The organism is Pseudarthrobacter sp. S3 (genome assembly GCF_050156905.1).
Taxonomy (GTDB): Bacteria; Actinomycetota; Actinomycetes; order Actinomycetales; family Micrococcaceae; genus Arthrobacter.
On the sequence record NZ_CP189583.1, the window covers coordinates 1643093 to 1700208 of the forward strand.

At 65.9% G+C, this 57116-nt stretch carries 54 protein-coding genes and 2 pseudogenes (2 of these 56 running past the window's edge); 40 read left to right on the forward strand and 16 right to left on the reverse strand.

Features of this window, described 5'->3' with window-relative positions; all coding sequences use genetic code 11:
* From ACQCSV_RS07975 to ACQCSV_RS07990, 4 genes are all read left to right on the forward strand, one after another.
* On the forward strand, positions 1-1933 hold the 3' portion of the coding sequence (locus ACQCSV_RS07975) for a DNA translocase FtsK (RefSeq protein WP_354156141.1). The gene continues 995 nt to the left of window position 1, outside the view; the window shows 1933 of its 2928 coding nt (coding positions 996-2928); its start codon lies off the left edge, out of view; its stop codon occupies positions 1931-1933.
* A 9-nt stretch (positions 1934-1942) separates the two neighbouring features.
* Entirely contained in the window at positions 1943-2578 is a 636-nt protein-coding gene (gene pgsA, locus ACQCSV_RS07980; RefSeq protein ID WP_354156140.1) for a CDP-diacylglycerol--glycerol-3-phosphate 3-phosphatidyltransferase, read from the forward strand.
* Positions 2579-2587: 9 nt separating this feature from the next.
* Positions 2588-3067 carry a CinA family protein gene (locus ACQCSV_RS07985; protein ID WP_354156139.1) on the forward strand — a complete coding sequence of 160 codons (480 nt, stop codon included), beginning with the start codon at positions 2588-2590 and terminating at the stop codon, positions 3065-3067.
* Positions 3068-3219: 152 nt separating this feature from the next.
* Complete coding sequence (locus ACQCSV_RS07990; protein ID WP_056342905.1) at positions 3220-3672, forward strand: helix-turn-helix domain-containing protein; 453 nt, start codon at positions 3220-3222, stop codon at positions 3670-3672.
* A gap of 26 nt (positions 3673-3698) precedes the next feature.
* Here the strand turns inward: ACQCSV_RS07990 and ACQCSV_RS07995 are convergent, their stop codons facing one another.
* Positions 3699-4316, reverse strand: a complete 618-nt coding sequence (locus ACQCSV_RS07995; protein WP_354156138.1) for a MarR family transcriptional regulator — start codon at positions 4314-4316, stop codon at positions 3699-3701.
* Between the two features lie 41 nt (positions 4317-4357).
* Between ACQCSV_RS07995 and ACQCSV_RS08000 the strand changes: the two genes are divergently transcribed.
* The 6 genes from ACQCSV_RS08000 (at position 4358) to dapF (ending at position 10029) form a co-directional block, all read left to right on the forward strand.
* A complete protein-coding gene (locus ACQCSV_RS08000) occupies positions 4358-4582 on the forward strand; it encodes a DUF3046 domain-containing protein (RefSeq protein ID WP_354156137.1) in 225 nt (74 codons plus the stop codon).
* 233 nt (positions 4583-4815) lie between these two features.
* The gene (gene recA / locus ACQCSV_RS08005; RefSeq protein ID WP_185263133.1) at positions 4816-5874 is read left to right on the forward strand and encodes a recombinase RecA; all 1059 of its coding nucleotides are present in this window, start codon (positions 4816-4818) and stop codon (positions 5872-5874) included.
* Positions 5875-6001: 127 nt separating this feature from the next.
* The gene (locus ACQCSV_RS08010; protein ID WP_426939543.1) at positions 6002-6550 is read left to right on the forward strand and encodes a regulatory protein RecX; all 549 of its coding nucleotides are present in this window, start codon (positions 6002-6004) and stop codon (positions 6548-6550) included.
* A gap of 77 nt (positions 6551-6627) precedes the next feature.
* Positions 6628-8175, forward strand: coding sequence for a tRNA (N6-isopentenyl adenosine(37)-C2)-methylthiotransferase MiaB (gene miaB / locus ACQCSV_RS08015; RefSeq protein WP_354223585.1), 1548 nt, complete (start codon positions 6628-6630; stop codon positions 8173-8175).
* A gap of 3 nt (positions 8176-8178) precedes the next feature.
* Positions 8179-9075, forward strand: a complete 897-nt coding sequence (gene miaA, locus ACQCSV_RS08020; RefSeq protein ID WP_354156135.1) for a tRNA (adenosine(37)-N6)-dimethylallyltransferase MiaA — start codon at positions 8179-8181, stop codon at positions 9073-9075.
* A gap of 9 nt (positions 9076-9084) precedes the next feature.
* On the forward strand, positions 9085-10029 hold the full coding sequence (gene dapF, locus ACQCSV_RS08025) for a diaminopimelate epimerase (protein WP_354156134.1): 945 nt from the start codon (positions 9085-9087) through the stop codon (positions 10027-10029).
* Here dapF and ACQCSV_RS08030 read toward each other — a convergent pair.
* Positions 10010-10624, reverse strand: coding sequence for a methyltransferase (locus ACQCSV_RS08030; RefSeq protein ID WP_354156133.1), 615 nt, complete (start codon positions 10622-10624; stop codon positions 10010-10012). The two genes, dapF and ACQCSV_RS08030, sit on opposite strands and share 20 nt — an antisense overlap.
* A gap of 443 nt (positions 10625-11067) precedes the next feature.
* Here ACQCSV_RS08030 and hflX point away from each other — a divergent pair, with 443 nt between their 5' ends.
* Complete coding sequence (hflX, locus tag ACQCSV_RS08035; RefSeq protein WP_354156132.1) at positions 11068-12633, forward strand: GTPase HflX; 1566 nt, start codon at positions 11068-11070, stop codon at positions 12631-12633.
* The gene (locus ACQCSV_RS08040; protein ID WP_354156131.1) at positions 12626-14683 is read left to right on the forward strand and encodes an ATP-dependent DNA helicase; all 2058 of its coding nucleotides are present in this window, start codon (positions 12626-12628) and stop codon (positions 14681-14683) included. The genes hflX and ACQCSV_RS08040 overlap by 8 nt, the downstream gene beginning before the upstream one ends.
* 13 nt (positions 14684-14696) lie before the next feature.
* Here the strand turns inward: ACQCSV_RS08040 and lexA are convergent, their stop codons facing one another.
* The gene (gene lexA, locus ACQCSV_RS08045) at positions 14697-15440 is read right to left on the reverse strand and encodes a transcriptional repressor LexA (protein WP_354156130.1); all 744 of its coding nucleotides are present in this window, start codon (positions 15438-15440) and stop codon (positions 14697-14699) included.
* 349 nt (positions 15441-15789) lie between these two features.
* On the opposite strand from lexA, the gene ACQCSV_RS08050 reads away from it, so the two are divergent.
* The 8 genes from ACQCSV_RS08050 (at position 15790) to ACQCSV_RS08085 (ending at position 22089) form a co-directional block, all read left to right on the forward strand.
* The gene (locus ACQCSV_RS08050; protein WP_354156129.1) at positions 15790-16230 is read left to right on the forward strand and encodes a LysM peptidoglycan-binding domain-containing protein; all 441 of its coding nucleotides are present in this window, start codon (positions 15790-15792) and stop codon (positions 16228-16230) included.
* Positions 16231-16307: 77 nt separating this feature from the next.
* Entirely contained in the window at positions 16308-17426 is a 1119-nt protein-coding gene (locus ACQCSV_RS08055) for a histidinol-phosphate transaminase (RefSeq protein WP_354156128.1), read from the forward strand.
* An 81-nt stretch (positions 17427-17507) separates the two neighbouring features.
* Positions 17508-18134, forward strand: coding sequence for an imidazoleglycerol-phosphate dehydratase HisB (gene hisB, locus ACQCSV_RS08060; protein ID WP_058932709.1), 627 nt, complete (start codon positions 17508-17510; stop codon positions 18132-18134).
* Entirely contained in the window at positions 18131-18862 is a 732-nt protein-coding gene (hisH, locus tag ACQCSV_RS08065; RefSeq protein ID WP_354156127.1) for an imidazole glycerol phosphate synthase subunit HisH, read from the forward strand. Before hisB ends, hisH begins: the two co-directional genes overlap by 4 nt.
* Positions 18863-19021, forward strand: a complete 159-nt coding sequence (locus ACQCSV_RS08070; RefSeq protein ID WP_354156126.1) for a hypothetical protein — start codon at positions 18863-18865, stop codon at positions 19019-19021. It begins immediately after the preceding gene.
* A 57-nt stretch (positions 19022-19078) separates the two neighbouring features.
* Positions 19079-19825, forward strand: coding sequence for a bifunctional 1-(5-phosphoribosyl)-5-((5-phosphoribosylamino)methylideneamino)imidazole-4-carboxamide isomerase/phosphoribosylanthranilate isomerase PriA (priA, locus tag ACQCSV_RS08075; protein ID WP_193340075.1), 747 nt, complete (start codon positions 19079-19081; stop codon positions 19823-19825).
* A gap of 8 nt (positions 19826-19833) precedes the next feature.
* Positions 19834-20730, forward strand: coding sequence for an SseB family protein (locus tag ACQCSV_RS08080; RefSeq protein ID WP_354156125.1), 897 nt, complete (start codon positions 19834-19836; stop codon positions 20728-20730).
* A gap of 54 nt (positions 20731-20784) precedes the next feature.
* Positions 20785-22089: an MFS transporter gene (locus ACQCSV_RS08085; protein WP_354156124.1), complete on the forward strand. Its 1305-nt coding sequence runs from the start codon at positions 20785-20787 to the stop codon at positions 22087-22089.
* Between the two features lie 156 nt (positions 22090-22245).
* Here ACQCSV_RS08085 and ACQCSV_RS08090 read toward each other — a convergent pair whose 3' ends face one another.
* On the reverse strand, positions 22246-22632 hold the full coding sequence (locus tag ACQCSV_RS08090) for a DUF1844 domain-containing protein (RefSeq protein ID WP_056342948.1): 387 nt from the start codon (positions 22630-22632) through the stop codon (positions 22246-22248).
* 387 nt (positions 22633-23019) lie between these two features.
* Here ACQCSV_RS08090 and infC point away from each other — a divergent pair.
* Positions 23020-23421 (forward strand): annotated as a pseudogene (gene infC / locus ACQCSV_RS08095) (translation initiation factor IF-3); the annotation flags it as partial.
* A 347-nt stretch (positions 23422-23768) separates the two neighbouring features.
* Here infC and ACQCSV_RS08100 read toward each other — a convergent pair.
* Positions 23769-24050: pseudogene (locus tag ACQCSV_RS08100) on the reverse strand (hypothetical protein); the annotation flags it as partial.
* 129 nt (positions 24051-24179) lie between these two features.
* Here ACQCSV_RS08100 and rpmI point away from each other — a divergent pair.
* The 3 genes from rpmI (at position 24180) to ACQCSV_RS08115 (ending at position 25892) form a co-directional block, all read left to right on the forward strand.
* A complete protein-coding gene (gene rpmI, locus ACQCSV_RS08105; RefSeq protein ID WP_009358635.1) occupies positions 24180-24374 on the forward strand; it encodes a 50S ribosomal protein L35 in 195 nt (64 codons plus the stop codon).
* A 119-nt stretch (positions 24375-24493) separates the two neighbouring features.
* A complete protein-coding gene (gene rplT / locus ACQCSV_RS08110) occupies positions 24494-24949 on the forward strand; it encodes a 50S ribosomal protein L20 (RefSeq protein ID WP_056342954.1) in 456 nt (151 codons plus the stop codon).
* 49 nt (positions 24950-24998) lie between these two features.
* Positions 24999-25892, forward strand: coding sequence for an RNA methyltransferase (locus ACQCSV_RS08115; RefSeq protein ID WP_354156123.1), 894 nt, complete (start codon positions 24999-25001; stop codon positions 25890-25892).
* A gap of 134 nt (positions 25893-26026) precedes the next feature.
* Here the strand turns inward: ACQCSV_RS08115 and ACQCSV_RS08120 are convergent, their stop codons facing one another.
* A complete protein-coding gene (locus ACQCSV_RS08120) occupies positions 26027-26302 on the reverse strand; it encodes a GlsB/YeaQ/YmgE family stress response membrane protein (protein ID WP_056342958.1) in 276 nt (91 codons plus the stop codon).
* 204 nt (positions 26303-26506) lie between these two features.
* On the opposite strand from ACQCSV_RS08120, the gene ACQCSV_RS08125 reads away from it, so the two are divergent.
* On the forward strand, positions 26507-27523 hold the full coding sequence (locus tag ACQCSV_RS08125) for a cation diffusion facilitator family transporter (protein WP_426939455.1): 1017 nt from the start codon (positions 26507-26509) through the stop codon (positions 27521-27523).
* 52 nt (positions 27524-27575) lie between these two features.
* On the opposite strand, the gene ACQCSV_RS08130 is transcribed toward ACQCSV_RS08125, so the two are convergent.
* The gene (locus ACQCSV_RS08130) at positions 27576-28784 is read right to left on the reverse strand and encodes an MFS transporter (RefSeq protein ID WP_354156121.1); all 1209 of its coding nucleotides are present in this window, start codon (positions 28782-28784) and stop codon (positions 27576-27578) included.
* A gap of 67 nt (positions 28785-28851) precedes the next feature.
* Here ACQCSV_RS08130 and ACQCSV_RS08135 point away from each other — a divergent pair, with 67 nt between their 5' ends.
* Complete coding sequence (locus ACQCSV_RS08135) at positions 28852-29304, forward strand: (deoxy)nucleoside triphosphate pyrophosphohydrolase (RefSeq protein WP_354156120.1); 453 nt, start codon at positions 28852-28854, stop codon at positions 29302-29304.
* 137 nt (positions 29305-29441) lie between these two features.
* Here ACQCSV_RS08135 and ACQCSV_RS08140 read toward each other — a convergent pair whose 3' ends face one another.
* From ACQCSV_RS08140 to ACQCSV_RS08150, 3 genes are all read right to left on the reverse strand, one after another.
* Positions 29442-30569: an Rv2578c family radical SAM protein gene (locus ACQCSV_RS08140; protein WP_426939456.1), complete on the reverse strand. Its 1128-nt coding sequence runs from the start codon at positions 30567-30569 to the stop codon at positions 29442-29444.
* 86 nt (positions 30570-30655) lie between these two features.
* Positions 30656-31312 carry an SIMPL domain-containing protein gene (locus ACQCSV_RS08145; protein ID WP_426939457.1) on the reverse strand — a complete coding sequence of 219 codons (657 nt, stop codon included), beginning with the start codon at positions 31310-31312 and terminating at the stop codon, positions 30656-30658.
* A gap of 2 nt (positions 31313-31314) precedes the next feature.
* On the reverse strand, positions 31315-31761 hold the full coding sequence (locus ACQCSV_RS08150) for a hypothetical protein (RefSeq protein ID WP_282331132.1): 447 nt from the start codon (positions 31759-31761) through the stop codon (positions 31315-31317).
* A 312-nt stretch (positions 31762-32073) separates the two neighbouring features.
* Between ACQCSV_RS08150 and pheS the strand changes: the two genes are divergently transcribed.
* The 3 genes from pheS (at position 32074) to ACQCSV_RS08165 (ending at position 36416) form a co-directional block, all read left to right on the forward strand.
* On the forward strand, positions 32074-33135 hold the full coding sequence (pheS, locus tag ACQCSV_RS08155) for a phenylalanine--tRNA ligase subunit alpha (protein WP_354156117.1): 1062 nt from the start codon (positions 32074-32076) through the stop codon (positions 33133-33135).
* 2 nt (positions 33136-33137) lie between these two features.
* Positions 33138-35681, forward strand: coding sequence for a phenylalanine--tRNA ligase subunit beta (gene pheT, locus ACQCSV_RS08160; RefSeq protein WP_426939458.1), 2544 nt, complete (start codon positions 33138-33140; stop codon positions 35679-35681).
* 99 nt (positions 35682-35780) lie between these two features.
* Positions 35781-36416: a 4'-phosphopantetheinyl transferase family protein gene (locus ACQCSV_RS08165; protein ID WP_426939459.1), complete on the forward strand. Its 636-nt coding sequence runs from the start codon at positions 35781-35783 to the stop codon at positions 36414-36416.
* Here the strand turns inward: ACQCSV_RS08165 and ACQCSV_RS08170 are convergent.
* From ACQCSV_RS08170 to ACQCSV_RS08185, 4 genes are all read right to left on the reverse strand, one after another.
* The gene (locus tag ACQCSV_RS08170; protein WP_354156114.1) at positions 36413-37792 is read right to left on the reverse strand and encodes a M1 family metallopeptidase; all 1380 of its coding nucleotides are present in this window, start codon (positions 37790-37792) and stop codon (positions 36413-36415) included. The genes ACQCSV_RS08165 and ACQCSV_RS08170 overlap by 4 nt on opposite strands.
* Before the next feature lie 48 nt (positions 37793-37840).
* On the reverse strand, positions 37841-41731 hold the full coding sequence (locus ACQCSV_RS08175; RefSeq protein ID WP_426939544.1) for a Pls/PosA family non-ribosomal peptide synthetase: 3891 nt from the start codon (positions 41729-41731) through the stop codon (positions 37841-37843).
* Between the two features lie 185 nt (positions 41732-41916).
* A complete protein-coding gene (locus ACQCSV_RS08180) occupies positions 41917-42879 on the reverse strand; it encodes a quinone oxidoreductase family protein (protein WP_426939460.1) in 963 nt (320 codons plus the stop codon).
* A gap of 163 nt (positions 42880-43042) precedes the next feature.
* Positions 43043-44134 (reverse strand): acyl-CoA desaturase, encoded by a 1092-nt coding sequence (locus ACQCSV_RS08185; protein WP_354159097.1) that lies wholly within the window; start codon positions 44132-44134, stop codon positions 43043-43045.
* 174 nt (positions 44135-44308) lie between these two features.
* On the opposite strand from ACQCSV_RS08185, the gene argC reads away from it, so the two are divergent.
* From argC to ACQCSV_RS08235, 10 genes are all read left to right on the forward strand, one after another.
* Positions 44309-45340 (forward strand): N-acetyl-gamma-glutamyl-phosphate reductase, encoded by a 1032-nt coding sequence (argC, locus tag ACQCSV_RS08190; RefSeq protein ID WP_354159095.1) that lies wholly within the window; start codon positions 44309-44311, stop codon positions 45338-45340.
* Positions 45337-46503 (forward strand): bifunctional glutamate N-acetyltransferase/amino-acid acetyltransferase ArgJ, encoded by a 1167-nt coding sequence (argJ, locus tag ACQCSV_RS08195; protein ID WP_354159093.1) that lies wholly within the window; start codon positions 45337-45339, stop codon positions 46501-46503. The genes argC and argJ overlap by 4 nt, the downstream gene beginning before the upstream one ends.
* A gap of 43 nt (positions 46504-46546) precedes the next feature.
* On the forward strand, positions 46547-47503 hold the full coding sequence (gene argB / locus ACQCSV_RS08200) for an acetylglutamate kinase (RefSeq protein WP_282331118.1): 957 nt from the start codon (positions 46547-46549) through the stop codon (positions 47501-47503).
* A 38-nt stretch (positions 47504-47541) separates the two neighbouring features.
* On the forward strand, positions 47542-48786 hold the full coding sequence (locus ACQCSV_RS08205; RefSeq protein WP_354159265.1) for an acetylornithine transaminase: 1245 nt from the start codon (positions 47542-47544) through the stop codon (positions 48784-48786).
* The gene (gene argF / locus ACQCSV_RS08210) at positions 48783-49799 is read left to right on the forward strand and encodes an ornithine carbamoyltransferase (RefSeq protein ID WP_354159091.1); all 1017 of its coding nucleotides are present in this window, start codon (positions 48783-48785) and stop codon (positions 49797-49799) included. The genes ACQCSV_RS08205 and argF overlap by 4 nt, the downstream gene beginning before the upstream one ends.
* Positions 49799-50335: an arginine repressor gene (locus tag ACQCSV_RS08215; RefSeq protein WP_111906510.1), complete on the forward strand. Its 537-nt coding sequence runs from the start codon at positions 49799-49801 to the stop codon at positions 50333-50335. The genes argF and ACQCSV_RS08215 overlap by 1 nt, the downstream gene beginning before the upstream one ends.
* A gap of 107 nt (positions 50336-50442) precedes the next feature.
* Positions 50443-51648, forward strand: a complete 1206-nt coding sequence (locus ACQCSV_RS08220; RefSeq protein WP_354159088.1) for an argininosuccinate synthase — start codon at positions 50443-50445, stop codon at positions 51646-51648.
* 6 nt (positions 51649-51654) lie between these two features.
* Positions 51655-53094 (forward strand): argininosuccinate lyase, encoded by a 1440-nt coding sequence (argH, locus tag ACQCSV_RS08225; RefSeq protein ID WP_354159086.1) that lies wholly within the window; start codon positions 51655-51657, stop codon positions 53092-53094.
* A gap of 116 nt (positions 53095-53210) precedes the next feature.
* Entirely contained in the window at positions 53211-53747 is a 537-nt protein-coding gene (locus tag ACQCSV_RS08230) for a pyridoxamine 5'-phosphate oxidase family protein (protein ID WP_354159084.1), read from the forward strand.
* A gap of 10 nt (positions 53748-53757) precedes the next feature.
* A complete protein-coding gene (locus ACQCSV_RS08235) occupies positions 53758-54495 on the forward strand; it encodes a maleylpyruvate isomerase family mycothiol-dependent enzyme (protein WP_354159082.1) in 738 nt (245 codons plus the stop codon).
* Positions 54496-54499: 4 nt separating this feature from the next.
* Here ACQCSV_RS08235 and ACQCSV_RS08240 read toward each other — a convergent pair whose 3' ends face one another.
* Positions 54500-55021 carry a methylated-DNA--[protein]-cysteine S-methyltransferase gene (locus ACQCSV_RS08240; protein ID WP_354159080.1) on the reverse strand — a complete coding sequence of 174 codons (522 nt, stop codon included), beginning with the start codon at positions 55019-55021 and terminating at the stop codon, positions 54500-54502.
* Complete coding sequence (locus tag ACQCSV_RS08245; protein WP_426939461.1) at positions 55018-56541, reverse strand: DNA-3-methyladenine glycosylase 2 family protein; 1524 nt, start codon at positions 56539-56541, stop codon at positions 55018-55020. Before ACQCSV_RS08245 ends, ACQCSV_RS08240 begins: the two co-directional genes overlap by 4 nt.
* A 78-nt stretch (positions 56542-56619) precedes the next feature.
* On the opposite strand from ACQCSV_RS08245, the gene ACQCSV_RS08250 reads away from it, so the two are divergent.
* Positions 56620-57116, forward strand: partial view of a DNA-3-methyladenine glycosylase gene (locus ACQCSV_RS08250; protein ID WP_354156100.1) — the 5' portion only. It continues 154 nt past the right edge of the window; only the first 497 of its 651 coding nucleotides appear in the window; it begins with the start codon at positions 56620-56622; its stop codon lies off the right edge, out of view.

A 57116-nucleotide genomic window follows, 5' to 3' on the forward strand; every position in this document is an offset into this window, starting at 1 on the left:
CCCCGCTCCCGGTGTGCGCCGCCCCACGAAGGCGGAAATCGCCGTCGAGAAAATCAAAGCCGCCCAGGGCATCGGCACCGCAGGGAGCGCCCCGGAAGCGGACAACGCCACCGAGGCCATCCCCCTGGTCACCCCCGGCATGGTCGCCGCAGGCTCACTCAACGCGGCAGCCGCCGCCGTCGCGCAGGTGCCGGCCAAGCCCGTCACACCGATGCCCCTTCCGGCTCCCATTCCGCAGCGGACCGAGCAGCTATCACTGGCGGGCGACGTCACCTACACCCTGCCGCCGTCGGACGTTCTGACCCCGGGCTCGATCCCCAAGGAGCGCACCGAAGCCAACGACGCCATTGTGGCTTCGCTGACCGAGACCCTCAACCAGTTCAACGTGGAAGCGCAGGTCACCGGCTTCAGCCGCGGGCCCACCGTCACCCGGTATGAGATCGAGCTGTCCCCGGGCACCAAGGTGGAGCGGGTCACCGCCCTGTCCAAGAACATCTCCTACGCCGTGGCTTCCAGTGACGTCCGGATCCTCAGCCCCATCCCGGGCAAGTCCGCCATCGGTATCGAGATTCCCAACACGGACCGCGAGACCGTTTCCCTCGGTGACGTCCTCCGGAGCCAGAATGCGCGCCGGACCGACCACCCAATGGTGATGGGGGTCGGCAAGGACGTCGAAGGCGGTTATGTCGTGGCGAACCTCGCCAAGATGCCGCACCTGCTCGTCGCAGGTGCCACTGGCGCCGGTAAGTCCTCGTTCGTGAACTCCATGATCACCTCGATCCTTATGCGGGCAACCCCGGATGAGGTCCGCATGGTCATGGTGGACCCCAAGCGCGTGGAGCTGACCGCCTACGAAGGCGTCCCGCACCTGATTACTCCCATCATTACCAACCCGAAGAAGGCTGCAGAGGCCCTGCAGTGGGTAGTCCGCGAGATGGACGCCCGCTACGACGACCTCGCCAACTACGGGTTCAAGCACATCGATGACTTCAACAAGGCCGTCCGCGCCGGCAAGGTCCAGCCGCCCGTGGACTCCAAGCGCGTCATCCGGCCCTACCCGTACCTGCTGGTGATTGTTGACGAGCTCGCCGACCTGATGATGGTGGCCCCGCGCGACGTCGAAGACTCAATCGTCCGCATCACCCAGCTGGCCCGTGCCGCCGGCATCCACCTGGTCCTGGCCACCCAGCGGCCCTCCGTAGACGTCGTCACCGGCCTCATCAAGGCCAACGTGCCGTCCCGCATGGCCTTCGCCACGTCCTCCGTCACGGACTCCCGCGTGGTCCTTGACCAGCCCGGTGCCGAAAAACTCATCGGCCAGGGTGATGCTCTGTTCCTGCCGATGGGTGCCTCCAAAGCCATGCGTGTCCAGGGCGCCTGGGTCACGGAGTCTGAAATCCACAAGGTTGTGGAACACGTCAAGGGCCAGCTCAAAGTCGACTACCGCCACGATGTCGCCCCCGAGGCACCAAAAAAGCAGATCGACGACGACATCGGGGACGACCTCGAAGTGCTGCTGCAGGCCACCGAACTGGTGGTCACCACCCAGTTCGGTTCGACGTCGATGCTCCAGCGCAAGCTCCGGGTGGGCTTCGCCAAGGCCGGACGGCTGATGGACCTCCTCGAGTCCAGGGGAGTGGTAGGTCCCTCCGAAGGGTCCAAGGCACGTGACGTCCTGGTCAAGCCGGATGATCTCGCGTCGGTGCTCGCAGCCATGAAAGGCCAGGACGCGCCGGCAGTTGCCGACTCGCAGACGGCGGCGCTCAGCGACAACGCCAACTCGAACATCGCCCAGGGCGGTTATGCGGAAGACCTCGTGCAGGCCGACCTGGACCAGCGCAGCCAGAAGGTTGAGTACTTCGACGGCGCCGACAGTACCTCGGGCGACGACGAGGACGGTTCCGAAGACGCGTGGTCCCTCACCGGACGGTAGCCTAGGAGTGTGACTAGCACCGAAGCAACTGCCGCCGGCTCCAGCAGCCCAGGAATCTGGAATCTTCCCAACATCCTGACCATGCTGCGCATCGCCCTGGTGCCGTTCTTCGTCTGGTTCCTCCTCGCCGATGCTCCCGGGCTGAACAGCGAGTCGGGGCCCTGGCGCTGGGCCGCGGTGGTGGTGTTCGCCGTCGCCATCTACACGGACAAGCTCGACGGCGACATCGCCAGGAGCCGTGGCCTCGTCACGAATTTCGGCAAAATTGCAGACCCCATCGCCGACAAGCTCCTCATCGGCTCAGCCTTGGTGATGCTTTCTATCCTGAACGAACTGCCGTGGTGGGTCACTATCGTCATCCTCGTCCGAGAGTGGGGCATCACCGCCCTTCGCTTCTTTGTCATCCGGTACGGTGTCATCCCGGCCTCGCGCGGAGGCAAGCTCAAGACCGTCGTTCAGACGGCCGCGATCTTCCTGTACCTCCTGCCACTCGGCTCGCTGGCACCGTGGCTTGTATGGGTGGCTTTCGCCGTCATGATGGTGGCTGTCCTGATCACGGTATGGACCGGCGTCGAGTACGTCATTGAAGCGCTGCGAATCCGGTCACAGGGCAAACGGGCCGGAACAACTACAGCTGGAAACTAGGGAGCAGACGTGACCAATCTTCACCACCTGGCGGAACAGGCAGTCAAAAAAGCCCTGGAAACGGGCCGCACCGTAGCGGCCGCGGAGTCGCTCACCGCAGGAATGGTCAGCGCCGTGATCGCCGACACAGCCGGATCTTCAGGCATGCTCCAGGGCGGCGTGGTGGCTTACCAGAACTCCGTCAAAGTGGACGTCCTCGGCGTTCCGGAAGAGCTTCTGGCCGCTGCCGGATCCGTTGACGGCGCCGTCGCAGCGGCCATGGCGGACGGGGCAAGGACTGCACTGCGGGCTGACATCGGCATCGCCACCACGGGGGTAGCCGGCCCGGAGGAACATGACGGCAAGGCGGTGGGGACGGTGTTTATCGGGATCGCCACAGCGGCCGGTGCGTCCTACCTCGAGTACGGCTTCACGGGTAACCGGGCCGAGATCCGCGGACAGGCTTGTGGTGCCGCGCTGGAAAGCCTGATAGCGGCGCTATCTTCCTGAAGCTACCGGGCGTGAAGTTGCCGGGAACAAATCCCGGTGTCCATTAGTTATTAGATTGTGTCGCTTCCGTATAGCGGAGGCGCCTAGGATGAATAAACAACCACGGTTCGCTCCACGGCGGACCGCACTTATGAGGGAGCAAGGCGATACAGATGGTAAAGCAGCCCGTATCCATAAACGGCGTTGTCCGCTGGAAGGATGTGGGCCTCGCCGATCAGGCCAAGAGCGAACAGAAGGAGCGCAAGATGGTTGTACTTCGTCACGAAATCGGTGATGTCCTGCGCGATGTACGCCAGCGCCAGGGACGCACGCTCCGCGAAGTTTCGCACAGTGCCCGTGTTTCCTTGGGCTACCTCAGCGAAGTGGAACGCGGCCAGAAGGAAGCTTCATCAGAGCTCCTCTCGTCAATCTGCTCAGCCCTGGACGTGCCGCTGTCCAGCATGCTCAGGGAAGTCAGCGACCGTGTTGCCGTCGCGGAGGGCGTAGCCGTTCCGGACACCGTTCCCCAGGAATTCTCACAGCGCTACGGCCGCGACCTGGATCGCGATCTCAACGCTGAACTCAACAACGAACTGTCCAAGGGCCTGCTTTCCGGCGCACGCTAAGCCGTCGCAGGAACCAGACAGGAACTTCAACAAAGCCTCCGGCCACTGGCCCGGAGGCTTTGTTGTGTGGTGGTTATTTTTTCCGCGTCGCCGGCGGACGGGTCCTTCGCGAAGCCGTCAACTTCAAACATGGAGTTAAGCTTTGCCATGTATTCGGCGAGGGTCTGCAGTTCCCCGACCGGCCACTCAGCCAGCCGTTCACGGAAGTCCTGGCGGCGCGCATCCTGTACCTGGTGCATTCTTTCCTCGCCCTTTTCGGTCAGGCGGATCGACTGCGCCCTGCCGTCCAGGGGGTCAGCTTCCTTGAACACCAACCCGATGCTTTCCAGGAAGGCGATCTGGCGGCTGACGGAAGGCTTGCCCACGCCGATGTTCAGGGCCAGGTCTGTCAACCGGATGGGTCCCTCGCGCCGGATGACCGAAAGCAGTCCGTAGGCCGCCGGTTCCATGTCCGGGTGCACCTGCCGCGAGAGCTGATGGGAGACCGACCGGGCACGGCGCCAGAAGAGACTGATTTGGTGTTCCACGGTGTTCAGGGCTTCATCGACGGTGTCTTTGGCCGCACCTGTCTCCGCAGGGGAGGTCGCGGGAACGCCGGTCTCAGGACGGCCTGTCGCAGGAGTGCCGTCGGCAGGGTTGCTCATGGCAACAATTCTAGGGTCCGGGACCGTGAGAGACTCTATTGGTGCGGATCAGTGACTATTGGCGGCTTATGGACGACGAATTCGGGTCCGGCTACTCCCGGGTCCTGAGCAGCACCCTGGTTCTGGCCGGCGCCGGCGGGCGCACGGCGGACCAGGCCCTCGCCGCCGGGGTGAGCCCCCGACAGGTGTGGTTGGCCGTCTGCGACGTCCAGGATGTGCCGCCGGAGCGGCGACTGGGACGCGACGTCAAACCCCTGCGCGACTGACACCGCCACCAGCGCATCGGCGTTCACCGAGCTGATGTGCGTCCCGTTCTGCGCTGACACGCCGCCGGATCTGTTCGAATATCTGTTCGGGTAAAGCTATGCTTTTCGTAGTTGGTTATCCACATAGGCGATGTCATCCGGCCAGAATGTCAGCGGGTGCCATTAGCGTCAGAGATGACTAAGAAATGGCCGCTGAGGCCACTCCAAAGCGAGAAACATTAGAGGTGTGAACCATGGCGGCAGCCCCGGATCGGCAAAAGGCGCTCGACGCAGCGCTGGCACAGATCGACAAGCAGTTCGGCAAGGGCTCGGTTATGCGGCTGGGCGATGAAGTCCGTGCCCCCATCGAGGTCATCCCCACCGGATCCATCGCGCTGGACGTGGCTTTGGGAATTGGTGGCCTGCCCCGCGGCCGCGTAGTGGAGATCTACGGTCCGGAATCTTCGGGTAAGACCACCGTGGCACTGCACGCCGTTGCCAACGCGCAGCGCCTGGGCGGCATTGCCGCCTTCATCGACGCCGAGCACGCCCTGGACCCCGAATACGCAGCACGGCTGGGCGTTGATACGGACGCCCTCCTGGTCTCGCAGCCGGATACAGGCGAGCAGGCCTTGGAAATCATGGATATGCTGATCGGCTCCGGCTCGCTGGACGTCATCGTCATCGACTCCGTTGCTGCCCTGGTGCCGCGTGCGGAAATCGAGGGCGACATGGGCGACAGCCACGTGGGTCTGCAGGCCCGCCTCATGAGCCAGGCGCTACGTAAGATCACCGGCCGCCTGAGCCAGACGAAAACCACCGCCATCTTCATCAACCAGCTCCGTGAAAAGATCGGCGTGTTCTTCGGCTCCCCCGAGACCACCACCGGCGGTAAGGCCCTGAAGTTCTACGCGTCCATCCGCATCGACGTCCGCCGGATCCAGACGCTCAAGGAAGGTGCCGACTCCGTCGGTAACCGCACCAAGGCGAAGATCGTCAAGAACAAGATGGCCCCGCCCTTTAAGATCGCCGAATTCGACATCATCTATGGCCAAGGCATCTCCCGCGAGGGCGGCATCATCGACATGGGCGTGGAGCACGGAATTATCAAGAAGTCGGGTTCGTGGTTCACGTACGACGGCGACCAGCTGGGCCAGGGCATGGAGAACTCCCGCAGGTTCCTGCGAGACAACCCTGAGTTGGCGACCGAACTGGAACGCCTGATCAAGGAGAAGCTTGGTGTCGGGGTAGTCAAGCCCGCCGAAGACGAGGCCAAAGACACACCGAAGCTTAAGGCTGTTGACGGCTTCTAGGGACGCCCCTGACCTGACGGCCGGTCAGGGCGCAGGATGGCGTGCGGCCGGTCAGAGCGCCGGATCGGGGCGACGGCAGCGGAGACGCGGCCGCGAACGCCCGGCCGGACCAGCTCCGGATGCTGCCATCGCAGCCGATGCAAACGCAGACGCCGAACCGGATGCCGCATCCGTGGCGCGGGCCATCGTGCTCCGGCAACTGACCAGTTCGGCCAAAAGCCGGCTGCAGCTGGCGCGGAAACTGGCCGAGCGGAACATCCCGGAGGATGTGGCGGAAGCCGTCCTGGACCGCTTCCAGGAGGTCCGCCTCATTGACGACGCTGAGTTCGCAGACATGTGGGTGCGCAGCCGTTCGCAGTCCCGGAAGCTCGCCAAAGGGGCCCTCCGGCGCGAGCTTGCGGACAAGGGGATTGACGCGGACACCGCCGCCGTGGCGCTGGAACAGTTGTCCGACGCCGACGAGGAAGTGGCGGCCCGGCTCCTCGTGGAACGTAAGCTCCGGGCAGGCTCGGAATTATCGGACCGCGCCGAGCGGGACAAGATCACCCGGCGGTTGGCGTCCATGCTGGCCCGCAAGGGCTATCAGCCGTCGCAGGCGTTCCGGATCGTCGGAGAAGTGCTCGACACACAGGCGGAGGCCCAAACAGGCGCACAGGACGGCCCGCTGGACTCGTAGGCCGACGAAGCAGCCCCGTCAGCCGATCCGGCAGCCAGGGCGATCCAGCAACCTGAGCGACCCGCTACCCTTAACAGGTGAGTTTGACCATTCCTTCCCCCGCATCCGGTACCGCCCCGTCAGCCGACCCTGCCCTTCAGCAGCCCCGTACCTATCAGGTGCGCACGTTCGGCTGCCAGATGAACGTGCACGATTCGGAGCGGATGGCAGGCATGCTCGAGGCCGCGGGCTACGTGGCGGCCAGTGGCGAGCAGGCCGACGTTGTGGTGTTCAACACCTGTGCGGTACGGGAAAACGCCGACAACAAGCTGTACGGCAACCTGGGCATGCTGGCGCCCGTCAAGGCCGCCAACCCGGGGATGCAGATCGCCGTTGGCGGCTGCTTGGCGCAGAAGGACCGGGAGACCATCCTCAAGAAGGCTCCCTGGGTGGATGCTGTCTTCGGCACGCACAACGTCGGGGCGCTCCCGGCACTGTTGGACCGGGCCAGGCACAATAACGAAGCCCAGCTGGAGATCCTCGAATCCCTGGATGTTTTCCCCTCCACCCTGCCCACCAAGCGTGATTCGGTGTATTCCGGCTGGGTGTCCATCTCGGTCGGCTGCAACAACACCTGCACGTTCTGCATCGTCCCGGCCCTGCGCGGGAAGGAAAAGGACCGCCGCCCGGGGGACATCCTCGCGGAAATCCAGGCCCTGGTAGATGACGGCGCCATCGAAGTCACCCTGCTGGGCCAAAACGTGAACTCCTACGGAGTGGAGTTCGGTGACCGGCAGGCGTTCTCCAAACTACTGCGCGCTTGCGGGGCAATTGAAGGCCTGGAACGGGTCCGCTTCACCAGCCCCCACCCCGCCGCCTTCACCGAGGACGTCATTGACGCCATGGCCGAAACCCCCAATGTCATGCCGCAGCTGCACATGCCGCTGCAGTCCGGGTCCGACAAAGTCCTGAAGGACATGAAACGGTCCTACCGGTCAACCAAATTCCTCGGCATCCTGGACAAAGTCCGCGAGAAGATCCCGCACGCCGCCATCTCTACGGACATCATTGTCGGCTTCCCCGGCGAAACCGAGGAAGACTTCCAGGCCACCCTCGACGTTGTGGAGCAGTCGCGCTTCGCCACCGCTTTCACGTTCCAGTACTCGAAGCGTCCCGGTACCCCGGCCGCGGCCCTGCCGGACCAGCTTCCCAAGGCCGTGGTCCAGGAGCGATTTGAACGCCTGACCGCACTGCAGGACAGGATTGCCGCCGAAGAGAACGCCACGCAGCTTGGCCACCGGGTAGAGGTGATGGTCACTGCCCATTCAGGGCGCAAGTCCGAGGAAACCCACAGGCTGTCCGGCCGGTCCCAGGACCAGCGGCTGGTGCATTTCTCCGTTCCCGAGGGGGCAGAGACGCCGCGTCCCGGGGACCTGGTCACCGTCACCATCACCGAAGCCGCAGCCTTCCATCTCGTGGCCGACCCGTCCGTGCAGGACTACAGCCTGCGGCGCTCCCGCGCGGGGGACGCCTGGGACAGGTCCCAGGCCGACTCGTGCGGGGCTCCCGCGCCGGCTGCCGCAGGCGGCGCCGGCCGGAGCGGGGTCTCGCTGGGTATGCCCACACTGCCGGTCCGGAGCCGCTGACCGGTGGCCCAGCCTCCGGTTATTGCCGTTGTTGGTCCTACGGGGTCCGGTAAGTCCGATCTGTCCGTGAACCTTGCCCTGGAACTGGATGGCGAGGTCATCAACGCTGATGCCATGCAGTTCTATCGCGGGATGGACATAGGCACCGCCAAGATCACGCCGGCAGAACGCAGGGGCGTTCCCCATCACCTTCTGGACACCCTGGACGTCACGGAGGAGGCCAGCGTTTCAGACTTCCAGCAGCAGGCCCGGAGCATCGTCAGCGATATCCACGCACGTGGCAAGCGCGCCATTCTGGCGGGCGGTTCCGGTCTTTACGTTCGGGCTGCGCTCGACGTCCTCGAATTCCCCGGCACAGATCCTGTCCTCCGGGGGCAGCTTGAGGCTGAGCTCGAGGAAGTCGGCCAGGATGTCCTCCTCGCGCGGCTCCGGGACGTGGACCCGGTGTCAGCGGCCCGTATCTCGGATTCGCGCCGGATCATCAGGGCGCTGGAAGTCCACGAGCTCACCGGCCGGCCGTTCAGCTCCTTTATGCCCCAGCGCGAGTATTTCCAGCCTGCTGTCCAGATCGGGCTGGCGGTGGACCGAGACGTCCTCCGTGAACGGCTGGCCCAGCGCGTCCACACCATGGTGGACCAGGGGCTGCTGGCGGAAGTGCGCCGCCTGGAAGCGGCCGGTCTGCGCGGCGGCAAAACTGCGCCGCGGGCTCTGGGCTATGCCCAGTTCCTGAAAGTGCTCGACGGCGGCTCAACAGTTGCCGGGGCAGCCGAAGACACCATCGTGGCCACCCGGCAGTTCGCAAGGCGCCAGCTCACGTGGTTCCGTGCAGATCCCCGCATCAGCTGGTTGGACTGGCGGGCGCCGGACCTTGCGGCCCAAGCCGTGGCTCTCAGCCGGTAATCTAGGACCATGGATGCAACTCCCGCAGAGACCACAGAGCCCGACTTCCGCACCCTGGGCGGACTCCGCTTCTCCAAGGGACACGGAACAGGCAACGACTTTGTGCTGATCGCTGACCCCGACGGCGTCCACACCATCGATGCGGCCCAGGTGGCCGCCCTCTGCGACCGTCACCGCGGAATCGGCGGCGACGGCCTGATCCGGGCCGTCCCCTCCCGGTACCTCTCCGAAGGCCGCGAACTGCTGCTCAGCAGCCCCGAGGCGGATTGGTTCATGGACTACCGCAACGGCGACGGGTCCCTGTCGGAAATGTGCGGCAACGGGGTCCGTGTTTTTGTGCATTTCCTGCGTGCCGAGGGACTGGTAGACCTGCCCGACGGCGGCGTACTCACCATCGGGACACGCGGCGGCGTCAAGACCGTGGTCCGGACAGGGGACAGCTACGCGGTGGACATGGGGCCGTGGGAATTCATTTTCCCCGGCGACGCGACCGCCAAAGCCATGGATTCGTTGGTCTCCGCGGATGGCCTGGAAGTGCCCCGCCCGGCTCTGTCCGTCAGCATGGGCAACCCGCATACCGTGGTGGCGCTTGCTGAACTGTCCGAACTGGAGTCCACCCGGCTTTACAAGGCTCCGCAGGTCGATCCGGAGCCCGCCAACGGGACCAATGTTGAATTCGTCGTGCCTGCTGAGCCGTTGGTCCACAACGGGACCGGCACGGTCACCATGCGCGTCCATGAGCGGGGCGTGGGCGAAACCCAGTCCTGCGGAACAGGCGCGTGCGCGGCCGCAGTCGCCATCCGGCACTGGGCAGGGGCGGAAGCGCCGGACTCCTGGCTGGTCAACGTGCCCGGCGGCGTCGTAGGCGTCAAATTCTTCGCCGCTGCCGGAGGGCGCGAGCACGTCGAGCTCAGCGGGCCCGCCGTCATTGTGGCTACTGGGACGCTTTCCTGACCCGAAGGATCCGGAAGGACTTGGATGTGGACTCCCTGCTGACGGTGAACGATGCATCCAGCTCGGTCGAGAGCCAGCGCTGAAGCGAATCCGAGCCCAGGTTTTTTTGGACCACCAACCACGCGGAGCCGCCCGGCGCCAGCCGGGGCAGCCACATCTTCAGTAGGCCGTGGAGTTCATCCTTGCCGATCCGGATAGGTGGGTTGGACCAGATCGTGTCGAAGCGCAGTTCCGGGTCCACGGCGTCGGGAGTGCTGGCCAGCACGTTGCCCAGACCCAGCAGGGCCGCATTCTCGGTGGTTAGCGTGATGCAGCGTTCATTCACATCCACGGCGTAGACCTTGGCATGCGGCGCGCGCAATGCGAGGGTCAGGGCTATGGGTCCCCAGCCGCAGCCGATGTCAAGAAGGTTGCCTGTAGGGTCCGGGGCCGGGACCTCGGCCAGGAGCACCGCCGTCCCCTTGTCAATACCATCGGGACTGAAGATGCCGCCCGACGTCTGCAATGTGCGCGTCTCGCCGGCCAGTTCCACTGTGAGCGGTTTGCGGGTGAACGGCCCGGCGGGCGATGCGCTGAAATAGTGTGCGGACTCCATAACTGGCCAGATTAGTTGGCCGGGGTGCGCAATGCGAAACCGCGGCCACCGCTTCTGCTAATCTTGAACCCATGTTCTTGATCTTCGAGTAGCCGGCACGGCCGGTGTCCCTCCCGGACGCCGCCTGTCCCGAAGCCGTGCCCCGCAGCGATGCAGGTATTAACCTTCCGCAAAGTGCGCCACATAACGGGTCCTCGTAGCTGTTATGCCGCCGGGCAATACTCGAGTGATCTGCCGTTGCCGGTCCCTTGCAGTTTGCCCGCACTTTCCACCACTCCACGCATCTCCCGGATGCGACGACTCCCTGCACGCCCTGGTCCGGACCGGCGCGCGCAGCAGACCAGGAGGCCCGGATGACTGCAAGCCGTCAGCCCAGCGCGAATACTTCACCACAGACCAACGATCCGCACTATTCTGAAAATGCCGAATCTTCAAAGGAGACCATGACCAGCCAGCCCAACACCGGTTCCGATCCAGCAGCCCAGGACATGAGTCCCGAGGAGATCCAAGCTGTCATCGACCGGATTCTCGCCAAGGACGTACCGGCCAGGAACGTCACCGCCGCAGACGGTGACAAAGCCGTGTTCGGCAGGGCTCAGGCGATTTCCCGCCTGGACGACGAACACACCAGCTACGACGGCGACCAGCAGGACCGGGAGGAACGCCGTGCACTACGGCGCGTGGCCGGTCTGTCCACCGAACTCGAAGATGTCACCGAAGTCGAATACCGGCAGCTGCGGCTCGAACGTGTGGTGCTGGCCGGCCTATGGTCCGAAGGCACCTTGGCCGACGCGGAAAATTCCCTGCGTGAACTCGCCGCCCTTGCCGAAACAGCAGGCTCGGAAGTCCTGGACGGTATGGTGCAGCGCCGCGCCAAACCGGACCCGGGCACGTTCCTCGGTTCCGGAAAGGCCCTTGAGCTCAAGGAAATCGTGATGGCCACCGGGGCTGACACGGTTGTGGTGGACGCCGAGTTGGCACCGTCCCAGCGCCGAAGCCTTGAGGACATCGTCAAGGTCAAGGTCATTGACCGCACGGCGCTGATCCTTGACATCTTCGCCCAGCACGCGAAGAGCCGTGAAGGCAAGGCCCAGGTCGAGCTGGCTCAGCTCGAATACCTCCTGCCACGCCTGCGCGGCTGGGGGGAATCGATGTCCCGCCAGGCCGGTGGCCAGGTGGGCGGCGCCGGCGCCGGCATGGGTTCGCGCGGACCCGGTGAGACGAAAATCGAACTGGACCGTCGCCGGATCCGGACGCGCATGGCCAAACTGCGGCGCGAGATTGCGGCGATGAAGCCGGCGCGTGAAACCAAGCGGGCCAACCGCCGTCGTAATTCAGTCCCTTCCGTTGCGATTGCCGGATACACGAACGCCGGGAAGTCATCGCTGCTGAACAGGCTGACCGACGCCGGTGTGCTGGTGGAGAACGCACTGTTCGCCACACTGGATCCCACCGTGCGAAAGGCCGAGACCTCTGATGGCCTCGGCTACACCCTCGCGGACACCGTGGGTTTTGTCCGGTCGCTGCCCACGCAGTTGGTGGAGGCTTTCCGCTCCACGTTGGAAGAAGTGGCTGACGCGGATCTGATCCTGCACGTGGTGGATGTGTCCCACCCGGACCCCGAGGGCCAGATTGCTGCTGTCCGCAAGGTCTTCAGCGAAGTGGATGCCCGCAAGGTGCCAGAGATCATTGTCCTGAACAAGGCCGATGCCGCTGATCCGTTTGTGGTGGAGCGCCTCAAGCAGCGCGAGCCGCGCCACGTAGTGGTCTCGGCCCGCACCGGCCAGGGGATCGCTGAACTGCTGCGGGCCATCAGTGACGGGATTCCGCGGCCCGGCGTAAAGCTGGAGCTCCTGATTCCCTACGATCGCGGTGACCTGATCAGCAAACTGCACGAGACCGATGCCGAGATCCTGAGCCTGGATCACGGCGAGCACGGTACCCGCGCTTTGGTGATGGTGCGTGAGGGCCTTGCGGCTGAACTGGAATCCTTCATCAACCATGACTGAAGTTGTGGCGGGGGAAGTCAAAGGTACGGCCGGCGAGCAGTTCGTGATCGAACTGCTCGACCGCGCTGTGGCCGGCATGGGCGGTCAAAGCCGCAGCGGGCAGCACGAGATGGCCAGGCAGGTGGCCAGGGCCATCGAAACCGGCGACCACCTCCTGGTCCAGGCCGGGACGGGGACCGGAAAGTCGCTGGCCTACCTGATTCCGCTCATTGCGCACTCGCTCGTGAGTAACAAGCCCACGCTGGTGTCCACAGCCACGCTTGCGCTGCAGACCCAGATTGTGGGGCGCGACCTTCCCCGGCTGCTGAAGACCATCACCCCCGCCCTGGACCGCCCGGTCAAGGTGGCCCTTGTCAAGGGCCGTTCCAACTATGTGTGCCAGCATAAGCTCGTAGGCGGGTTCCCTTCTGAGGAACCCGCCGAGGGCCAGCTGTTCTCCCTCGGCGAGGACACCAGTGTCCCGCATTTCGCCGCCGCCCTGGGCGGGCCGTCGTCCCAGCTGGGGAAGGAAGTGGTGCGCCTGCGGGAGTGGGCGGAAAAGACCACCACGGGCGACCGCGATGAACTGCTTCCCGGTGTAACGGACCGGGCCTGGCGGCAGGTGTCAGTGACGTCCATGGAATGCCTGGGCGCCCAAAAATGCCCCATGGCGGCCGAATGCTTCAGCGAACTGGCACGCCACGAGGCCGCCGAAGCTGACGTGGTGGTCACCAACCATGCCATGCTCGCGGTCAGCGCCTTTGAAGGCCTCGCAGTGCTCCCCGAGTACGACGTTGTGGTGGTGGACGAGGCCCACGAACTGCAGGACCGGGTCACCGGTGCGGTTTCGGGGCAACTCTCCGTGGCAATGGTCCACGCTGCGGCGTCGGGCGCGCGGAAGCACACGGCCATCACGGTGGATGCCCTCAACGCAGCTGCCGCCAACCTGGAACTCGCCCTGGCCGGGGTGCCCAACGGGCTGCTCCCCAACGGCCTCAACGACGAACAGCTGGACTGTGTGGACCAGTTGCGTGAGGCGTGCCGGGCTGCACTCTCTGATTCCAAGGGTGAGGGCAGCCAAACGGCCGACGGCGGGCGGCAGCTCGCGCGCTCACGCCTGATGCTGATCCTCGAACTGTGTGAACGGCTCATTGTGTCCCGTGAGAACCGTGAAGTGGTGTGGTTTTCCCGCGCAAGTTCCTTCGACCCGCAACAGGGCTATGCCCAACCCGACGAGTCTGCGCCGGCTCTGGTCAACATCGCGCCGCTCAGCGTAGCCGGAAAGCTCCGCGAAGGGCTGTTCGCCGGCCACACCGTGGTGCTGACGTCGGCCACGCTTGCCATCGGCTCAGCCTTTCAGCCGGCCGCCGGCGGCCTGGGGCTCGTGGGGGAGGGCGCGCCGAGCTGGACCGGGATCGACGTCGGATCGCCCTTTGATTATCCCAAACAGGGGATCCTCTACGTCGCAGGGCACCTGCCCAAGCCGGGCCGCGGGGCGTCGCCGGAGGCACTCGATGAACTTGAAGCGCTGATCCGGGCGTCCGGCGGCGGCGCCCTGTGTCTCTTTTCATCGCGCCGGGCCGCCGAGGAGGCCGCGGAGGCGATGCGTCCCCGGCTCGGCCTCAGCATTCTCTGCCAGGGCGACTCGACCATGACTGCCCTCGTGAAGCAGTTCGCGGACGAGCCCGATACCTGCCTCTTCGGAACCATGTCACTCTGGCAGGGCGTGGATGTTCCGGGCGGATCATGCCGGCTCGTGGTGATCGACCGCATTCCGTTCCCGCGGCCGGACGATCCGCTGATGACAGCACGGTCCCGCGCCGTTGCGCAGGCCGGCGGAAACGGCTTCATGGCGGTATCGGCCACCCACGCGGCCATCCGCCTGGCCCAGGGCGCGGGCCGGCTGATCCGTTCAACCGGAGACAAAGGCGTGGTGGCCGTGCTTGATTCCCGGCTTGCCACCGAGCGCTACGCAGGATTCCTCCGCGCCGCGCTGCCGCCGTTCTGGCCCACGACGGACCGCACGACAGCGTTTTCTGCCTTGGAAAGGCTGGCCGGGAAGGGCACCTGACTGAACGCTGGTACTAGAGCGAGCGCAGGACCGAGACGACCTTGCCCATGATTGTGGCGTGATCGCCCAGGATGGGCTCGTACTGCGTGTTCTGCGGCAACAGCCACGTGTGTCCATCGCGCTGGCGGAACGTCTTCACGGTGGCTTCGTCGTCCAGCAGGGCCGCGACTATATCGCCGTTGGCGGCGTCGGCCTGGCGGCGGACCACGACCCAGTCGCCGTCGCAGATGGCAGCGTCCACCATGGAGTCGCCGGCCACACGCAGCATAAAAAGTTCACCCTGTCCCACGAGTTGCCGCGGCAGGGGCATCACGTCTTCCACCACCTGGTCGGCAAGGATGGGCCCGCCCGCCGCGATCCGGCCCACCAGCGGCACCATGGCGGTGTCCATGGCGGAGGGAAGCTCAGTGACCGTTCCGCCGAGGCCATGCAGGACTGAGGGCTTGGTAGTCCCCTTGGACTTAGTGGACCCGCCATCCAGTGTCAACGGCATGAGGACCTCCATGGCACGCGGACGTTTGGGGTCCCGGCGCAGGTATCCCAGCTTTTCCAGCTGCGACAACTGGTGGGTCACGCTGGACAAACTCGCCAGGCCCACGGTGTCGCCGATTTCACGCATCGACGGCGGATAGCCGTTGTCATTCACCGAGCGCTGGATGGTTTCAAGGATCTTCTTCTGGCGGGCGGTGAGCCCCTTGGGGGTCCGTTGGGGCTGGCGGCGCGGTGTCGCCTTGCCCTCGGCGGCTGGTGCTGCCATGTACGCCAATGCCTTTCGGTTGCCCGGATCCGTTCCGGCCGCTGGTGCCTGGAAAGCCCCGGGGCTGGTGTCGGAGTTGATTGTCAGACCCTGCTGATCAACTACAGAGGTGGTTGTTCTTTGATCCAAACGTAGGCCAGCCACAGGGCTTTTTCAAACATTTGTTCTAGCGAGTCTCGACAATATTCGTTGATAAGTGCTAAAAATGAAGAAGCAAAGTTCGAATATGTGTTCTACTCGTTGCTTGCGGATTCGAATACTCGCATCTATGGACGGCCCAGGCCGGCACCGGCAAGTGGACGCGGAGGACGCGCCGGGCAGCACAGTATGGTCCAGGAGGGCTCATTTCATGTCAGCTATATCTGCTTCGCAGGACTCGCGTCCGCAGCTCGTTTCCGTGCAGGACCTCACCGCGCGGCTGTGGACCGGGCCCCTGCCGGCTTCGGGTCCGGCGCCCACGCAGCGCAGGGAATCCCTGCCGCGGCTGCGCCTGACCCGCAGGGGACGGATTGTCCTCATCGGCATCCCGCTGGTGATCCTTGCCGCAATCCTGCTTTCGCTGGCAGGTTTCCTCAATGCACCGGCGAAGGCTGCCGACTCTGCCGCCGACCTGTCCTTGACGCCAACAGTGTCGGTAACAGTCCAGGCAGGGCAGTCTCTCTGGGCCATCGCCAGTACTGTTGCGCCCGAGCGTGATCCCCGTGATGTCATCGCGGATATTGCTCAGTTGAACAATCTTTCCGCCGGCGGCGTTGTCCCCGGACAGCAGCTCTTCGTCCCCACGAAGTAGCAGGCTTCAGGCTCTGGAGCGTGCCGCCGCAGGCCGTCACATTTTCCGGCCGTCTGCTTCGGACCTAAACTGTTCAGGTGAATGACCAGCTAGAGCGTCTGAACAGACTTCCCCTCCGGACCAACCTCCGCGGACTAACCCCGTACGGTGCCCCGCAGTTGGATGTACCTATCCTGCTGAACGTCAACGAAAACACCCATGGGGTCCCGGCGGACGTCCAGGCCGCGATCAGTGTGGCCGTGACGGAAGCCGCGGCAGGCCTCAACCGCTATCCGGACCGTGAGTTCACCGAACTCCGGGGAGCGCTGGCCGAATATCTCGGCCACGGTCTTGATGCCGCCAACATTTGGGCAGCCAACGGATCCAATGAGGTCCTCCAGCAGATTCTCCAGGCTTTCGGCGGACCCGGCCGCACGGCCCTGGGATTCCCGCCCACGTATTCCATGTACCCGCTCCTGGCCAGCGGCACGGACACCGGGTACATCATCGGACAGCGCGCCGATGACTACGGGCTCAGTGCCGAATCGGCTGCGTTGCAGGTCAAGGAGCTTCAGCCCAACATCGTTTTCCTGTGCTCGCCGAACAACCCGACCGGCACGGGCCTGGGCCTGGATGTTGTGGAGGCTGTGTACACGGCCGGCGAGGCAAGCCAGACCATTGTGATCGTTGACGAGGCGTACCACGAGTTCGCCCACGATGGAACGCCCAGCGCCCTTACGTTGCTGCCCGGCCGGGAGCGACTCATCGTGTCCCGCACCATGAGCAAGGCGTTCGCCCTCGCGGGTGCCCGCCTGGGCTACATGGCCGCCGCTCCTGAAGTCACGGACGCACTCCGCCTGGTCCGGCTGCCGTACCACCTTTCAGCCATCACCCAGGCAACGGCCCTCGCCGCCCTGCAGCACCGCACTGCGCTGATGGCCGACGTCGAGGACATCAAGGAGCAGCGCGACCGCATCGTCTCGGAACTCACCCGCATGGGACTCAAACCTGCCGCCTCCGATTCGAACTATGTCTTCTTCGGCGGCCTCGACAACCCGCATGATGTCTGGCAGCGGCTGCTGGACGACGGCGTGCTGATACGCGACGTCGGTATCCCCGGCCACCTGCGTGTCACGGCGGGCACTGAGACGGAGACCACATCGTTCCTGACGTCGCTGGAACGCATCCTGGCCAGCCAGGCCGGGCTGCCCGCCTAAACTTGAAGTATCGGCGCCGCCGCGCGCCGGCACATCTCCTTCGCTTTCGCACCTCTGACTTCGCCTAAAGGACATATGACCATGAGCTTCACCGGATCGAACGCTGCCGCGCCCCGGACCGCACGCATGGAGCGTGCCACCAGTGAATCGTCAGTGCTCGTGGAGATTAACCTCGACGGCACAGGCGTTTCGGACATCGACACGTCGGTCCCGTTCTACGACCACATGCTGACGGCGCTCTGCAAGCACTCGCTCATTGACATGACGGTCAAAGCCACCGGCGACACTCACATTGACGTCCACCACACGGTGGAGGACGTCGCCATCACGTTCGGTGAAGTTCTGCGCACTGCCTTGGGAAACAAAGCCGGTATCCGCAGGTTCGGCGAGGCCACCGTGCCCCTGGACGAAGCCCTGGCGCACGCTGTGGTCGACGTCTCCGGCCGCCCCTATCTGGTGCACGGCGGCGAGCCTGCCGGGCAGGAATACCACCTGATCGGCGGTCACTTCACGGGATCACTGACCCGCCACGTTTTTGAGGCGATCACCCTTCATGCCGGCATCTGCCTCCACATGAACGTCATCGCGGGCCGCGATCCGCACCACATCGTGGAAGCGCAGTTCAAAGCCTTCGCCCGCGCGCTGCGTGCTGCGGTGGAACCCGACCCCCGTGTTGAGGGGATTCCGTCCACAAAGGGTGCCTTGTGAGCGGCCAAATACTCCGGGATGGCGCCGTCATCGATCCGGCCTCCGGCGTGAAGCGCGTATCGCCCGAAGGCAAGCCCACAGTCACCGTCCTGGACTATGGTTCCGGAAACGTCCGCTCCGCCGTGCGCGCCCTGGAGCGGGCCGGGGCCGAGGTTATCCTCAGCTCCAAGCCCGAGGACGTGCTTAATGCCGACGGCCTGGTAGTACCCGGGGTCGGTGCGTTCGAGACTGTTATGCGCGAGCTCAAGGCCGTGGACGGCATCCGCCTGATCGGCAGGCGCGTGGCCGGGGGCAGGCCGGTCCTGGCAATCTGCGTGGGCCTGCAGGTCCTGTTCGAGGCCGGGGTAGAGCACGGTACAGAAGCCGAAGGCATGGGGGAGTGGCCCGGCAAGGTGGAGCTGCTTCCCGCAGAGGTGGTGCCACACATGGGCTGGAACACAGTGGACGTTCCGGAAGGATCCAAACTCTTCGCCGGCGTCGCGGACCAGCGCTTCTACTTCGTCCACTCCTATGGTGTCCAGGCGTGGAACTTCGACGTGATCCAGCCCCGGATGACCGCACCGCTGGTGACCTGGTCAGAGCACGGCGCGCGCTTTATCGCCGCTGTGGAAAACGGACCGCTCTGCGCTACCCAGTTCCACCCCGAAAAATCCGGCGACGCCGGTGCCCGGCTGCTGCGCAACTGGGTAGACGGCCTTCGCCAGCCAGCTGCCACGGACGCCGCCTAGATGTGGTCGGTTGTCCTGATGGGCCTGGCCGGCGTCCTGGTGGGCGGCGCCCTGTCCTTCAGGCAGCAGCACAAACCAATGTGGACCCAGATGGGCTTCTACGTCCTGGCCGGCATGGCGCTTCTGGCCGCCTACCTGCTGACGCTTCCTGGAACCTAGCCCCATGCATTACCAGTTCCGCTTCCATGAGCAACCCATCACCCAAGAGGATTTGAGATGACCACCGCAACCGATCTGCCGGTTCTTGAACTGCTGCCCGCCGTCGACGTCGTAAACGGACAGGCCGTGCGGCTGGTCCAGGGAGAGGCGGGCAGCGAGACGAGCTACGGCACGCCGCTGGAGGCAGCCCTCAACTGGCAGGACCAGGGCGCCGAATGGGTGCACCTGGTGGACCTCGACGCCGCGTTTGGACGTGGCTCGAACGCCGGGCTGCTCCGTGAAGTGGTGGGCAGGCTGGACATCAAGGTGGAGCTCTCCGGCGGACTCCGGGACGACGAATCCCTTGAGGCGGCGCTGGCCCTCGGCGTGGCCCGCGTCAACCTCGGCACGGCTGCGCTGGAAAACCCCGAGTGGACCCGCAGCGCCATCGACCGCTTTGGCGACAGGATCGCCGTCGGCCTCGACGTCCGCGGAACCACTCTGGCCGGCCGCGGCTGGACGAAGGAAGGCGGCGATCTCTGGGAGGTCCTGGGCCGGCTCGAAGAAGCCGGGTGCTCCCGGTATGTTGTCACTGACGTCACAAAAGACGGCACGCTGCAGGGTCCCAACGTTGAACTCCTGCGCCAGATGGTGGAGAAGACCGGCAAGCCGGTGGTCGCGTCCGGCGGCATCTCCAGCCTGGACGACCTGAAGGTGCTGCGCTCCCTGGTGCCGCTGGGCGTCGAAGGCGCGATCGTGGGCAAGGCGTTGTACGCCGGCGCCTTCACGCTCCCCGAAGCCCTCGACGTCGCCGGACGCCGCTAAGCAGTTCCGTGGACAGCACGCACAACGCCGATCCGGCCGTGGAATCCCCGGCGCCGCGCCACCTGCCCGGACACATTGCCGCAGCACTGGCGGGCGCGGGTGGCCGGACTGACTCGGCAGGCCAGCCGTGGGAAGGGCGGAGCCTCGCCGGCGATGGCGGCCGGATCCACAACTTCGAGGACGACGACGGCACGGCCGACGCCGGCTACCTCGCCGCCGTCGCGGCCATGGTTGAAGGCGCCGGCGACGAAGCTGCCGTGGTGGCTTCGCTGGCCACCGCCCGCGTGTTTATCCCGATCATCGCGCAGCTAGGCGAAGCAGCGGAAGGCGTCGATGGCCTGACGGCGGACAAGCAGGCGGACATGGCCCTGGTCACCCTCAAGGCTTCGGACGGCCGGACGGCCATGCCGGCCTTCACCTCGGCGGACGCCTTGGCTGGCTGGCACCCCGACGCCCGGCCGGTGGCGGTGTACGCCGCCCGGGCTGCCCTCTCGGCCGTGGCCGAGGGAGCGGAGCTGCTGGTGCTCGATCCGGGCTCGGAGGTCACGTTTGTGGTCCGGCGGCCCGCCGTCTGGGCACTGGCCCAGCAACAGGACTGGATCCCTTCCTACACTGATGCAGCACTGGAAGCTGAGATGGCTGGGGCAACGGCCGCGTTCCCGGCAGTGCGCCGGCTTGCCCTCCTCCAGGGTTCCGGCGTCACCGCCCGCACCGGCACGGGTGCCACCCTCCCCGGGGGCGGTGCCGGACCGGAACTGCAGGTGCTGCTCGACCTTGAGGATGGCCTGGACGCCGCAGCAGTCCAGGCCCTGGTGTCCGGGCTCCAGCAGGCGTGGTCCCGGAATGTATTGTTTGGAGAGCGTGTTGACTCGATCGAAATCAAGTTGCGGCGCGCAGCACAGTAGCTGACGGTTGGCGCGGAGATCCCGGCTGGCGTGGGCAGACAAAAAGGATTTTTCGTGAACTTCGCTCTATACCGGGAGCTGCTGGCCGTCCGGCCCATCCGGCGGCTGCTGCTGGTCGGCATGATCGCCCGCATTCCCCATTCGGCGGCAGGCATGCTGCTGACCCTGCACATCGTCCTCACCCTGGACCAGGGCTATGCAGCTGCCGGCGCCGCGGCGGCTGTCATGACCATCGGCATCGCAGTTGGCGCACCATGGCGCGGCCGGCGCGTGGACACTGTTGGCCTCCGCCGGGCTCTGATTCCGTCGGTGGTGTCCGAGGCGGTCATCTGGTCCGTGGTGCCGCATGTGTCCTACCAGTGGCTGCTTCCGCTGGTGTTCGTGGGTGGCCTGCTGACGTTGCCGATCTTCAGTGTTGTGCGCCAGTCCCTGGGCGTCCTCGCGGACGGCGACCAGCGGCGGACCGCCTATGCGCTGGACTCGATTGCCACAGAGATGGTGTTCATGATCGGGCCGGCCGCCGGAGCCGTGGTGGCGACCAGCGGCTTCACTGTTCTGGGCCTCACGGTGGTGGGTGTGTCCACGTCACTGGCCGGATTGTTCCTCATGTGGTTCAACCCGCCCACGCGAAGTGCCACGCAATCTGAGGAAAGCGAAGCGGACCAGCGCCATGCCGCGGAAGTGGCTGTGCTTTCCGCCGCACCGGCCCACCTCCAGGAAGCGGCGGCGGACCTCGCTCCGGCCGGGGCAGAACGCACCCGCAGCGGGCCGGCGGGGCTGCGGGGCAAGGTGGCCCACAACTTCGCCTGGTTCACGGCCACTGTCGCGGCCGTCTTCGCCGTGGCTGCTGGAACCGGTATGGTGCTCAGCGGCACCGACGTTGGCATTGTTGCTGCCTTGGAAACCGGCGGCCACCAGGCTGAAATCGGCATCGTATTCCTCTTTTGGTGCGCCGCATCGGTGGTCGGCGGGCTGGTGTACGGGGCCATGCACCGTCCCGTGTCGCCGATCCTCCTGCTGCTGGGCATGGCCGCCCTGACCATCCCGATGGGCTTCGCCCAAGACACCTGGACGCTGGCTTTTGTCTCGATCCTTCCGGGCCTCTTGTGCGCTCCCGTCCTGTCGGCAGCCTCCGAACGGGTGGCAGATCTGGTGGCGGAGGACCGCCGCGGCGAGGCAATGGGCTGGTACGGCTCTGCGCTGACTGCCGGCGTTGCGCTCGGGGCACCACTTGCCGGGATTTTCATAGACGGGATGGGACCGTCCGGCGGGTTTGTCTCCGTGGGAGTGGCCGGCGTTCTGCTCTGCGTTGTGGGACTGCTGCTCCAGGCCCACAGACGCCGCCGCGCTGCGGTCTGACGCCGGCCTCCAGAGTTTTTGTCCAGATATTCCGCCTTTTCAGGTGCGGAAGTCTCGTTATCTGGACAAAAACTAAGTGAAACACGACGGCGGCGGAGATCCGTGTGGACCGTCCGCCGCCGCCGTCGTTGTACTTTTAGAGTTTGCTGGTTGGGTCTAGTTGACGGCACCGGTGTACTTCTCGCCCGGGCCCTTGCCCGGGGCGTCAGGGATGATGGACTCCTCGCGGAACGCGAGCTGCAGGGAACGCAGGCCATCGCGCAACGGGCCGGCGTGCTGGGATCCGATTTCGGGGGCCGCTGAGGTCACGAGTCCGGCAAGGGCGGTGATGAGCTTGCGGGCCTCGTCCAGATCCTTGAGTTCCTCCGCATTGTCCTCGGCGGCGAGGCCCAGCTTGACGGCGGCTGCGCTCATCAAGTGCACTGCGGCGGTAGTGATGACCTCGATGGCCGGCACCTCCGAGATATCGCGGATTTGCTGGGTTACGTCAGCCTTGGCGGCGGGGGCCTCGAAAACGTGTGAATTGCTGTCTGGGGTGCTCATACTGGTAAGCTTGTCACAGACCGACTGGATGCCGTTATTTCGCTATGGAGGGTCCCACCAGCGCTTAGCTGCGTTTGGCGGGATTTGTTTTGTAGAATGACATGCAGTTTGCAAGCGGAGTTCTCTCCCACCCGCGTCAGCCGTTTTCCCGCCGGAAGTAATTCCTGAGGAACCAAGGTTGCCGGGTAACGGTCGGACAGTTCTTTCAGGTGTCAAGCCTGGGGAAGTGCGCACTGCCTCTACTGAGGACGGTGCATCCGACCATTGAGGCCTTCGATTGCTCCGGCAATTGGGGGCCTTCTCTATTGTCCGGTGGAATACCACATCAATCACAGGAGTTTTAACATTAGCGAGCCAAGAATCAATGAGCGTATCCGCGTCCCCGAGGTGCGGTTGGTCGGTCCTGCAGGTGAACAGGTAGGAATCGTCCGTATTGACGATGCCCTGCGTTTGGCTGCCGAATCCGATCTTGATCTCGTTGAAGTTGCACCGCAGGCCAAGCCTCCGGTGTGCAAGCTGATGGACTTCGGCAAGTACAAGTACGAGGCCGCCGTTAAGGCGCGTGAAGCACGGAAGAACCAGACCAACACAGTTCTGAAGGAAATCCGCTTCCGCCTCAAGATTGACACCCACGACTACGAGACCAAGCGCGGCCACGCACTGCGCTTCCTCGGTGCCGGTGACAAAGTCAAGGCCATGATCCAGTTCCGCGGCCGTGAGCAGCAGCGTCCGGAAATGGGCATCCGCCTGCTCCAGCGCTTCGCTGACGACGTCGCTGATGTGGGCGTTGTTGAGTCCAGCCCCCGTATCGATGGCCGCAATATGGTCATGGTTGTGGGCCCGCTGAAGAACAAGGCCGAAGCCAAGGCTGAGGCACGCCGGGCATCGCAGCGTGCGGAGGCCAAGGCGCAGAACGAAGCGAAGGCTACGGGCGGTGGCCGCGTCGACGTCTCCGGCGACGACCAGGCACCGCTGACGCAGTCGCTGGCTGACCTTCTTCCGGAAGGTTTTGCCATCACCACGGTGCCGGAAACTGAAGCCCCCGCCGAAGCTGAAACGCCTGTTGCGCCTGTTGAAGCAGCTCCGGAATCCGAAGCCCCAGTCAAGGAAGCCCCAGTCAAGGAAGCTCCGGCAGAGGAAGTTCCCGTCAAGGAAGCTGCCCCGAAGGCAGCGCCCGTCAAGGAAGCAGCCGTCCAGGAGGCGCCCAAGCAGGCAGCCCCGAAGGCCGCTGCTCCCAAGCGTGAAGCTCCCAAGGCCGCTCCGGCTCCGGTCAAGGCTCCAGCCGCCGTCAAGCCCGCCGAAGCGGCTCCGGCAGCTCCGAGGCCCCCGGTGCCGATGCCGAAACCGATCGCACGCCCGGCAGCGCCGAAGCCTGCGGCAAGGCCTGCCCCCAAGGCAGCTCCGAAGCCGGCTGGCAAGAAGACTACCTAGTTCACAGCTGCGGGAGGTTATCCTCCTGCAGTACGCAACCAGCATGCCGCCTGCAGGGGCGGCTGCTCGAAAGAACTGCAGACAATGTCTGTGGACACGTAAGGAGATCGGTCCCCATGCCGAAGATGAAGACCCACAGTGGTGCTAAGAAGCGCTTCAAGCTGACCGGCAGCGGCAAGCTGCGCCGCCAGCAGGCCAACCGCCGCCACTACCTTGAGCACAAGTCCTCCAGGCTGACTCGTCGCCTCGCCGGCGACAAGATTGTCTTCAAGGGTGACGCAAAGGTCATCCGGAAGATGCTCGGCATCTAAGTTCCAAGTTCTCTGACTGATGCCACCTGGCAGCAGTCAACTACCAAAAAGGCTTCTCAGGCCAGCCGGTTGTTCCGGCAGTAGATGCTTGGGATCAGAATTTTCGAAGGAGTACGCACGTGGCACGTGTGAAGAGGGCGGTCAACGCCCACAAGAAGCGCCGGGTTATCCTTGAACGCGCGAAGGGCTACCGTGGACAGCGTTCACGCCTGTACCGCAAGGCCAAAGAGCAGCTGCTGCACTCGTTTGTGTACAGCTATGGCGACCGCAAGAAGAAGAAGGGCGACTTCCGCCGCCTGTGGATCCAGCGCATCAATGCTGCATCCCGAGCCAACGGCCTGACTTACAACCGTCTGATCCAGGGCCTGAAGGCCGCTGAGGTCGAGGTTGACCGCCGTATGCTTGCTGAGCTGGCCGTTTCGGATGCTAACGCATTCGCTGCGCTGGTGAAGATCGCCAAGGATTCCCTGCCTGCCGATACGTCCGCTCCGGCCGTCGAAGCCGCAGCCCCCAAGGCTGCCAAGGCACCGAAGGCCAAGGCTGCAAAGCCTGCCGCTGACGTGGCTGCCAAGTAGCACCCACGCCAGTTCGAGGACTGGTGGCTGAAGCCACTAAGGTTCTTACATGAACGAAACCGGGCGCCCGCAAGACTTTCCACTCTCCAATCCCCGAGCTGATCGGGTGAGGAAGGTGGCACAACTTGCCGGGCGCCCGGCGCGTTTAAAACGCAGCGAGTTCATGGCAGAGGGTCCGCAGGCTGTCCGAGAGGCCCTGACGCTGCACCAGAAACGAGTTGCCGCGGGGGAGCCCGGCGTCGTCTATGAGGTCTACGCTAGCGAGGCATGCCTCGACAGGCACCCGGACCTGGAGACACTCGCGGAGGGCATCGACGCATACCTCACTACCGACGAAGTGCTGGCCGCGATGGCGGACACCGTTACCCCGCAGGGCATTCTCGCGGTCTGCGGTTTCCTGGACGTGAGCCTTGAGCAGGTCCTCGACGCCGGCCCGCGGCTGCTTGCAGTGCTGTGTCAGGTCCGGGACCCCGGCAACGCGGGCACCGTGCTCCGGGCAGCTGATGCGGCCGGGGCGGACGCCGTCATCCTGACCTCGTCCAGCGTTGACATCTATAACCCCAAGGCGGTCCGTTCCACCGCAGGTTCCCTGTTCCATTTGCCAGTGGTCCTGGGCGCCGATATCGCGGAAGTGGCAGCCGCCTGCCGTGCGCGGGGGATTGGCATCCTGGCTGCCGACGGCAACGGTGACGTGAACCTTGATACGCTCCAGGACGAAAACGCCGCCCGCCGAATCGCAGGCCCCGGCGTCGAATCGTTGTTCGCCCTGGAGAATCCCACAGCGTGGCTGTTCGGAAACGAGGCCCAGGGCCTCGCCGAAGAAGAACTGACGCTGGCCGATCACCGCGTGGCCGTGCCCGTTTACGGCGGAGCGGAAAGCCTGAACCTCGGCACGGCGGCAACGGTGTGCCTCTATGCGAGTGCCCGGTCTCAGAAGGCATGACTGAAGTTCGGGGTGGCTCACGGGAAGTCAGACCAGCCGGGATATTTAACCTAATTGGACATATGACTTAACAAGGAAGGGCCCCGGAAGTTCTCCGGGGCCCTTGCTGTGTGAATCAGATGAGGTAGGGGTAATCAGGGCGCCCGTGTGCTCTTGCTGCGTCCTGTGATGGCGCCGTAGACACCGGCGACCACGAGGCCGCCGACGATAGCCAGGATCCAAGTACCCAGATCAAAGAAGGCAAGGTCACCCTTGCCGAACAGGAGGCTGCCAATCCAGCCGCCTACAATCGCGCCGACCACGCCAAGCACGAGACTCGTCACCCAGCCGCCGCCGACTTTACCCGGCATGACGGCCTTGACGATGGCCCCTACGATGAGGCCGAGAATAATCCAAGCAAGAAAACCCATGTCTCCTCCTTCATATTCGTCGGGATTAGACGTCCCGATTAGTGTTCAAGCTAACATACGGCTCCTCTAATGTCAGCAGGCTTAGTGCATGTCAGAGGTGCGTCTTCTGCACCCAAAAAGGTACGGTGTTCGGGGGGCGGAGCCGACTGCGGCGCCGCGAATTTCCCTGCTTGGTTCTGAAACTCGTGAAGAGGAGAAGCCTCCGTGGCTGCAAATGGCGGTACCAAGGCGATCGTCGCGGCCCTTGCCGCAAACCTGACCATCGCCGTCCTGAAATTCGTGGCCTTTTTTCTGACGGCATCCTCGTCAATGCTCGCCGAAGCCATCCACTCCATGGCCGACTCGGGCAACCAACTGTTGCTCCTGATCGGCGGTAAGCGCGCCAGAAAGGCAGCCAGCCCTGAGCATCCGTTCGGCTATGGCCGTGAACGCTACATTTACGCTTTCATCGTCTCGATCGTGCTTTTCAGCGTGGGCGGGCTTTTTGCACTTTTCGAAGCGTGGGAGAAGCTGCAGCACCCAAACGCCATTGAGGGGGACTTCTGGTGGGTTCCGTTGGCGGTGCTGATCGGCGCCATCGTTGCCGAATCGTTCTCGTTCCGGACGGCTATCATCGAGTCCAACCACATCCGTGGGAAGCAGGGCTGGGTGAGTTTTGTGCGAACAGCCAAGCAGCCGGAACTGCCGGTCATCCTGCTGGAAGACCTCGGGGCGCTTCTGGGCCTGCTGTTCGCCCTCGTCGGTGTGAGCATGACCATCGTCACCGGCAACGGGATCTGGGACGCCGCGGGCACCGGCATCATCGGCCTGCTGCTCGTGGCCATCGCGGTTGTCCTGGCTATCGAAACCAAGTCCTTGCTGCTGGGCGAGTCCGCCACCCGGGATGATGTGGCCCGCATCAGCGAGGCCATCGAGGCGGAGGGGCACAACCGCATCATCCACCTTAAGACCCTTCACCTCGGACCGGAGGAGCTGCTGGTGGCCGCCAAGATCTCCGTAGGCGCCGCCGAATCCGGCCGGGACATCGCCGCTGCGATTGATGATGCCGAGTCCCGAATCCGTACGGCCGTTCCGATTGCTCGGGTGATCTACCTCGAACCGGATCTGCACCGGGAAGCCGGCCGCACGGACGAGATATCCGGTGCAGGGCACGTTTCAGGCGCGGGCCACGCTTCAGCCGAAGCCGAAGCCGAAGCCGGGGCCCTGGACCCGCCGGCCTGACGTTAGCGCACAGCATGCTGCGGTGAAGCCGCTGCCCGCCCGTTCCTCCGGATCAGGCGGCCAGCGGCTTCTTGCGTTCCAGGAGCCCGCTGGTCACAGCGATGCCAAAGCCAAGGACGGCCAACACGGCCCCCACGAGCGCGGGCGCCACGAAGCCCCAGCCCCAGGCGATCACTACGCCGCCCAGGAAAGCGCCCAAGGCATTGGCAACGTTGAGCGCTGCATGGTTGAGCGAGGAAGCGAGGGAAGGTGCGTCCGGCGAGGCATCCAACAGGCGGGTCTGCAGGGCAGGGATCAGCATGGAGCCGGACGCCCCCACCACAAAGACCATCACGAGGGCTGACCAGGGCCAGTGCACAGCGACCGCGTAAACCACCAGGGCGACGGCGATGCCGGGCAGGACCCAGTACAGCGTGCCCATCACCGACTTGTCCGCAAGCCTGCCGCCGATGACAGTTCCCGCCACCATGCCCAGTCCGTACAGTGCGACCACAATGGGCAGCAACGACGCCGGAATCCCGGCCACCAGGGTCATGGTGTGGGCAATGTAGGTGTAGGTCGCGAAGAAGCCGCCAAATCCCACGATGCCGATCAGAATGGCCAGCCACACCTGAAGCCGCTTGAGCGCACCCAGTTCGCGGCGGATGCTCGCGTCAGGATGGGGTGCCTGGTACGGAACATAGCGCCACAGCAGCACCAGCGTCAGCAAGCCAATTCCTCCTACCAGAAGGAACAGCAACCGCCAACCGAAGGTCTGGCCCACCCAGGTGGCCGCCGGTACGCCGATAACGTTTGAAACGGACAAGCCTGCCATCACCATGGAGATGGCCCAACCGCGGCGGGTGGGGGATACCAGGGAGGCAGCGATCACGGCTGCGACACCGAAGAATGCGCCGTGCGGAAGTCCGGCCGCAAACCGGGACACCAACATGCTGCCGTAATCGGGAGCAAGATAGGACGTCAGGTTGGCGAGGGTGAAGAACAGCATAAGGCCGAGCGCGAGGTGTTTGCGCGGCAGTTTGGCTCCGACTGCGGCCAGCAAGGGCGCGCCCACTACCACTCCGAGGGCATAAGCGGAGATGAGGTGCCCCGCTTCCGGGGTGCTGATACTGAGTCCTTGTTCCACCTCTTTGAGCAGGCCCATCATGGTGAACTCCGTGACGCCTATTCCGACGCCTCCCATGGCCAGCGCAAAAATCGCTGCGCCGACATGCGGAGTCTTCGCCTTGGACGCGGTAGAGGTTCGGACGACGCTGCTCATGTGCCTGCTTTTCAAAGGGGATGTTGGGGGAGGGCCCGTAAACCATTCTCCCTCATAGACTGGGGCAGTGAGTGGACTGATACAGGTAGTTGGTGGAGCAATAGTGGACTCGTTGGCGGAGCCCACGCGCATGCTGGTGGCCCGGCGGACTGCTCCCGAGCAGCTCGCCGGGCTCTGGGAGTTCCCCGGCGGCAAGGTCGACGCCGGGGAGGAATGTGTGGCCGCGTTGCACCGGGAACTCAGGGAGGAGCTGGGCGTAGACGTCCGCTTGGGGCCGGAACTCCGCGCCGGGACGGCGGCTGGCTGGCGGCTGAATGAGCGGGCCAGCATGCGGGTGTGGTTGGCGGAGATTTCCAGCGGTGATCCCCAGCCCCTCGAAGACCACGACCTGCTGACATGGATCAGCACCACGAACCGTGATGAAGCTCTCAGTCTTCCGTGGATCCCGGCCGACTTCCCGATTGTCCGGGCACTTCTTGAATCTTTGGGCACGCCGGTGGGTTCAACCGCCAGGCGCTGAATTCCAGGACGTCCGGACACCACATTGAGCACCCCGGCTCCAGCAGCCCTGCAAAATCCCGACCTCCCAGGACATGAAGGACTTCCTGCAGGAGAAGTACAGGAGCCTGGTCATCCCGGCCGGCTAGGAAACTGCCCCTAGAACAGGGTGGGCTGCTGACGCGGCCCGGCGGCGGCCGGCTGGGATTCCCCAGTTGGCCGTTCCTGTGTGCCGGCGGGGATGGACGGGATACTCCCGGCGGGATACTGGGCTTCCTCGCCGCGAGGATCGTCCTCGAGGTCACGGTGGCTGAAACCGTGGCCGCTGGTGAATCCGTGCCGCTGCTTGAAGTAGTGGACTTTTGCGGCGAGCCACGTGTGGTATTCCTTGGAAGCATAGGAGCCTGTGCCGTAGAGCCTCCGGTAGCGGCCGGCCAGTTCCGGGTGGTTCCCGGCAATCCACTGCATAAACCATTCCCGGGTACCAGGCTTCAGGTAAAGAGCGCCGGCGGTGACGCCCGTCGCTCCTGCGGCGGCCAGGGAGCCGAACAGGGCATCAAGCGCTTCGTCGCTGTCGGAGAGCCACGGCAGGATGGGCATCGCCATAACACCGCAGGGGAGCCCGGCATCGCGCAAGCGGGAGACCAGCTTGAGCCGCGCCCGCGGCCCTGGTGTGCCTGGTTCCACGGCTTCGGAGAGTGCCTCATCCGTCATGGCCAGGGAAATGCCCACACCCACCGGCACCTGGGCGGCAGCCCGCTTCAGCAGCGGAATGTCACGGGCGAGCAACGTCCCCTTCGTGAGGATGGACAACGGCGTGCCTGAGTCAGCCAAAGCGGTGATGATTCCCGGCATCAGCTGGTAGCGGCCCTCGGCCCGCTGGTAGGGATCCGTGTTGGTGCCAAGGGCCACCTGGTGGCGGTTCCAGGATGGCTTGGCCAGCTCCTTCCGGAGGACCTCGGCGGCATTTACCTTCACCACCACCTGGCTGTCAAAATCCAGCCCGGCGTCAAAGTCCAGGTACGTGTGGCTCTTGCGCGCAAAACAATAAACACAGGCGTGGCTGCAGCCGCGGTACGGGTTGACGGTCCACTCAAACGGCATCCGCGACCCGGCCACCACCTTGTTGAGCACCGATTTGGCGGTGACCTCATGAAAGGTGATGCCGGCGAACTCGGGGGTGGTGACAGAACGGACCAACCCGGCAAGGGGGAGCAGGGCAGGTGACGGGCCACTTCCGAGGTCATCGGCGGGCCGGGGCATCAGTGCTTGTGCATCCCATCTCATGCCCTCTATTCGAAGATATGTTCGAACTTAAGTCAAGGACCGGACACTTGGGAAGTCCGCGCGCCGGGCACCGGCTGTGGGAGCCGTCAGGCCTGCAGTTCCCACACCACGGTGACGCTGGCGCTAATGCTCGCGTGGCCAGCTTCCACGCTGATGGCTTCGCTGGCGGCGGCGCGTTGGATCCGGGCCACCGGAACCGGTCCGGGTGCATCGGGGTGCTCGGCAATTGAGGTCACCGCGCCAAGCCGCGCGGACGCTAGGGCTGCAAACTGTTCGGCTCTGGCCGCGGCATCCCGCCAGGCAGCTTCCCGGGCAAGGGAGGTGACGGCTGACTCATCGGCGAAGCCCAGCTCCAATCCGTTCAGGCGCACGTCATCGCCGCCGGCATGCACGACGGCGGCAATAACGCCGGAGGCCGCAGCTACTTGGCGCAGGCGTACGGTAAGCCCGCTGGAGGCCACATAGCCGGTCACCTGCTGGCCGCCGCCGTCGCGCCAGACGAACTCCGGCCGGACGTTCAGCCCGGACGTCCGGATGTCCGCATCAGCCACGCCGTGCCGGCGGAGCGCACCGGATACAGCCGCAGACGCGGTTCCCGCGTCCGCATAGGCGGTGCCCACGCTGTCCCGCCGGCATTCGACGCCCACGGAAATGGTCAGCAGGTCCGGTCGCGCCTCCGCTGTCCCCGTTCCGGTCACGGTGATGGTCCGGGAATTGGCCCTCGTGTTGGGTTCAACCGTCATTGTCAGACCTCGATTCCGCCGGCCCCAAGGGGCGCCGGCCTTGTTGTCCTGCTGTCAACGTAGCCGCCGGCCGCCAGGCCGGCCTGCCGTTCGAAGAAATTCTCCGACGCCGGATCGCCCGTCCGGAGCAGCGACCAGCCTGCAGCCAGGAAATACAGCGGAAGAAAGGGCAGTCCCAGGCAGCAGGCGTACTGGCTGCAGTGCTTTTCCTCATGACCCAGGAGAGCCGGATTGGAGGTCAGACCTTCAGCCCGGATCCTGCAGATAACCACGTTGCCAAGGGTAAAGGCCCCGGCATAGGGAAGGCGCCACCGGTAACCGGACGCGATGAGCAGCCCTCGAGGGCCTTGGCTAACGGCGGTTCCCGCCGCTGCGGCAACGGCCAGGCCCAGCAGGGTGGTGCCGTTGGCCAGGTTGGCAAGCTGCCGTACCCGCTGCCCTGCCGTCACGTGCCCTGCCGCGACGTGCCCCGCCGCGAGCGGCCCAGCCCTCAACGGTCCGGCCCCCAACTGCCCTGCCGTCAACAGCTGCGCTGCTGCCCGGCCCTGCCCTTGTGTCATGAGGCCATGGTAGCCGGAGCCTTCACTTAGACTGGAGGATAGTGGCCGCCGGTTTTGACCGGTGTGCCCTGACCTGGTCATCGAGTGCATTCGTCACGCATGGATTCACGGAATGACCTGCCAGTGACGGATGCGCTGCCGGGAAACCGCGCGCGGCTGCACCCCTCACCGGCAGCCCCGACTCGTAGCTAAGAACAGTAGATGACTGAAACTTTGCCGGGCGCCGCCATCCCGAACCCTACGGATGAAGCCGCCATCACTGCCGCTGTAGACCAGGCCATCGCCGCCATTGCCGGCGCTGGCTCCCTTGACGAGCTCAAGGCGGTGAGGCTGGCGCACACCGGTGAGAAGTCACCGCTCAGCCTGGCCAACCGGGAGATCGGCGGACTGCCGAAAGACCAGAAAGCCGTAGCCGGCAAGCTTATGGGTTCCTCCCGGGGCCGGGTCAACAAGGCGCTCGCGGACCGCACCGCCGAGCTGGAAGCCGAGAACGACGCCCGGATCCTGCTGGAAGAGACAGTGGACGTCACAGCCGCACCCCGCCGTCGTCGGGCCGGAGCCCGGCACCCGCTCTCCACGCTGCAGGACCGTGTAGCCGACATCTTTGTTGGTATGGGCTGGGAAATCGCCGAAGGCCCCGAGGTGGAATCCGAGTGGTTCAACTTCGACGCCCTGAACTTCAAGCCGGACCACCCCGCCCGCGAAATGCAGGACACGTTCTTCGTGGAGCCGCCCGAAGCCCACCTGGTGATGCGGACGCACACATCCCCGGTGCAGGTCCGTTCCATGCTGGAACGCGAAGTGCCGATCTACGTGCTGTGCCCCGGCAAGGTGTTCCGCACCGACGAGCTCGATGCCACCCACACCCCGGTGTTCCATCAGTTCGAGGGCCTGGCCATCGACAAGAACCTGAGCATGGCCGACCTCCTGGGCACGCTGGAGCACTTCACCCGGCAGATGTTCGGTGACGAGGCCTCCGTCCGGCTGCGCCCGAATTACTTCCCCTTCACGGAGCCCTCCGCGGAACTGGACATCTGGCACCCGGGCGCCAAGGGCGGCCCGCGCTGGATCGAATGGGGCGGCTGCGGCATGGTCAACCCCAATGTCCTCCGGGCCGCAGGCATCGACCCGGACATATACTCCGGTTTCGCATTTGGCATGGGCATCGAGCGCGCGCTCATGTTCCGCAATGAAGTCGGCGACATGCGCGACATGATCGAAGGCGACGTACGTTTCAGCGAGCACTTCGGGATGGAGATCTAACAGTGCGTATCCCACTTTCCTGGCTGCGTGAATTCGCAGCAGTACCGGCCGGAGCAACGGCCGAAGACGTGATGGCCGAACTGGTCAAGGTCGGCTTTGAAGAAGAGGCCGTCCACCGCCCCACGGACGCCCTGCAGGGTCCGGTTGTGGTGGGCCAGGTCCTGAGCATCGTCAAGGAACCCCAGACCAACGGCAAAACCATCAACTGGTGCCAGGTGCGGGTTGTCCCCGAAGGCCAGGAACAGGCCCTCACCGGCGACGGCATCGACCCGTCCGGCGTGCAGGGGATCATCTGCGGCGCCCACAACTTCGTTGAGGGCGACAAAGTGGTGGTCACCCTTCCCGGTGCCGTCCTGCCCGGCGACTTCCGCATCTCCGCGCGCAAGACCTACGGCCACCTCTCCGCCGGCATGATCGCCTCCGTCCGCGAACTGGGCATCGGTGAAGACCACGACGGCATCCTGGTCCTGTCCCGGATCGGGCTGGATCCCGAAATCGGCACGGACGCCATGGACCTCCTGGGCCTCTACGACGAAGCCGCCGAGATCAATGTCACCCCGGACCGCGGCTATGCGTTCTCCATCCGTGGTGTGGCCCGCGAATACGCGCACGCCACCGGAACCTCCTTCACGGACCCGGCGTCAGAGGTCCTGGCTCCGGCAGAGCTTTCCGGCGGCTACGGTGTCAAGCTTAACGACGACGCGCCCATCTACGGCAAGCCCGGCTGCGACCGTTTTGTGGCCCGCACGGTCCGCGGCGTCGACGCCACTAGGCCGACGCCCGCGTGGATGACCTCGCGGCTGCGGCTCGCCGGGATCCGCTCCATCTCCCTGCCGGTGGACATCTCCAACTACGTCATGCTTGAGCTTGGCCAGCCCACGCACTGCTATGACCTGGACAAACTGTCCGGCGACATCGTGGTCCGGCGCGCCGTTGCGGGGGAGAAAATCACCACCCTGGACGCCAAGGAGCGCGCGCTCGACGTCGAAGACCTCCTCATCACCGACGGTTCCGGCGCGATCGGCATTGCCGGCGTGATGGGCGGTGCCGCCACGGAGGTGGGCGATTCGACGTCGAACGTCCTGGTTGAGGCGGCACACTTCGACGAGGTGTCCATTGGCCGATCCCGCCGCCGGCACAAGCTGCCGTCCGAGGCGTCCAAGCGCTTCGAGCGCGGCGTCGACTGGCACGTGGCGGACATCGCGGCCCAGCGTGTTGTTGACCTCCTGGTGGAACTCGCCGATGGGATTGCCGACCATGCGGGGACCGACGTCGGGACCGCGCCGGACGCCGTGACCATCGCGCTGCCGGCAGCCTTCGCCGCCCATCGGATCGGCATTGATTTCACCGAAGAACAGATCACCACCGCTCTGGTGGACCTCGGCGCTGCCGTGGAAAAGAACGACGGCGGCTGGACCGTGACCGCCCCGAGCTGGCGCAACGACCTGGACACCAAGGAAGACCTCTCCGAGGAAGTCGCGCGTCTGGTGGGCTACGAGAACATCCCCGCCACCCTTCCGGTGGCCCCTCCGGGACGTGGCCTGACCCGTGTCCAGCAGCAGCGCCGTCGGCTCATCCAGGCGCTGGCTGACGCCGGGCTGACCGAAGTCCTGGCCTACCCGTTTGTCTCCAAGGCCGCCAACGACACGTTCGGTGTCGCCGAGCAGGGTGCTGCCCGGAGCGCGGTCAAGCTGGCGAATCCCATCAGCGAGGAACACGGCTTCCTGCGCACGTCCATCCTCCCCGGGCTCATCGAGGTGGCCAAGCGGAACCACTCCCGCGGCTTCCGCGACCTGGCGCTCTTCGAGTCGGGCCTGGTGTTCCTGCCGAGCGGGACCGTGGGTACACCGTCCATCCCGCCGCTGGGCGTCAAGCCCTCCGACGAGGTGCTGGATGCACTGTACGACGGCGTTCCGGACCAGCCGCTGTACGTCGCCGCTGTCCTTACGGGCCACGATTCACCTGCTGCAGCGAACCACACCCCGCGCTTGTGGGACTGGTCCGACGCGCTGGATATTGCCCGGCTTGCCGGGGACGTCCTGGGTGTGGAGATCGTGGTCAGCCAGGGTGCGCACCAGGCGTTCCACCCGGGCCGGGCCGCGCAGCTCTCGCTGCGGACCGGCGAGGTGGTGGGGTACGCCGGCGAGCTGCACCCGAAGCTTCTGGCTGCGCAGGACATGCCCGCCCGTTCGGTGGCGCTGGAATTCAACGCCGATGCGTTGTTCGAGGCAGCCGCGGATGTGATTGTGGCCCGCCACATCTCCACGTTCCCGGTAGCCACCCAGGACGTTGCCCTGGTGGTGCCGCAGGACGTTCCGGCGGACCAGGTCCTCGAGGCCCTCCGCGAAGGCGCCGGCGACCTGCTGGAGGACGTGGCGCTGTTCGACGTCTACGCCGGCAAGGGCATTGAAGAGGGCAAAAAATCGCTCGCCTTCGGCCTGCGTTTCCGGGCCACGGACCGGACACTGACGGCCGATGAGGCCTCGGCTGCGCGCGAAAGCGCTGTTGCCCTGGCTGCAGAGCGCTTCGGCGCCGTCCAGCGCTAAGCGCGGATCCGGATGGCGGGGCCGGTGAGGGCGGGGCCGGCACGAGAGATGGCGGAGCCGGGCACGATAGTGCCGGTTTTGCGTTCCTGCCCTCCCGGATTGCCGGGAGGGCAGCTCCCGTCGGCGGGCCACCAGTCAATAGCGCTGGGGCCTGCCGAGCAGGCCCGCGCCGGCGCCCTGGCGCCTGGCCCCCGGGCCGTTTTTGTGGCGGGCCGGTGTGCCCTGCGAACGTTCGCGGCAGAACTGCTGGACGTCCCGGCGTCGGACCTCACCACGCACTTCAGCTGCCCCCGGTGCGGAGCCGGCCCCGAGCTATCGCACGGCAGGCCGGGATATACGCTCAGGGGAGTGCCTGTGCCGCTCGCGCTGAGCCTGTCCCGGAGTTCCGGCTGGATCCTGTTGGGCGCCGTGGTGGATCCACCGGCCGGAGTCACGATGGGCCTGGACCTGGCGGACCCGTCCGGCATGGCCTTTGAGGGGTTCGACGGCGTGGCCCTCACCACCGCGGAGCGCGCGGCCCTCACCGGGGTGGCCGGGCCTCTGCTGCTGCAGGAGCGGGCACGGCTCTGGGCGCGCAAGGAAGCCTGGCTCAAGATGACGGGCGACGGCCTCACTACCGCCCCGGAAACGCTTGATGTTTTGTCCCGCCCGGAAATCAGGGACCTGGCCGCCGGAGAGGCGGGCCTCCCGCTCAACTTTCGCGCCGCCGTCGCGGTTTCGCGTACCGTCAGTTAGCGCACTGGCAGGGGCGGAAGGGCAGCTTCGAGCAGCCACGGGTGCAGGAGAGCCTCAGTGTCCAGGCCGGTGGCCCGGTCCGCGGCGAGGATAAAGGCCGCCGTGGACACTGAACCGTGACGGTGGGTATCCGTCCAGTCATGCAAGAGGGCAAAAAATGCCAGGTCGCCGCAGCGGATCCGCAGGGCATGCAGGGCCAGGGCACCGCGCTTGTAGACGCGGTCATCAAACATCAGCTCCGGCCCGGGGTCGCCCACGATGATGTCCTGGCTGCCGGCGGCCAGCTTCCGCCAGGCTGCGGCGGCCCGGTCCGCAATGGGCAGGACGCCCGCTTCCTCGGACCAGACCCACTCCGCGTAGCAGGCGAAGCCTTCGTGGAGCCAGATGTCCGCCCAGGATGAGGCCGTGAGAGAGTTCCCGAACCACTGGTGCGCGAGCTCGTGGGCGATGAGCCGCTGGGACTCCCACTCCTGCGACAGGTGGTTCCGGCCCAGAATGGACAGCGTCTGAGCCTCAAGCGGTATTTCCAGCTCGTCTTCGGTCACCACCACGGAATATTCCGGAAACGGGTAGGGCCCGAAGCAGCTGGCAAAGGTGCGCATCATTTCCGGCTGCCTCGCCAGGCCCTCACGGGCCGCGTCGACCAACAGCGCCGGGACGGCGGCGAACTGCGGAACCTGGCCGTCCACGTTGAAGGGAGTCAGGGCGAGGAACTCATACCGGCCAATCTGGACCGTGGCAAGGTAGGTGGCCATGGGCTCGGCCTGCTCGTAGACCCAGGTCTCGCGGCTGGACCTGCTGGTGTGGGAGATCAGCGTGCCGTTGCACACGGCCCTGTAATTGGCGTCGGTGGTCACACTGATTTTGTAGCTGGCCTTGTCGCCGGGGTGGTCGTTGCACGGGAACCAGGACGCGGCGCCGTTCGGTTGGCCAGCCACGAGGACGCCGTCGGTGAGTTCCTCCCAGCCCACCTCGCCCCAGAACCCGCGCCGGGGAACAGGGTTGCCGTCGTACCGGATGTCCAGGGTAAATTCCTTGCCCGCCGGCAGTGCAGCCTCGGGCACAATGACCAACTGTCCTGCGCGCTGGCTGAACTTCTTAATCCGGCGCCCGCTGAGCTGGATCTTCGTGGCCCGGAGCCCGGTCAGGTCCAGCACCAGGGCCGCCGTCGCGTACTGGGTAACGGCGTTCAGGAGGGCACGCCCACTCAGCCGGTTGCTGCTCAGCTTGTAGTCAAGGTCCAGTTCGTAGCGGCTGACCCTGTACGCGTTCGTGCCATGGCCCGGCATGTAAGGATCAGGTGCTGAAGCATCCTGCTCCGAGGTGTGGGCAGGGCCGGTACTCGCGGCCGTCGGGCTCGGTACGGGGGAACTCATAAGACGGTCTTTCCGATTAGCGTAGGCGGCAGGACAGCTTGTGAAGGGCTACCGCGGTTTGGAAGCGGACGCCGCGGGACCGTTCCAGGGGCTCACCGGGTTGCCCATCCAGTAGGTCGCGGCCGGAACCGATTCGCCCCGCATTACCAGCGAGGCCGGTCCTACCGTGCCGCCGCTGCCGATGCTCGCTTGCGGCAGGATGACGCCGTGTGGGCCCATAGTTGCTCCGTCTTCGAGGGTAACAGTGTCCAGGCTCATGACCCGGTCATGGAACAGGTGGGTCTGGACCACACACCCACGGTTGACGGTGGAGTTCCGCCCGAGGGTGACCAGGTCCGCTTCGGGAAGCCAGTAGCTTTCGCACCACGTGCCGCGGCCGATCCGGGCGCCGAGCGCCCGGAGCCAACAGACCAGGGCCGGGGTCCCGGTGGCTGCCCGCGCGAACCAGGGGGCGCTGACCATTTCGATAAACGTATCGACCACCTCGTTGCGCCAAATGAAGGAGCTCCAGAGCGGGTGCTCGCCCGCCCGGATCCGGCCCACGAGGACCCATTTGGCGACGACGGCGCTGCCCGCGGCCACCGCGCCCGCCAGCAGCATCACGACGCCGCCCAGGGCTGCGGCAATCCCGTAGTTGTAGGCGGCAGCCAGCCAGTCAAAGGCAAGCATCACGCCGGCGGCGATCGCCACCGTTACCACCACGGGGATGAAGCGGCCCAGTTCCCAGAGGCAGCGGGCAAACTTGAGCCGCAGCGGCGGCTGATAGGTGCGGGTGTCGTCCGAGGCGATGGCGGTGCGCCGGAGCCGCACGGGTGGGCTGCCCAGCCAGGACGTCCCTGCTTTGGCCTTGGCCGGTGTGGCCGACAGGACGGCGACGAGTGAGTTCTTGGGGACGTTCCGGCCGGCAGCGGTCATGCCGGAGTTGCCCAGGAAGGAGCGCTTGCCGATCTTCGCGGGCGCGATCCGCAGCCACCCGCCGTCGAGCTCGTAGGAGGCCACCATGGTGTCGTCGGCCAGGAATGCGCCCTCGCCCACGGTGGTCATCTTGGGGATGAGCAGGACGGTGGAGGCTTCGACGTTCTTGCCGATCTTGGCACCGAGGAGGCGCAGCCAGACCGGAGTGAAGAGACTGGCATAGATGGGGAATAGCAGGTCGCGGGCCAGGTCCAGCACGCGTTCCGTGGCCCAGACCTGCCAGCCGATCCGGCTGCGGACGCGATAGTAGCCCTCGGCCAGGCCGATGCCGAGCAGCCGGGTCGTGACCAGAATGAGCAGCAGGTTGACCACGAACCACACGAGGGCCGCGGGTGCGAGGGCGAGCAGGATCTGCGGCATGGCGGCGGAGAGCGAAGCGCTGCCCCGGATGAAGCCAAAGATTACCAGCCCTGCGGCGGCGGCGGAGACGTAGGGAATCAGGGCCAGCACGGCCGAAGCCGCGGCAAATCCGGCGAACCAGAGCCGGCCAATCAGCCGATGTTCTGCGGGAGTGTCCGGCAGCGAGTGCTTGGCCTTGCCCCGGCGTTCGGCCGGGGACCCGGCAACGTGGTGGCCGGCCTTGACCTTGCCGAGGACCGCCGAGCCTGGTTCCACCTGGGCTCCGGCGCCGATGGAAGCGCCGGGCATCAGCGTGCTGCGCGCCCCGACGCTGGCTCCTGCCCCGATGTGGACGGCTCCGATGTGGACGATGTCCCCGTCGATCCACCAACCGGAAAGGTCCACTTCAGGCTCAATGTTGGAGCCACTGCCGAGGGAAAGCAGTCCGGTAACCGGGGGAAGTGAGTGCAGCTGGACGTTGTTGCCGATCCTGGCGCCCAGCGCCCGGGCGTAGTAGGGCACCCATGGTGCGCTGGCGAGGCTGATAGCACCGGCGAGGTCCTGGATTTGTTCTGCCAGCCACAGGCGCAGGTGCACACGCCCTGAGCGCGGGTACGTTCCCGGCTTCACCTTCCGCAGCAGGATCCGGGCCGCGGCCACGGAAATCAGCATCCGGCCGGCCGGAGAGACGAAGACCAGCCAGGACGCGGCCACCCACCACCAGGAAACTGTGGGGGCGGCACTGAAGCCCGCCAAGGCAGCCAGCACGTTATTAGCCGCCATGAGGTAGGTCAGCCAGCGCATCCCCACCAGGATGTGCAGGGGAATGCCCATCAGCGTCTGGAAGACCTGGGATTTGAACGCGGTGGGGCGCACAGTCCTGGACGGCGCCGGCCCGGCGGGCACGCCGTCGGGAAGTGTCTGGCGGGCCGCATCAATCAGGGCCCCGATCCTGGGCGTGGCGTAAATGTCGGCGACCGTGATGGTCGGGTACCGGCCCCTCAGAGCGGAGACCAGCCGGGCAGCGGACAGGGAGCCGCCGCCGTAGGCGAAGAAGTCGGCGTCGAGGCTTGACACGGGGCTGCCAAGGACGGCCCTCCACTGTTCGGCGATCCAGGCGGCATCTTCCGGCAAGTTCAACGGAGCAGCGTCCGCCTCCGCCGCGCCGCTCCCGGTCAACGGCCAGGGCAGGGCATGACGGTCCACTTTGCCGCTGGTTTTCGTCGGCATGGACTCGACGACGGTCAGCAGCGGAATGAGGGGGGCGGGGAGGCTCGCCGCCAGGAGCTCACGGGCTGCCACCAGATCCAGGTCCGCATCAGCGGCGGCCAGGTATCCCACCAGGATCTGGTTGCCGGCCGCGGTTGTCTGCACGGCCGCCGCCGCTCCGGCGACGTGGGGGAGGGCCTGCAGGGCAGCGTCAATTTCGCCCAGTTCGATCCGTCGTCCACCGAGCTTGACCTGTTCGTCCGCACGGCCCATAAAGATCAAGCCGGCGGCTTCGTAGCGGACCAGATCGCCGGAACGGTAGGCGCGGTCCCAGCCGAAGGACGGCATGGGTGCGTACTTCTCCCGGTCCTTGTCCGGGTCAAGGTAACGGGCCAGCCCGACGCCGCCGATGATCAGCTCGCCGATGTCCCCTTCGCTGACGGGCAGTCCGTCAGGGTCCACCACGGCCAGGTCCCAGCCGTCCAGCGGCAGCCCGATCCGGACCGGACCGGGACCACCCAGGGGAGCAGCGCAGGCCACGACCGTGGACTCCGTGGGGCCGTAGGTGTTCCATACTTCCCGGCCCGGGATGGCAAGCCGTTCGGCGAGCTCGGGCGGGCAGGCTTCGCCGCCAAAAATCAGGAGCCGGACACTCTCCAGGGACTCGGCGGGCCAGAGTGCCGCAAGGGTAGGAACAGTGGACACTGCGGTGATGCCGTGGCTGATGAGCCAGGGGCCAAGGTCCGTTCCCGTCCTGACAAGGGCACGTGGCGCGGGCACCAGGCAGGCGCCATGACGCCAGGCAAGCCACATTTCCTCGCACGAGGCATCAAAGGCGACGGAAAGCCCTGCCAACACCCGGTCCTGCGGGCCGAGTGGTTCCTCTTGCAGGAAGATCCGGGCTTCGGCGTCAACAAAGGCGGCGGCGGAGCGGTGTCGGACGGCGACGCCCTTGGGCGTGCCGGTGGACCCGGAGGTAAAGATCACCCAGGCGTCATCGCCGGGCTCGGCAGCACGGCTTTCGGCTTCACGGCTCTCGGCAAAATGGTGCTCAGCGCCTCGGCCGTCTTCCTTGGGCCGGGAGGCCGTGACAATGACCGCGGCCCCACCGGTGAGGACTGTGGCCACGCGTGCCTCGTTGAAGACGAGCCGTGCACGTTCCTCGGGGTCGTCGGCGTCCACGGGCACGTAGGCGGCGCCGATGTGCAGGATCGCGAGAATCGAGACGTAGAGCTCATTGGTCCCGGACGGAATCCGCACGCCGATCCTGTCGCCGGCGCCCAGTCCGGCAGCCCGGAGCTCCCGCCCTTTGGCCCGGACCGCGGCCATCAGGTCCGCGTAGCTCAGGGAGCGTCGGCCGTCGTCGAGCGCCGATGCCTCCGGGAAGCGGGTGGCCGATTCCGCCAGGATGGCCATGAGCGTCCGCTCGGGCGGGGCCAAGGGCAAACCGGCCAGCTGGGGGCGGTAAAGATCTTCCGGCCAGGATGCCACGACGTTTGACTGATGCTCACTCACGGACGGATCCTGCCTGAGGAAAGCGAACGGAAGGTGTCCTTGACTGGTTGAAGGTTCATATTCCGTTCATCCGTAAGCAGGCGCCATCAGGGAACCAGCAGGACCTTGCCCGTGGTGCGCCTGCCCTCGAGGTCCTCGTGGGCACGTCGCGCCTCGGCAAGGGGGTACGTGGCACCGATCCGGACCTTCAGGTGACCGTTTTCTGCGGCGGCGAAGATCTCCGCCGACCGCCAGCGGCGCTCCTGCTCATTGAGCAGGAAGTGGACCAGGGACGGGCGGGTCAACGTCAGCGACCCGCCCGCATTGAGACGCTGCGGATCCACCGGAGGAACGGCCCCGGAGGCTGCCCCGAACAGGACCAGCGTGCCTCGCGTGCGAAGGCAGGAGAGGGACCCGTCAAAGGTGTTGCGGCCGACGCCGTCGTACACCACGTCCACGCCCTTCCCGTTGGTGAGTTCGCGGACATGGTGGGGGAAGCCCTCATACCGCAGCACATGGTCGGCCCCGGCGTCGCGGGCAAGTTCTCCCTTGGCCTCCGAGGAAGCCGTGGTGATGACGCGGGCGCCCCTTTCCTTCAGTAGTTGGATCAGCAGCAGGCCGACGCCGCCGGCACCGGCGTGCGTCAGTACGGTGTGGCCCGGTTCGACCTTGAAGGAGGAATTGATGAGGTAGTGCGCGGTCATGCCTTGGAGCGGCAAGGCAGCCGCCGTCAGGTCGTCGACGCCATCCGGCACCGGAATTGCCTTGGCCGCATCGAGCACCGCGTAGCCGGCGTAGCATTTAGTTCCCTCGGACGTGGCCACCCTGGTGCCGACTGCGAAGTTTTCGACGCCCTCGCCGAGCTCCTCTACAGTCCCAGCGGCTTCCGAGCCAGGCGTAAAGGGGAACGGGACCTGGTACATGCCGCCGCGCTGGTACGTCTCAATGAAATTGACGCCCGTGGCCGCGACTTTGATGAGTAACTGGCCGGGGCCGGGCTTCGGGCGGTCCACCTCGGCGAGCTCGAGGACTTCCGGGCCTCCGGGCTGGCGGACAACGATGGCATGCATAAAGGGTCTCCTCTCCGGGCGGGGATTTCCCGCAGCCGGTGTCTCTGACCATCCTAGGGATACCGCTACCGGCGACGAAGCGACGGCCGGTAGCCGGCCGTCGCTTCGGGACATAAGGAGGGAAGGGCCATGCGGGGGAGCCGCGTGACTCGGGGTGTGCATGCTAGAACCGCCGGGTCACCGTTGCCATGGGGCACTCGAAGTGGCGTCCTGCAGCAAGGCCTACATCGTTCAGGTAGCGGACGATGATGCCGTAGGACTGCAGCAGCGTGGTTTCCGTGTAGGGAACCTGGTGCTTCTTGCAGTACTCGCGGACGATCTTGGCTGCCTTGTCCAGTTGGGGGCGTGCCATGTCCGGGAAGAGGTGGTGCTCAGCCTGGCGGTTCAGGCCGCCGAGCAGGATGTCCATAAACCGGCCACCGGAGATGTTCCGTGACGTCAGGACCTGGCGGCTGAAGAAATCCACGCGGCTGTCCGCGGGCAGGACCGGCATGCCCTTGTGGTTCGGCGCGAAGGAAGCACCCATGTAGAAACCGAAGACGGCGAGCTGCACGCCAATGAAGGCGAACGCCATTCCGAGCGGCAGGAACGTAAAAGCGAGCACGGGCAGGAGACTGAGCCGGACCAGCAAAATGGGAAGCTCTACCCATCGGTGTGTCACCTTGGCCCGGCGGAACACGAACTTCACGGAATCGATCTGCAGACCCAGGCCAACAAGGAACAGCAACGGGAAGAAGAACCAACCCTGCTTGCGGGTCAGGAATGCAAACCGGCCCTGCCGCGTGGCGGCACCTTCGGTGTGGAAGGCGATGGCCCCGGTGGCAATGTCCGGATCCTTGGAAATGACGTTGGGGTGGTTGTGGTGGGCGCCGTGCTTCTGCTCCCACCAGGAGTAGCTCATCCCTGCCACCGAGGTGGCCAGGATCCGGGCGGTCCAGTCGTTGGCCCGGCGCGACGCGAAGATCTGGCGGTGCCCGGCCTCGTGGGCCAGGAAACTCAGCTGAGTGCAGAGGACTCCGACTGCCGCGGCAATGAGGAGCTGGAACCAGCTGTCGCCGATCAGGGCGAAGCCCAACCAAGTAGCCGCCATCAGGAGGACCAAGCTGGCAAAGAGCGTGACGTAGAAACCGACGCGCCGTTCCAGCAAGCCTTCGGCCTTAACGCTTTTCAACAGCTCCGAATAGCTCAGGACAACGGCGTTGGGCTGCCGGACACGCGATTTAGGGCGCTCTGACATGGGGAAGGTGGTGGTCATGGAGCCGGGCCTCGTAACTGTTTGGGGCAACGCTGCAGCCGACATTCGGACTGCACGGTCAGGATCACCCTCATCCCAGCCTACGCCTGCCTGTCCAGCGGGACTCGGACTCGACGGAACATCCTATGCATAAATATCGGGCACACTGAATATTTTTGCTGTAAGATTCAGGGCATGACTATTTCTGTTGCCGTCTCCGGAGCCAGCGGCTATGCCGGGGGAGAAGTCCTGCGCCTCCTGGCGGGGCATCCGGACGTGACCATCGGTGCCATCACCGCGCACAGCAATGCAGGCTCCCGTCTCGGTGAACTGCAGCCGCATCTGCACGGACTGGCCAGCCGCATCCTGGAAGACACCACGGTGGAGAATCTTTCCGGCCACGATGTGGTGTTCCTGGCGCTCCCGCATGGCGCTTCCGCCGAGATCGCGGCCCAGCTTCCGGAAGGCACCGTAGTGATCGACGCCGGCGCAGATCACCGCCTCGACGATCCGGCCGCGTGGGAAAAGTTCTACGGCTCGGCCCACGCCGGGACGTGGCCCTACGGCCTGCCGGAGCTCCCCGGCCAGCGCGAGGCCCTCAAGGGCGCCACCCGGATCGCCGTCCCGGGCTGCTACCCGACCTCGGCCCTCCTGGCACTGACGCCCGGGTTCGCCGCCAAGCTGCTCCAGCCCGACGACGTCGTGATCGTTTCCGCCTCCGGCACCTCGGGTGCGGGCAAGGCCGCGAAGGTGAACCTCATCGGCTCTGAGGTGATGGGCTCCATGAGCCCCTACGGCGTGGGCGGCGGCCACCGCCACACGCCCGAGATTGAGCAGGGGCTCTCTAACGCTGCCGGTGAGAGAGTCACGGTGTCCTTCACTCCGACGCTCGCGCCTATGAGCCGCGGCATCCTCACCACCGCCACCGCGAAGGTCAAGCCCGGCACCACTGCGGCGGACCTCCGCCAGGCGTGGGCGGATGCCTACGACGACGAACCGTTTGTCCACCTCCTGCCTGACGGGCAATGGCCCGCCACCAAATCGGTCCAGGGCTCCAACCACGCCGCCATGCAACTGGCATTGGACGAACACACCGGCCGCGTGATTGTGACGTGCGTCATTGATAACCTCACCAAGGGCACTGCCGGCGGCGCCGTGCAGTCCATGAATATCGCGCTTGGCCTGGCGGAAACCGCCGGCCTCAACCTGCAGGGAGTTGCACCGTGACCGTTACCGCCCCCCTGGGATTCCGTGCCGCAGGCGTCACCGCCGGCCTGAAGACCTCCGGCAAGCCGGACTTCGCCCTGGTGGTCAACGATGGCCCGACCAAGGCCGCCGCCGCCGTTTTTACCAGCAACCGGGTGGCCGCGGCTCCCGTCCACTGGTCCCGCCAGGTGGTCTCGGACGGCCGTGTGGATGCAGTGGTCCTCAACTCAGGCGGTGCCAACGCCTGTACCGGCCCCCAGGGGTTCCAAAACACCCACAGCACGGCCGAAAAAGTGGCCGCTGTCCTGGGCATCTCGGCGACGGACGTTTTTGTCTGTTCCACAGGTCTAATCGGCGAACAGCTGCCCATGGACAAGATCCTCCCGGGCGTCGAAGCTGCCTCGGCCGCGTTGAGCACGGACGGCGGTCCGGCTGCGGCCACCGCCATCATGACCACAGACTCGGTGCCCAAGTCCGCGCTCTTCATCGGCACGGACGCCGACGGCCAGGAGTTCACCATCGGCGGCATCGCCAAGGGCGCCGGCATGCTGGCACCAGGCCTGGCCACCATGCTGGTGGTCCTCACCACTGACGCCGATGTCGAAGCGGAAATGCTCGACGTCGTCCTCCGCGATGCCACGCGCGTCACCTTCGACCGGGCTGATTCGGACGGCTGCATGTCCACCAACGACACTGTGGTACTGCTGGCTTCCGGCGCCTCCGGTGCCGTCCCGTCCGCCGAAGCCTTTGGAGCCGGGCTGACCCAGGTGTGCGCCGAACTGGCGCGCAAGCTGATCGGGGATGCCGAAGGCGCAAGCCATGACATCGCCATCCGCACGTTCAACGCGGCCAGCGAGCGGGACGCCGAAACCGTCAGCCGCTCGGTGGCCCGGTCCAACCTGTTCAAAGCAGCCATCTTTGGCAAGGACCCAAACTGGGGCCGCGTGCTGTCCGCCGTGGGCACCACGGATGCCGTGTTCGAACCGGATCAGCTCAATGTCGCCATCAACGGCATCCAGATCTGCCGCAACGGAAGCATCGGCGACGACCGCCACCTGGTGGACCTGGAACCCCGCGAAGTTCTCGTGGAAATCGACCTGCAGTCCGGTGCCGCCGAAGCTACCATCTGGACTAATGACCTTACCCACGACTACGTCCACGAGAACAGCGCCTACTCCAGCTGATCCTCACGCCTGTCCCACCAGCAACCCTGGAGATACTGCACGCATGAACACCCAGACCCGAGAAACCACGTCCATGAGTGATGCCCAGAGCAAGGCCGGCACGCTGATTGAGGCGCTGCCTTGGATCCAGCGGTTCGCCGGCTCCACCATGGTGATCAAATACGGCGGCAACGCCATGGTTAATGACGAACTGCGCCGTGCTTTCGCCGAAGACGTGGTGTTCCTGCACCATGTGGGCATACACCCCGTGGTGGTCCACGGAGGCGGTCCGCAGATCAATTCCATGCTGGCGCGGCTGGGTATCGAGTCCGAGTTCAAAGGCGGCCTCCGTGTCACCACTCCCGAAGCCATGGACGTGGTCCGGATGGTCCTCACGGGCCAGGTAGGCCGCGAACTGGTAGGCCTGATCAACTCCCACGGCCCCTACGCCGTGGGAATGTCCGGCGAAGACGGTGGCCTGCTCCGCGCCGTCCGGACCGGGACTGTCATTGACGGCGAGGAAGTTGACCTGGGCCTGGTAGGCGAAGTCGTCGGCGTCAACCCGGAGGGCATCCTGGACATCCTGGCCGCCGGCCGCATCCCGGTCATCTCCACGGTGGCGCCGGAAATAGAGTCCGACGGCGTCGAAACGGCGGCCGGAGAGGTCCAGACCACGGGCCAGGTCCTGAACGTCAACGCCGACACCGCCGCGGCAGCCCTGGCCGAAGCCCTGGGGGCGTCCAAACTGGTGATCCTCACCGACGTCGAGGGACTGTACGCCAACTGGCCGGACCGGTCATCCCTCATCTCCTCCCTCACGGCATCGGAGCTGCGCCAGCTCCTGCCGTCACTTGAATCAGGCATGATCCCGAAGATGGAGGCATGCCTCAAGGCGATTGACGGCGGAGTGGAACGCGCGCACATCGTGGACGGCCGCCTGCCGCACTCGATGCTCCTGGAAACATTCACGACGGCTGGCATCGGCACGCAGGTCGTCCCCGATGAGGAAGTGAACGCATAGTGACAAGCACTGAACTGAACCATTCCGCTGAAGGCCCCATCGCTGCGGAGGCCACGGCGACCACCCTCGTTTCCCACAGCACTGGCGCTGAGTGGCTCACACGCTATTCCACGTCCCTGATGGGTGTTTTCGGCACTCCGCAGCGTGTCCTGGTCCGGGGTGCCGGCTGCCTGGTCTGGGACGCCGACGGCAAGGAATACCTGGACCTGCTCGGTGGTATTGCCGTCAATGCCCTGGGCCACGCGCACCCGTTTGTCACGTCCGTGATTTCGAGCCAGCTGGCCACCCTTGGCCATGTCTCCAACTTCTTCACCAGCCCCACCCAGATCGCACTGGCCGAAAAGCTGCTGGCACTGACGCATGCCCCGGTGGGCTCCAAGGTGTTCTTCACAAACTCCGGCACCGAAGCCAACGAAGCCGCCTTTAAGCTGGCACGGCGCAATGGCACGGGTCCCCACGGCGCGCCCCGCACCAAGATCATCGCCCTCGAAGGCGCCTTCCATGGACGCACCATGGGTGCCCTGGCCTTGACCGCCAAGGAAGCATACCGGGCACCGTTTGAGCCGTTGCCCGGCGGCGTGGTCCACATCCCGTTCGGTGACATTGACGCCCTGGAAGCAGCCGTCGACGAAACCGTGGCCGCGGTCTTCCTGGAGCCCATCCAGGGCGAAGCCGGAGTGCGGCCACTGCCTCCGGGCTACCTGAAGGCAGCCCGCGAAGCGACCACAAAGGCCGGCGCCCTGCTGATCCTGGACGAGGTCCAGACCGGAATCGGCCGGACCGGCAAATGGCTCGCGACGGAGGACGCCGGGATTGTTCCGGACGCCATCACCCTGGCAAAGGGCCTCGGCGGCGGCTTCCCCATCGGCGCACTGCTCACGTTCGGTGAGCAGACGTCGTCGCTGCTGACTGCTGGCCAGCACGGGACCACCTTCGGCGGCAACCCGGTGGCCACAGCGGCCGCGCTGGCCACGCTGCACGCGATCGAAAGCCAGCGGGTACTGGAAAATGTTGCTGCCGTGGGGGACTACCTCCGCACCGGACTCGCCGCCATTGACGGTGTCACCGAAGTCCGGGGCGTTGGTCTGCTCATAGGCTTCGACCTGGACGCCGAGGTGGCCCCCGCCGTGGTGACCGCAGGCCTTGACGCCGGCTTCATCGTCAACAGCCCCGGGCCCCGCACCATCCGGCTTGCCCCGCCGCTGGTCCTCACCAAGGACCAGGCAGGAACCTTCCTCGCCGCCCTCCCGGCAATCCTCCAGACAGCTAAGGACGCGCAGTGACCCCCGTAGTTTCTTCCGCCGGCACGGCCAGCACCACCCGCCACTTCCTGAAGGACACGGACCTCAGCCCCGCCGACCAGGCCGAGGTCCTGGACCTGGCCGTCCGGATGAAGGCCGCGCCCTACAGCGTGCAGCCGTTCGCCGCGGAGGGCAACGGCCGCAAGACCGTGGCCGTCATCTTCGACAAGACCTCAACCCGTACCCGGGTTTCTTTTGCCACGGGCATCGCTGACATGGGCGGCAACGCCCTGATCATCAACCCCGGCGAGGCCCAGATCGGCCACAAGGAGTCTGTCGAGGACACCGCCAAGGTCCTGGAGCGTATGGTCTCCACCATTGTGTGGCGCACCGGCGCGCACTCGGGCCTGGTGGCCATGGCGGAGAACTCCAACGTGCCCGTCATCAACGCCTTGTGCGACGACTACCACCCGTGCCAGCTCCTGGCGGATCTGCTCGCAGTCAAGGAACACAAGGGCGAGCTCAAGGGCCTCACCATGAGCTACCTCGGCGATGCCGCCAACAATATGGCCAACTCCTACCTGCTGGCCGGAGTCACCGCCGGGATGCACGTCCGCATCGCCGGCCCGGAAGGCTACCTCCCGGCAGCGGAGATCGTTGCCGCGGCGGAGGAGCGCGCTGCCCAGACCGGCGGTTCCGTCCTGGTCACCACCGACGCCGTCCTTGCCCTCAAGGATGCGGACGTTGTGGCCACGGACACCTGGGTCTCCATGGGCCAGGAAGCCGAAAAGGAAGCCCGGCTGCAGCTGTTCCGGGAGTACTCCGTGGATGAGGCGGCCATGGCACACGCGGCGGAGGACGCCGTCGTGCTTCACTGCCTGCCCGCCTACCGCGGCTACGAGATTTCGGCGGGCGTCATCGACGGCCCGCAGTCGATCGTCTGGGACGAAGCCGAGAACCGGCTGCACGCGCAGAAGGCCCTGATGGCCTGGCTGATGCACCGGTCGGGGCTCGCCGTCGTCGAAGGCTTGGCCCCCGTGGAGGTTGGCAACTAGTGTCCGTCCCGCCGGCATCGCCGGGCTCCAGCCCGGCCACCAAAACGGCCCGCCAGGCGCGCATCACCGCGATCCTGACGGGTGAATCGGTGCGCTCCCAGGCGGAGCTGGCCGCTTTGCTGGCGGACGACGGCGTCCAGGTCACCCAGGCCACGCTGTCCCGGGACCTCGTGGAACTCGGCGCCGTCCGGGTCCGCGGCAAGGAAGGCGTGCTGGTTTACGCCGTCCCCGGCGAGGGCGGCGAACGTGCGGCCAAGAGCGGGGTCAGCCAGGAGATCTTGGATGCCCGGCTTGCCCGGCTGTGCAGCGAACTTCTCGTCACGGCGGAAGCCTCGGCCAACATCGCCGTGCTCCGGACCCCGCCCGGTGCGGCCAACTTCCTGGCACTGGCCATTGACCACTCGGTGATGCCATCCATTTTGGGGACCATTGCCGGTGACGACACCGTGCTGCTGGTTTCCCGTGATCCGCAGGGCGGGCAGGACCTCGCGGTCCGGTTCCTGCAGCTCGCCGAGGAAGCTGGCGGCAGCCAGTAATCCCACCCCGCCAGAACACCTTCCCGGTGTGACAGGCTGTCCCCAGAACGTTTTTCCCTGAAAAATTTCCCCTGATAATATCTACAACCCCAATTAGGAGCATTCTCGTGACTGAGCGCATTGTTCTGGCCTACTCCGGTGGCCTCGATACTTCCGTAGCCATCGGCTGGATCGGTGAAGCCACCGGTGCCGAGGTCATCGCCGTGGCGGTCGACGTCGGACAGGGCGGCGAGTCGCTGGAGACCATCCGCCAGCGTGCACTGGGCTGCGGCGCGGTCGAGGCTTACGTGGCCGACGCGTCCGACGAGTTCGCCAACGAATACTGCATGCCCACGCTGAAGGCCAACGCCCTCTACCAGGGTCACTACCCGCTGGTTTCGGCCATCTCCCGGCCGGTCATCGTCAAGCACCTGGTCAAGGCCGCCCGCGAGTTCGGCGCCACCACCGTGGCCCACGGCTGCACCGGCAAGGGCAACGATCAGGTCCGCTTCGAAGTGGGCATCCAGACCCTCGGTCCGGACCTGAAATGCATCGCTCCGGTCCGCGACCTCGCCCTCACCCGCGACAAGGCCATCGCCTTCGCCGAGGAAAAGGGATTGCCGATCGAGACCACCAAGAAGAACCCGTACTCGATCGACCAGAACGTCTGGGGACGCGCCGTCGAAACCGGTTACCTCGAGGACATCTGGAACGCGCCCACCAAGGACATCTACGACTACACCGCGACGCCGGAGTTCCCGCCGGCCCCGGACGAGGTCACCATTTCCTTCGAAGCCGGTGTGCCGGTAGCGATCGACGGTGTCCGGGTCTCCCCGCTGCAGGCCATCAAGGAACTGAACCGCCGTGCCGGCGCGCAGGGCGTGGGCCGGATCGACGTCGTCGAAGACCGCCTCGTGGGCATCAAGTCCCGCGAAATCTACGAAGCCCCGGGTGCCATGGCGCTGATCACCGCGCACAAGCACCTCGAGGACATCACCATCGAACGCGAGCAGGCCCGCTTCAAGGCCACTGTTGGCCAGCGCTGGGCCGAACTGGTCTATGACGGCCAGTGGTTCTCACCGCTCAAGCGCTCCCTGGACGCCTTCATCGAGGACACCCAGCAGTACGTCACCGGTGACATCCGCATGGTGCTGCACGGCGGCCAGGCGATCGTCAACGGACGCCGTTCCGAGACCTCGCTCTACGACTTCGACCTCGCCACCTACGACACCGGCGACACGTTCGACCAGTCCATGGCGCGCGGCTTCATCGAGCTGTGGGGCATGTCCGCCAAGGTTGCCTCCGGCCGCGATATCCGCGTCGCAGGAAAGTAAAAATCGGTGGTTGAGCCTGTCGAAACCCCGAAATCGGAAGCCACCAACACCGGCGCATTGTGGGGCGGCCGGTTCGCCGGCGGCCCCGCGGATGCACTCGCGGCGCTGAGCAAGTCCACGCACTTTGACTGGCGGCTGGCCCGCTACGACATCGCCGGCTCGAAGGCGCACGCCCGCGTGCTGCACAAGGCCGGGCTGCTGGACGACGCCGAGCTCGACGGCATGCTGGACGCCCTGGGCCGGCTGGATGATGATGTCGCCTCCGGCGCGTACTTGCCGGCGGAATCCGATGAGGACGTGCACGGGTCGCTGGAACGCGGCCTGATCGAGCGCGCCGGCACCCAGTTGGGCGGCAAACTCCGCGCCGGCCGGTCCCGCAACGACCAGGTGGCCACGCTGGGCCGCATGTTCCTGCGTGACCACGCCCGGATCATCGCGCGCGGCGTGCTGGCAACCATCGAGGCTCTGGTGGACCAGGCCAAGGCGCACCAGGGTGTGGCCATGCCCGGCCGGACGCACCTGCAGCATGCCCAGCCCATCCTGCTCAGCCACCATCTGCTGGCCCATGCCTGGGCGCTGCTGCGCGATGTGCAGCGGCTCCAGGACTGGGACAAGCGCGCAGGGGTTTCGCCTTACGGTTCCGGTGCCCTCGCAGGCTCGTCGCTGGGCCTCGATCCGGAGGCCGTCGCGGCGGACCTGGGCTTCTTCTCCGCCACGCACAACTCCATTGACGGCACCGCATCGCGCGATGTCTTCGCCGAGTTTGCGTGGGTTACGGCCATGATCGGCGTGGACCTGTCCCGAGTCTCGGAGGAAGTCATCCTGTGGGCCACCAAGGAGTTCTCCTTTGTGACCCTGCACGATTCCTACTCCACCGGTTCCTCGATCATGCCGCAGAAGAAGAACCCCGACGTCGCCGAACTGGCCCGCGGCAAGGCAGGGCGCCTGATCGGCAACCTGACCGGGCTGCTGGCCACGCTCAAGGGCCTGCCGCTCGCGTACAACCGCGATCTGCAGGAGGACAAGGAACCGGTCTTCGACGCCGCCGATACCCTGGAGCTGTTGCTCCCGGCTGTCTCGGGCATGATCGCGACGCTGAAGTTCAACACTGAACGGATGGAGTCGCTGGCACCGCAGGGCTTCGCTTTGGCCACGGACATTGCCGAGTGGCTGGTCCGCCAAGGCGTTCCGTTCCGCGAGGCACATGAGCTCTCCGGGGCGGCCGTGAAGCAGGCCGAAAGCCGCGACGTGGAGCTGTGGGACCTGACGGATGGGGAGTACCTTGCCATCTCGGAGCACCTGACTCCGGAGGTCCGCACGGTCCTGTCCACCGAGGGGTCGCTCAAGAGCCGCAACTCCCAGGGCGGCACCGCACCCGCCGCCGTCGAACGCCAACTGCTTGCCCTCGAAGGCGAGCTTGCCGGGGTGCGCGGGTACGCAGCCTGACAGTCAGACGCTCTCTCAGTTAATGCATCATTTTGGCCGACGCTCTCTCACTTTCCGCAAGGAAGTGGGAGGGCGTTGTGCGTTGACGGTCGAGGCCTCCCCGCTACCATTACGCCATGAGTGACACCTTCCGCAGCAACCTGCGTGCCCTGCCGGACTTCCCCAAAAACCTGCCGGACTTCGAGCCCGCCAAAGCCCCGGCAGACCCGGTAGCGCTGTTCAAGCTATGGCTGGACGAAGCCCTCGCCGCCGGGGTGCTGCAGCCCCATGCCTGCAGCCTGGCCACGGCGGACGGAAACGGCCGGCCCTCTGCCAGGATGCTGATCCTGAAGAACATCGACGACGACGGCTGGCACTTCGCCACGTCCCGTAAGTCCCGGAAGGGCAGGGAACTTTCGGTCAACCCGAGCGCGGCCCTGAACTTCTACTGGCCGCAGCAGGGCCGGCAGGTCCGGGTCGCCGGCCCGGTGGTTGAGCTGTCCGCCGAAGCATCTGCTGACGACTGGCGGGCGCGCCCGGCAGCCGATGGCAGCGACAATCCGGACTGGCAGCTCTACGCGGTCAGGCCGACGGAACTTGAGTTCTGGCAGGCCCGCCACGACCGCCGGCACATTCGGCACCGCTGCGGACCGGACGGTACCCCGCTCAGCTAGGATGGGCGCCATGACAGCTCCCGCACCTGCTGACCTGCTCGCTGAACTGCACAAGGCCGCCAACACCGTGTCTTACACCGCCGCGAAATTCACCGATGACGATGTCAAGGCACCCGCGGGACTCCCCGGATGGACCCGCGGGCACGTCCTGGCGCATCTCGCCGGCATCTCCAACGCCATGGCACGGCAGCTGGAATATGCTGCCCGCAGTGCCACTGTTGAGCTGTACGACGGAGGCCCGGACGGACGCACCAAGGCCATCGAGATGGCGGCAGGCCACCCCGCAGATGCGCACCGGGCTGACCTGCAGGCTGGCCTGGACCGTGCACTGACGGCTTTTGACTCGCTGGAAGCCGGCTCCGGCTGGCAGGTACCCATTACCTACCGTGGCGGAGTGGTCTTCGACGGTGGCCTGGCGCTCTGGCGGGAACTGGTGATCCACACGGCCGACCTGGATGCTGGTCTCGGCCCCGAGACGTGGAGCCGGAAATTCTGTGAGCACCTCTTCGACTTCCTGGCTGCCCGCGTGCCGGCAGGGGAGAAGCTGGTGCTGCAGCCGCTCGGGCTGCCGCCCGTGACCCTTGGCAGCGGCCAGTCCACCGTCATCAGCGGCATGATCACCGACATCGCTGCCTGGCTGGCCGGCCGTGAACCATCGCTCGGCAGCCTGCGGGCCTCAGCCGCCGCGGACGGCGTGGACCTCCCGAAACTGCTGCCATGGCCAGCCGGGACACCCACAGCGCGGTAGCCCCCTAACCGGCCTCCCGGGCCAGCAGGCTTTCCGTGGCCTCGCGGGCCAGCAGGCTCTCCTTGATCGCCAGGCCCCAGCGGAAACCACCCAGGGAACCGTCGGTGCGGATGACCCGATGGCACGGCACAAACAAGGCCGCCGCGTTGAAGGCACAGGCGCTGGCCGCGGCCCGGACCGCTTTCGGATTTCCGGCAAGTTCGGCGTACTCGGTGTACGTCACCGGTGAGCCGGCGCGGACGGTCCTCAGCACATCCCAGGCGTTCGACCGGAAGGGCCCCGACTTCTGCCGCACCGGAACGGCCATGGCCGGTGCGGGGTCTCCGGCATAGAACGCTTCCACGGCCCGGGAGATGCTGCCCAAGTCCGTGACCGCTTCAACGTCGCCGGGACGCAGTTCGGGGTGGATCTGGCCCGTCAGCTCACCCGGCTCGGCGGTCCAGCCCGAGGCGAGGACCACGCCGTCCTGGGCAAGGATGGTGAACGGACCGTCCGGCGTGGACATCACTAACAGCTGGGCTTTCATAGCATCGCTTTCTCTGGAACCGCTGGTACACGTTGGGTGGATTTGGGCGCCGCGGCGGCGCGCCACAGGTGCATGGTGGCGTAGGACCGCCACGGGCTGACCTCGCGGAAGTCCGGGTTGGCCGCGACGCCGGGCAGGCCAGTACCATGGCGGTCCTGGCTGTGTGCTGGGGCGAGCGCCTTGATGCCATTTCGCACGGCGGCGTCGTTGGCCAGGAACACGTCCGGCGCGCCGAGCACACGCATTGCCACGTAGCCGACGGTCCACGGCCCCACGCCGGCAAGGGGAAGCAGCTTGGCGCCGAGCCCGGGCAGATCGTCCCCGTAGCCAAACTCCAGGTGGCCACCAGCGAGGGCCGACGCGGCTGAACGGATGGCGTCAATCCGGCGTTGCGGCCCGCGCAGCAGCGAGTAGCCGGCCTCGGCTATTTCGGCCGAGGTGGGAAACAGCCGTTCGAGTCCCTCGCCGGGAACCAGGCTGGGACTGCCTGCGGCGGCCAGCTGGGTCAGTGCGGTCCGGGCCGCGGCCACTGTGATTTGCTGCCCGATCATCGCCCGGATGAGCAGCTCCTGCGGATCCACAGCTCCGGGCATCCTGATGCCCGGGGCGTCGGCTACAGATGCGGCCAGGCGGGGTTCCTGCGACAGGGCACTGTCGATGGCTACCGGGTCGGCGTCAAGATCGAAGAGCCGGCGTACCCTGCTCAGCAGGACGGGCAGGTCCCGGAGGTCCACCGCGCCGATGGTGAGGGTCAGTGGCCGCCCGGGCGCGCCGCCGTCGTACGTCACGCTGAAACGGGCACCACCATGCGGAAGCTGCAAAGTACGGGCGTACGACGTCGGTGTCCCCGCCTCGATCCCGGGGATCGCCCTGACGGCGAGGAAGGAAAAGATGCCGGGGTCGAACGGTTCGCGGTACGGCAGGCTCAATGTCAGCGAGGTTGCGGCCGCAGGGTAGCGGTGGTGTCTGGCGGTCGCGCGCACGGCGGTGGGAGTCATGGCGAAGACCTCCACCATGGTGTCGTTGAACTGGCGGACGCTGCTGAAGCCGGATGCGAATGCGATGTCCGCAAGCTTCATCGCCGTGGACACCAACAGCGTGCGGGCGGTCTGGGCGCGACTTGCCCGGGCAAGGGAAAGCGGGCCGGCGCCGAACTCGTGGGTGAGGATGCGGTTGAGCTGGCGGGAGGAATATCCCAGCCTGGCGGCGAGGCCCCCCACCCCGTGCCGGTTGATCACACCGTCGTTGATCAGGCGCATCGCGCGGCCCGCAAGGTCCTGCCGGATGTTCCACGCAGGAGTGCCGGGCACCGCCTCAGGGAGGCAGCGCTTGCACGCACGGTAGCCGGCGTCGTGCGCTGCGGCAGAGGTCTCGTAGAAGGTGACGTTCACCGCTTTCGGGGTCCGGGCGGGACAGGACGGACGGCAGTAGATGCCGGTGGTCCGGACAGCGGTGTAGAACTGCCCGTCGAACCGGGTGTCCCGCGCGTCAATCGCGCGGTAGCGCTGCCAGAAGTCCATGACCTCCATCCTGCCAGCCAGCAACCGGGTCTGCTAGCGGAAATCGGACACGGCCGTGGCGTTCGGTAGAGTCGGACCATGACCGTCAGCAGCAGCCCCATGGCTCCAGAGCAGCTCCGTGAACTGCTGTCGGGCGACGCCCGCGGGGTGGCTCCGCAGTTGCTGGGATCCGTACTGACACACCACAGCCACGAGGGGACCGTGGCTGTGCGGATCACCGAGGTGGAGGCATACATGGGTCCCGGCGACTCGTCGCATCCTGATCCGGGCTCCCACACATTCCGCGGCCCCACGGCTCGCAACGCGCCCATGTTCGGCCCGGCCGGCCACCTCTACGTCTATTTCACGTATGGCATGCACTACTGCGCCAACATCGTCTGCGGTCCGGCGGGAGCCGCATCAGCGGTCCTGCTGCGGGCGGGCGAGGTGGTGGAGGGGCAACACCTCGCACTGGTGCGGCGTCCGACGTCGAAATCGGCCCTTGACCTGGCGAGCGGCCCGGCCCGGCTGGCCACCACGCTGGCCCTGACCGCGGCAGATAGCGGCCGGGATGCCCTTGCTGACCCCTTCGAGCT

Coding starts and splice junctions, on each gene's coding strand:
- ACQCSV_RS08090 (WP_056342948.1), bottom strand. CDS start 22,632: ATGAGCACCCCAGACAGCAATTCACACGTTTTCGAGGCCCCCGCCGCC.
- hflX (WP_354156132.1), top strand. CDS start 11,068: ATGACCAGCCAGCCCAACACCGGTTCCGATCCAGCAGCCCAGGACATG.
- ACQCSV_RS08180 (WP_426939460.1), bottom strand. CDS start 42,879: ATGCATGCCATCGTTGTCCGCCAGCCCGGAGGCCCGGAAGTCCTCGAG.
- lexA (WP_354156130.1), bottom strand. CDS start 15,440: ATGGCAGCACCAGCCGCCGAGGGCAAGGCGACACCGCGCCGCCAGCCC.
- argB (WP_282331118.1), top strand. CDS start 46,547: ATGAACACCCAGACCCGAGAAACCACGTCCATGAGTGATGCCCAGAGC.
- ACQCSV_RS08040 (WP_354156131.1), top strand. CDS start 12,626: ATGACTGAAGTTGTGGCGGGGGAAGTCAAAGGTACGGCCGGCGAGCAG.
- ACQCSV_RS08240 (WP_354159080.1), bottom strand. CDS start 55,021: ATGAAAGCCCAGCTGTTAGTGATGTCCACGCCGGACGGTCCGTTCACC.
- ACQCSV_RS08050 (WP_354156129.1), top strand. CDS start 15,790: ATGTCAGCTATATCTGCTTCGCAGGACTCGCGTCCGCAGCTCGTTTCC.
- ACQCSV_RS08230 (WP_354159084.1), top strand. CDS start 53,211: ATGAGTGACACCTTCCGCAGCAACCTGCGTGCCCTGCCGGACTTCCCC.
- ACQCSV_RS08115 (WP_354156123.1), top strand. CDS start 24,999: ATGAACGAAACCGGGCGCCCGCAAGACTTTCCACTCTCCAATCCCCGA.
- recA (WP_185263133.1), top strand. CDS start 4,816: ATGGCGGCAGCCCCGGATCGGCAAAAGGCGCTCGACGCAGCGCTGGCA.
- ACQCSV_RS08130 (WP_354156121.1), bottom strand. CDS start 28,784: ATGAGCAGCGTCGTCCGAACCTCTACCGCGTCCAAGGCGAAGACTCCG.
- ACQCSV_RS08235 (WP_354159082.1), top strand. CDS start 53,758: ATGACAGCTCCCGCACCTGCTGACCTGCTCGCTGAACTGCACAAGGCC.
- hisB (WP_058932709.1), top strand. CDS start 17,508: ATGAGCTTCACCGGATCGAACGCTGCCGCGCCCCGGACCGCACGCATG.
- dapF (WP_354156134.1), top strand. CDS start 9,085: ATGGATGCAACTCCCGCAGAGACCACAGAGCCCGACTTCCGCACCCTG.
- argC (WP_354159095.1), top strand. CDS start 44,309: ATGACTATTTCTGTTGCCGTCTCCGGAGCCAGCGGCTATGCCGGGGGA.
- ACQCSV_RS08175 (WP_426939544.1), bottom strand. CDS start 41,731: ATGGCCATCCTGGCGGAATCGGCCACCCGCTTCCCGGAGGCATCGGCG.
- ACQCSV_RS08170 (WP_354156114.1), bottom strand. CDS start 37,792: ATGAGTTCCCCCGTACCGAGCCCGACGGCCGCGAGTACCGGCCCTGCC.
- ACQCSV_RS08030 (WP_354156133.1), bottom strand. CDS start 10,624: ATGGAGTCCGCACACTATTTCAGCGCATCGCCCGCCGGGCCGTTCACC.
- ACQCSV_RS08120 (WP_056342958.1), bottom strand. CDS start 26,302: ATGGGTTTTCTTGCTTGGATTATTCTCGGCCTCATCGTAGGGGCCATC.
- ACQCSV_RS08185 (WP_354159097.1), bottom strand. CDS start 44,134: ATGACCACCACCTTCCCCATGTCAGAGCGCCCTAAATCGCGTGTCCGG.
- ACQCSV_RS08070 (WP_354156126.1), top strand. CDS start 18,863: ATGTGGTCGGTTGTCCTGATGGGCCTGGCCGGCGTCCTGGTGGGCGGC.
- ACQCSV_RS08145 (WP_426939457.1), bottom strand. CDS start 31,312: ATGACGGTTGAACCCAACACGAGGGCCAATTCCCGGACCATCACCGTG.
- ACQCSV_RS07995 (WP_354156138.1), bottom strand. CDS start 4,316: ATGAGCAACCCTGCCGACGGCACTCCTGCGACAGGCCGTCCTGAGACC.
- ACQCSV_RS08140 (WP_426939456.1), bottom strand. CDS start 30,569: ATGAGATGGGATGCACAAGCACTGATGCCCCGGCCCGCCGATGACCTC.
- rpmI (WP_009358635.1), top strand. CDS start 24,180: ATGCCGAAGATGAAGACCCACAGTGGTGCTAAGAAGCGCTTCAAGCTG.
- priA (WP_193340075.1), top strand. CDS start 19,079: ATGACCACCGCAACCGATCTGCCGGTTCTTGAACTGCTGCCCGCCGTC.
- pheS (WP_354156117.1), top strand. CDS start 32,074: ATGACTGAAACTTTGCCGGGCGCCGCCATCCCGAACCCTACGGATGAA.
- ACQCSV_RS08245 (WP_426939461.1), bottom strand. CDS start 56,541: ATGGACTTCTGGCAGCGCTACCGCGCGATTGACGCGCGGGACACCCGG.
- ACQCSV_RS07990 (WP_056342905.1), top strand. CDS start 3,220: ATGGTAAAGCAGCCCGTATCCATAAACGGCGTTGTCCGCTGGAAGGAT.